The sequence below is a fragment of the Erythrobacter donghaensis genome (genome assembly GCF_001557325.1).
Lineage (GTDB): Bacteria > Pseudomonadota > Alphaproteobacteria > Sphingomonadales > Sphingomonadaceae > Erythrobacter > Erythrobacter donghaensis_B.
This window is the reverse complement of the sequence record NZ_LSJS01000054.1, coordinates 1-49,434: the sequence shown is the minus strand read 5'-3', so window position 1 is coordinate 49,434 and position 49,434 is coordinate 1. Positions and strand designations below refer to the sequence as shown.

Genomic DNA, 49,434 nt, shown 5'->3' with positions numbered 1-49,434 from the left:
CTGCTGCGCGAGGCGGACGGCGCATCGCCGACCGCCTCGCGCAGCAGATCGAGCCGCCGCACCGCGCTCTCGCGGCCCGAGAGGATCGTCAGCACTTCCGGAGCCCCCGACAGGTCGAGCCGCACCACCACGCTCGCATCGGGCTGGCGCACCAGGAAGGCGCGGCTGTGCGCCGGCAGCGAGCGGATCAGCGCGAATTCGTGGCTGGTGAGGCCGAAGCCGTCGCAGTAATCCTCGGGCCGCGCGCGGCTGTTGGGCATGAACACCATCGTCGCGGTCTGCTCGACCAAGGCGGTCGAGATGCGGCTGTCGAGCGCGTCGCGCGCCGACTGGGTCGCGAAACCGACGAGCGCGTTGCGCTTGCGCAGCGTCTTCAGCCAGTCGCGGATGCGTGCGGCGAAGACCTCGTCGTCCAATGCCTTCCAGCCCTCGTCGATCAGGATCATGGTCGGCTGGCCGTCCAGCCGCTCGTCGATGCGGTGGAACAGGTACATCATGGTCGGCGTGCGCAGGCGCGGGTTCTCGAGCAGCGCGGTCATGTCGAAGCCCATCACGCGGGTTTCGAGATCGAGCCGGTCGGCGGCATTGTCGAACAACCAGCTGTGCTCGCCCTCCCCGATCCACGCGCCGAGGCGATCCGCCAGATCGCCCGGCTCGGGGCGGCGGGCACCGGCGAGCAGCTCCTTGAAGTGGCGCAAGCGCCGCAGCGAGGGGTCGTTGGCATAGGTCGCATCGACCGCCGCGGAGAGCGTCGCGAATTCCTCCGGCCCGTCGGCCTTGAGCAGCACGGCGAGCCAGTCGCGCAGGAAGGCGCGGTTGGCCGGGGTGTCGGGGAGGCCAAGCGGGTTGAACCCGGTCGGCAAGCCCGGCGCGATCCGGTCATAGCGCCCGCCGATCCCGCGGATGAACAGCTCCGCGCCGCGATCCTTGTCGAACAGGATGGTGCGCGGCTTGAACTTCTGCGCCTGCGCGGCGAGGAAGTTCATCACCACGGTTTTCCCCGAACCGCTCGGCCCGATGACCGAGAAATTGCCGAGGTCGCCGTGGTGGAAGTTGAAGAAGAACGGCGTCGCGCTGGTGGTCTCCAGCAGGGTCACCGCATCGCCCCAGTGGTTGCCGCTCGCCTGCCCCAGCGCAAAGCCGTGGAAGCTGCCGAAGCCTGCCATGTTGGCCGAGGAGATCAGCGCGCGGCGGACGATATATTCCTCGTTCCCCGGGAACTGCGCCCAGAAGGCGGGCTCGAGATTGGTATCCTCGCGCACCGCGATCGCGCCGGTGTCGGCCAGCGCCGCGGCGCAGGCGGCCATGGCGTCGTCCAATCGGGGGAGCGTGGTCTCGCGCACCAGCACGGTCAGGTGATGGTCGCCGAAGCCCACCGCCCCGTTGCCGAGGCTGTCGCGCGCGGCGAGCATGTCGGCCCGCTCGGCGGCGGCCTCTTCATCGACCGAGCGAGAGCGCCTGAGCGCGAGGTCGATGCGTTCCTTGGCGGTGGTGCGCTCGTTGGGGGCGTAACTCTCTGTGACGACCATCTCGAACGGCAGGCGCAGCAGGTTGTCGAGCAGGCCGGGCGAGGTTGCCTCGGGATAGTCCTTGAGGCCGAGGATCGCAGCGAAATCGGGTGCGGCGCTGCCACGCAGCTCCATCGCGTCGAGCCCGAAGGAGGCGCGGCGATAGGGCAGCATGTGGCCGATGTCGGTGTCTTCCGAAGGGCGCCGGACAGGGCGCATCTCGCCGTTGTAGAGCGCGCTCAGCAGCTCGAGCATTTCCGAATTGGTGCCGCTGGAGCCGGGGGCCTGATAGTCCCCCAGCACCGCTGCGCCATAGCTCTGCAAACTGGCGACGAGGCCGGTGATCGCGGCCTTGAGGCTGCGCAGGTCCTTGGGATCGGCCTCGAGCTCGTCGGCCCCCGCGCGGCTGAACATCTTCGAGAGCCGCTCGGGCAGTCCGGTCTTGCCGCGCGCGGGGCGGCGGATCAGGGTGACGAACTGGTCGTTGATGAACAGCGATCCGCCCGCCAGCCGCTGCTTCCAGCGCGCGTCGATATGGCGCGACAGGGGATCGGGGAACTCGGCGTCGAGCTCAACTTCCACACGGCGGCGGATAACGTGGTGATAGAGCACGAAACGCGCATCGAGCGTGCTCCGCAGCATCACCTCGCGGGTGGCGGCGTGGGCGTTGAGGGCATCCGAATCCTCGGTCTCGAACAAGAGGCCGGGCACCTGGATCGCGCTCATCACCGAGCCATCGCGCAGCAGCACGGTGTTCTCGTCGACGAGGCGCGCATAGGGCAGGCGGTCGCCGACGCGGGATTCCTTGGCGCTCCAGGCGGCGGCTCCGATCCACTTCACCATGACGGGCAATCCTTAAGGCGCATAGGAGTTGCACCCCCAGCGCTTGAAATTGGGCACGCGCGGGCACTTCGAGACCTTGGTGATCCACAGGTCGAAGATGCGCGGTTCGCGCAGCGAAGCGAAGTAGCCGACCCCGTGCATCACGAGCGGAATGATCAGGAAGCCGACGAGGAACAGGCCATTCTGGATCAGCAGGTTCCTCAGGATCAGGAAGGCGATCGTCGTCACCATCATGTTGATGATGAAGAAGTTCATCGTCACGCCCGCGAACATCTGCGGGCGGGTGAGCGCGCGGTGGACAGGGTTGCGGACGAGATCGGTCATGGACTTATCCAGCCGCCGCCTGGATGCCGGCGACGATGGTGGTCGCGCCGAACAGGATGAAGACGCCGATGATCACGGTCGCGCCGAAGCGCCAGTTCATCCGGCCGGTGAGCATCATGAAGCCGATCGCGGCGACCGCCATCACCGCGATGGTGGTCGCGACCGTGCCGAGCAGGGTGCCCTGGAGCCACAGGAGCGCGTTGTTGATCGGGCCCGAACCGGCGGGATCCGCGCCTTGCGCGAAGGCGGCGGAATGCGCCGAGACGAGCGCGAGCGCGGCGGCAATACGGGCGGGAATACGAAGCTGCGGCATCATGTCTTTCTCGGTTTCTCGTTCAGGCGTTCGCGCGCGTGGGGTGGCCGGTTACCGGCCGGGTGCGCGCGCGTGGTTGGACAGTCGCCCCATGATGGCGGCGACATACTGCTTTGTCTCGCGGATATTGGGAATACCGCCGGCGCGCTCGACCCGTCCGGGGCCGGCATTATAGGCGGCGAGCGCCTTCTCGATATCGCCGCCAAACCGATCGAGCTGTTCGCGCAGGTAACGCGCCCCGCCCTCGAGATTTGCGAAAGGATCATTGGGGTTGACGCCGAGATAGCGCGCCGTGCCCGGCATCAGCTGCGCGAGCCCCTGCGCCCCCACCGGCGAGCGCGCGTTCTCGTTCCAGCGGCTTTCCTGCCACACCAGCGCCTCGAGCAGGCTGGGCGAGAGGTCGAAGCGGACGGAGAGCTCGGCGATCTTTGCCGCATAGCGCGCAGGGACGCCGCGCGCGGCCTGCGCGGGATCGGCGATCGCATAGGCCGGGATCGGCGGCACCTCGCCGGGCAGCACCGGCTCGGCCGGCGTGCCCGTCGGCGCAGCGGAAGGCGCAGGCACCGCGCTCTGGCCGGCGAGCGGGCCCGCGACCCAGCGCGCGCCCCCTGCATCCAGTTCCAGCACATCGGCACGCGCCTCGGCAGCCTGGCCGAACGCAAGTCCGGCACCCGCAGCAATTGTCATGACGCGGCAAGCCGCGGCGAGAATCATGTCTCGGCCCTCCAGAGTGTCCCCCTTTGTCTATCCTAAATGACAGGCAGGTGACAGTATGAGGAAAGCCCCGAGTTGGTTACCGGCGGGTTACCGGGGCGTCCATTGGCGCAATATCGCGCAAGTGTGCCCCGGGCTCCACATCAAAGGATCAACGGTCGCGGTAGGTCAGCTGCCCGGCGGCGACGGCGGAACTGCGGAATTCGCCGCGCTCGAGCATCTTGAGCGCCTTGCGCGCCAGCCGCCGCGAATCGGTGGCGAGGCCGTCGGCGGTCTCGAGCTCGACCACCTCATGGCAGGCCAGAGCCTGGCGGAAGGCATCGCGGGCGCGGGTCTCGTCGCCGGTCTGGGCATAGGCGATGCCGAGATTGATCAGCACCGCGGCATCGTGCGGATCGGCGGCACTGGCTTTCTCGAGCACGGTGACGGCCTGTTGGGCACGGCCTGCGGCCAGCGTGCGCGCGGCGAGTTCGGGCGCCTCGGTGGCCTGTGCAAGCGGGCTTGCGGCGGCGAGCGCGAGAGCAAGAAAGGCAACGGACATGGGCATGGCTCCTCTTCTACAGGCACGCATAATGCATGGCTGGGGGAGTGAATGCAACATAACTGTAACATTGTCTTTTGTTTGTAATTTTATCGCCCAATCCACTGTAGAATCGTGAAATTTTTGTTACACCTGTCCTGCCGCGCGGTTACGGCAACGAAGATTTTTTTGTCATATTGGTCTTTCTTTGGTCATATTACGGCAAATGCAACCGCACTGTCATCCTGCAAGAATTCTGTCACGAACGACCCCTAGCGACCTCTCAGCGCATCCAACCAAGCGCCTAACTCGATTCTCGGCTCAAGAGGGGACCCACGCTCGTGAAAAACATCCAACGCACTCTGATTCTGGGTTGCAGCCTGGTCGCTCTGGCGGGTTGCGGCGCTGACGAGATCGTCTCGCCGGGCACCGGCGGCAACATCGAAGTCATCATCAACAACCCCGCGCCGACCCCGACGCCCACTCCGACGCCGACCCCGACTCAGTCGCTGGTCACCCCGGCCGCGGGCTGCCCGACCATCAACTCGACCGGCGGCCTGACCGATGCCGGCACGCTCGCGGGCCCGACCGGCACCTACCGCGTCTGCACCCTGCCCTCGACCGTCAACGCGACCGACACGCTGCCCTTCATCTCGGGCCTGCTCTACCAGATCTCGGGCTCGACGCTGGTCGGCACCGATCAGGGCTTCGGCACCACCAACAATGCCGTGACCCTGACCATCGAACCGGGCGTGATCCTGTTCGCCCAGGGCAACTCGGCGCTGATCGTCAACCGCGGCAACCGCCTGATCTCGAACGGCACCGCGACCCGCCCGATCATCTGGACCAGCCGCGACAACGTCATCGGCCTCGCCAACGACAACAGCCAGCAGCAGTGGGGCGGCGTCGTGCTGCTCGGCCGCGCTCGCGTGTCGGATTGCGCCACCGGCGGCGTCAACACCGATGGCACCTTCTCCCAGAACCCGACGTGCCAGCAGAACCTCGAAGGTTCGGCCGTCACCGTGCCCTACGGCGGCAACCAGGCGGCCGACAACTCGGGCTCGTTCACCTTCAACCAGATCCGCTTCTCGGGCTTCGAACTGGCGCCGGGCAACGAACTCCAGTCGCTGACCACCGGCGGCGTCGGTTCGGGCACCACCATCGCCAACCTGCAGTCGTTCAACAGCTCGGATGACGGCATGGAGTTCTTCGGCGGCGGCTTCAATATCCGCAACGTCGCTGCGATCGGCGCTTCGGACGACTCGATCGACGCCGACACCGGTGCGCAGATCAACATGGACACCGTTATCGCGGTGCAGCGCGCCAGCACCGGCGACTCGATCCTCGAGCTCGACTCGAACGACAACGTCGCGACCCCGATCACGGCATTCCCGCGCACCCGCCTGCAGATCAACAACGCCACGTTCGTCGAGCGGATTGCCGGTTCGAACGCTGCGATGCTGCGTCTGCGCGGCGGTGCGGCCTTCGGCCTCACCAACGCGGTCATGAACCGCCTTGACGGCACCGGCACGCACTGCGTGCGCGTTGACGAGCAGCTGACCGTCGACAACCTCATCGGGTTCAACTCGGTCGTCTGCGACGGCGGCGCCTCGAACCAGGTGCGCGGTGTTGCAACCGCGGCGGCGGCGATCACCGCCGGGTCGAACGTGAACCTCAACTTCACGATCACCCTCACCGACACCGTGGTGAACGGCACCGGCGAAAGCGGCGTGACCGCCTTCGACGCCACGCCGCGCTCGAGCTTCTTCGCTCCGGCCCGCACCTTCATCGGCGCGGTGCCGAACGCGGCAGCGCTCGACACCTTCCGCGGCTGGACCTGCAACTCGGCGGTGTTCAGCTTCGGCGGCACCGGCACTGCTTGCACGACCCTGCCGGTCTTCAGCTGATCGCGCCTTTCGAAACGGGGGGGCGCCGCGTCGTGACGCGCGCCTCCCCTTTCTTTCTTTGAGGCCCCGCGCGGGCCAAATCTGTTCAAAGGCCTATTCATGAGGGGGTCTCGCTTTATGTTGACCGGCACGCGCCTGGCAGGGCTGCTGCTTCTCACCACGTCACTCACCCTGCCCTCGATGCTGCAAGCGCAGGAAGTGACCGAGGACACCGTGACTGAAGCGGAAGCGGCGCAGGACCCGCTCACCGAACAGGTCGAGGGCGAACCCCCGGTCGAAGAGGCCGATATCTCGATCCCGGGCGGCGAGATCGTCGTCACCGGCCGCCGGGGCCGCAATCCCGAGCGCTCCTCGGGCCAGGTCCTCAACGTCCTCACCGAAGCCGACATCGCCCGCACCGGCGACGGCGACATCGCCGGCGCGCTCGGCCGCGTCAGCGGCCTGTCGCTGGTCGGCAACGGCCGCGTCTTCGTGCGCGGTCTCGGCGACCGCTATTCGCTCGCCCTGCTCAACGGCCTGCCGCTGCCGAGCCCCGAGCCGCTGAGCCGCGTGGTGCCGCTCGACATCTTCCCTACCAGCGTGATCTCCTCCTCGCTGGTGCAGAAGACCTATTCGGCCAACTTCCCCCTCGAATTCGGCGGCGGGGTGATCAACCTCACCACCAAGGCCGTGCCGACCGAGGACTTCCTGACGCTCAGCATCAGCGGCAGCGGCGACACCGAGACGACCTTCGAGAACGGCCTGACCTATTTCGGCAGCGACTGGGACGTCTTCGGTTTCGACAACGGCAACCGCGACATCCCTTCGAACCTGCAGGCCTTCTTCGACAGAGGCGAACGGATCGACCAGGTCAGCCCCGATGTCAGCGGCCCGATCGCAGCCCAGCTGTTCCCGACCAACCTCGTGACCTTGCAGCGCATTCCCAACCTGCGCCCCAACTTCAGCGCCAACATCACCGGGGGCTTCTCGGTCGAGCTGGGCGATGAAACCTATCTCGGCGTGATCGCCACGGGCGGGATCTCGAACAAGTATCGCAACCGCTCGGTGCTCAGCCAGGTCGGCAATGGCGATCTCAGCCAGCTCAACGAGACCAGCACCACCTTCATCACCGACAATAACGTGTTGGTGAATGCGCTGATCGGTGTCGGCCTCGACATCGGCGAGCATACGGTGCGCTGGACCAACCTCTACATCCGCGACACGCTCAAGACCGCGCGTCTCGGCGAGCGGACCGACTTCCTGCTCGGCGTCGACGGCATCGACTATCTCGAGCAGCAGACCGCCTGGTTCGAACGGCAGCTGATCGACACGCAGCTCGTCACCGAGCTGAACTTCGGGAAGCTCGGCATCGACCTGCGCGGCGGCTTTGCCCGTACGGATCGCGAGGCGCCGTACAACGCGACCTTCGAATATGTCCGCACCAACAACCCGGGCGATCCCTTCGGTGACCGGTACCTCGTCAATATCGGCGGGATCGCAGTGTCGGCCGCCCGTCCGCTGGTCGAATTCGACGATCTGCAGGAAGACCAGTATTTCGGCGGAATCGACGTCTCCTACGAATTGCTCGACACGCTCGATCTGACAGTCGGCTACTCCTATCTCGACACGAGCCGCCGTTCATCCAGCCGCGCCTTCCAGCCGCTGGTGTCGTGCAGCACGGTCTGCTCGGCGTTCCTCAACGGGGAGCAGGCCAATGCGCTGATCAACGCGATCGGCCTGCGTCAGCCGGGCGACATCATCAACGGGGCAACCACCGCAACCACCTCGGCGCCGGTGACGCTTCCCGATGGAACCGTGGTGCCGGCCGGCAGCCGGTTCTTCGACGTGACCCTGTTCGAGCGCTCGCCCTTCCCGGTGTTCGATGCCGCGCTGACGGTGCATGCCGGCTACGGCCAGGTGCGCTGGGCCGCAACCGACCGCCTGACCGTCGAAGCCGGCGTGCGCTACGAGGACGGCGTCCAGACCGTCGCGATCGACCAGACGATCTTCAACACGCCGATCGCCGGCGCCACCCCGACCAACATCACCAATGATTACCTGCTCCCGGGCGGGACGATCACCTATGAGGCGACCGACGATCTGCAGCTGCGGGTCTCGGCCTCGCAGACCATCGCGCGCCCGCAGTTCCGCGAGCTGGTCGAACAGCTCTACTTCGATCCGGAATCGAACCGCCGCTATATCGGTAACCCGTTCCTGCAGGACAGTGAGCTGACCAACTTCGAAGCGCGCGCCGAGTACTACTTCGGCGGACGCAGCCGGGTCAGCCTCGCCGGGTTCTACAAGGATATCTCGAACCCGATCGAGAACTTCCTGATCTTCGTGCCCGGCGAACTGCGCACCAGCTTCGCCAACGCCCCCTCGGCCGAGCTCTACGGCGCCGAAGTCGACGCCTCCTACGCCTTCGACCTCTACGACTGGGGCGGGTTCTTCGCGACCAAGCAGCTGCTGGTGCTGGCCAACTACACCTACAGCACCTCGAGCATCTCGGTCTCGCCAGGCGATCTCGCGCCGGTGCCGGGCACGCCCAGCCAGGACGCGAGCCTGCTGTTCGACGCAGGCGCATCGCTGGTCGGCCAGTCGGATCACGTGGCGAACCTCTCGATCGGCCTCGAAGACACCGAGAAGGTGCAGCAGTTCACCTTCCTGTTCAACTATGCCAGCGAACGCGTGACCCTGCGCGGCGGGCCGCTGCCCGACGTGGTCGAGGATCCCGGCCTGACGGTCGACTTCGTCGCGCGCGGCGAGCTCAAGCTGGGCGGCGTGCCGCTCGAGCTGAGCTTCGATGTGCGCAACATCTTCGGCCGCGACAATTTCGAGTTCCAGGAGTTCAACGGCAACCGGATCGAAATCAACACCTTCGAAGTCGGCACCAGCTTCAACTTCGGGCTCAAGGCGAGCTTCTGATCCACGGCGCACTGCCTAAAGAAAAGGCCGCCTCGTCACGAGGCGGCCTTTTTGTTTGGCAAGGCGGACCGCCCGCATGATGCATCTCCTCCGGCCAGCCGATGTCGGCTGTCAGGATGGTGGCGGAGCGGGGCGGATGACCGCAAGTGGGTGGGAACGCGAATGGCGCCTTTTGAGAATAGCACGAGCGAATGCTGACAATCACGATGTTTGATGTAAGATCGCGGCATGTCGAAGGCCTTCATTTTAGGGGGAACGGGACAAATCGGTCTCGCTGTTGCCGAGCGCCTGCTCGAGGATGGCTGGCAAGTCACTTTGGGGAGTCGCGGCAGGCAGCAACTGCCGTCTCACATCACCGAGATAGGTGCGAAACTCTGTCGTGTTGATCGCTCAGAGTTCGTGGAACTCGCGTCGGCAATCGATAGCGGTTGTGACTTGCTGATCGATACGGTCGCCTTTGACGCCGCTCACGCCCGCCAGCTATTGGCTGTTCAGCACAATGTTGGGCAGATCATCGCAATTTCGTCTGCGAGCGTATATTCCGATGCGCAAGGACGAACGCTCGATGAGGCCCGCCAGAATGGCTTCCCCGAATTGCCTCATCGGATGACCGAAGAGCAATCGACAGTAGAGCCAGGACCATCAACCTATTCCACTAGAAAGGTCGCGATGGAGCGTGCTCTCATGGAGGGGGCGAAGTGCCCGGTTGCTGTTTTGCGTCCAGGCGCGATCCATGGACCGTTCAGCGCGCACCCGCGCGAATGGTGGTTCGTGAAACGATTGCTCGACGGGCGCGAGAGAATTCCCTTGGCTTATGATGGCCGGAGTCAGTTCCAGACCAGCGCGACGGAAAACATCGGAGCTTTGGTTTCGACCTTGGCAGGCTCCAGGCTTGGTGGGATCTTTAACATTGGTGACCCCGACGCACCCACGGTGCTGGAGATTGGCAAGGCGATAGTTGCTGAATGCGCGATCGATGCGGATCTGGTTCTGGTCGACACGCAAACCTACCCGCCTCGGGTGGGAGCAACACCGTGGTCAGTTCCAAAGCCATTCACGATAAGCGATGCAAAGGCGCGTAGCGCTGGCTATCGGCCGGTAGGTTCCTATCGAGAGACGGTGTCCCGGACATGCCGCTGGTTGATGGAGCACAACCCCGATAATTGGCGAGCACGCTTCCCGCAGCTGGCACTTTATCCTTACGACATGTTTGATTACGCGGCTGAAGATCGCTTCATTTCTAGGTCCGCTGTCGAGGGCTTGCAAAGCTAGAGTTTGCGTCTGAATTGGGGTCGAATGCGGGAATTCGGCTATTGCCGGATTGGCAGCGACCGCCGATGTTTCCTACACTCAGGTCAGCCGCTATCGTCCATGCTGGCTCTTTCCCATTGTTCTGCCCGGCCTGCGAGGCCGTGAGATGCTGGAGGCGCGACAGGGCCCCCGGTTCCCTGTCCGTCCGCTCGAACGGATAAGGGCCAAGTCTCTATATACGTGAGGAATTCCCGATACAGCGAAGCGGACAGGGTGTCCGCTTTGTCCGCGTTGCGGCACGTCCGAGCCGCGCCCTCACCTCACCCCAGATCGAAGACATAGCCCAGCGAGCGCACCGTGCGCAGCGGGTTGCCGCCGCCTGCCGCCTTGATCGCGCGCCGGAGCCGGCCGATCCACACGTCGACCGTGCGCTCGTCGATCGGGGGTTCGCGCTTGCCGAGGCCGTTGATCAGGTCTTCGCGGGTCAGCACCCGGTTGGGGTTCTCGGCGAGGAAGCGCAGCAGGCGGAATTCGTTGGGGCGCAGCACGATCGGCACCTCGTTCCAGCGCGCCTGAAGCGCGGCCATGTCGATCGTCAGCGCGCCGAGCTCGAAGCGGCGCGTCGCCTGGCGCTCGACCCCGCGCGATTGCAGCGCCAGCACCCGGTCGAGCACCGCGGTGCGGGTGAGCGGCCCGATCACGTAGTCGTCCGCCCCCGCCCGCAGCGCGCGGCGGCGGTCCTCGGGGTCGTCCTCCTCGAGCACCATGGTGACATGGGCATCGACCGTGCGGGCATCGGCGCGCAGGCGGCGGCACATCTCGAGCCCGGCGAGTTCGGGCATCACCCAGTCGACGAAGGCCCACATCGGCCCCTCGACCAGCCGCCGCGGCCCTTCGGGCCCCAGCCGGTCGAAGGTGAAGCGGCGCTGGTCGTGCACGAAATCCTCGAGGCTTTCGCCCAGTTCGCTCGTCAGGAAGATATTGACGACATCCATGTCTCAGCCAGCCCCGGTTTTTTGCGGGAGTGGCGCAAGGGTGTGACGCGTTTGTGACTGGTTTTCAGTTGTAGGTAATCGTCGCCGGAAGCCTTGCGGCCTGTCCCGCACAGGGTCAGGCGAGCGTCAGCCCCCCGTCGACCACCAGCGTCTGCCCGGTGATGTAGGCCGACAGCGGCGAGGCGAGGAACAGCGCGGCGCCGGCCATGTCCTCGGGCGTGCCCATGCGCCGGAGCGGGATGCGCTTGAGGCTGGCTTCGAGCCGCTCAGGGTGATCGGTCGTGACGCTCGTCAGCTTGGTCGGCACCAGCCCCGGGGCGATGCCGTTGACGCGGATCCCGTCGCGCGCCCAGGCCTCGCCCAGCGTCTTGGTAAGGCTCGCCGCGCCGGCCTTGGAGGCGGCGTAGGCGGGCGTGCCGATGGTCGATTTGAAGGCGGCGACCGAGGAGACGATGATGACCTTGCCCTTCGCCTCGGCGAGCGCGGGGTGGAAGGCGGTGGCGGCGTCCATCACCGAGTTGAGGTTGATGTCGACAACAGCGTCCCAGCCTTCGCGGGTGAACTCCTGCCGGCCGTAGCGGACGGTGCCCTGGCACAGCACCAGCACATCGAGCGCGCCGAAGGTGGCCGCCAATCGCCATGCCGCGTCGCGATCGGTGAGGTCGAGCTGGCGGTAGGCTAGGCCCGTGAAATCGGAGTCCTCGGCCTCGAGATAGTCGCCGAAGTCGGGCCGGGTGCCGGTGACGGTCACGCTCGCGCCCCGATGGCGGAAGCCGTGAGCGATGCCGTTCCCGATCCCGCTCGACCCGCCGATGACAAGGACGCGTTGGCCGGTGAAGTCGAGGGGTTCGGTCATGGTCAGATGCTCCGCGAGATCACCTCCTTCATGATCTCGTTCGTCCCCCCGAAGATCCGCGTCACGCGCGCGTCGCGCCACAGCCTCGCGATGGCATATTCGTTCATGTAGCCCGCCCCGCCGTGGAGTTGCAGCGCGGTGTCGCAGCATTCCCACTGGAGGTCGGTGTGCCACAGCTTGGCGGCGGAGGCCTCATCGGTGGTGAGTTCGCCGGCGAGGTGCTTGCGGATCGCCCAGTCGAGATGCGCCCAGCCGACCTGCAGCTTGGCCTTGAGGTCCGCGAGGGTGAACTTGGTGTTCTGGAACTCGAACACGGTCTTCCCGAAGGCCTTGCGGTCCTTGGTGAACTTCACCGCCTCGTCGAACGCCCGCTGCGCCGCCGCCTGCGCGCCGACCGCGATGCCGAGGCGTTCCTGCGGCAGCTCCTCCATCAGGTGCACGAAGCCCATGCCCTCGGCGCCGAGGATATTGGTCATCGGCACGCGGCAATCGTTGAAGAACAGCTCGGAGGTGTCGGCGGCGTGCTGGCCGATCTTGTCGAGATTGCGCCCGCGCTCGAAACCGGGAGTGTCGGCGTCGACCAGCACGAGGCTGATGCCCTTGGCGCCCTTCTCCGGATCGGTCTTGGCGACCACGATCACGCAGTCGGCGTTCTGGCCGTTGGTGATGTAGGTTTTCGACCCATTGATGACGAGGTGGTTGCCATCCTTCTTCGCCGTGGTGCGGATGCCCTGAAGGTCGGAGCCTGCGCCCGGTTCGGTCATGGCGATCGCGGTGATGATGTCGCCGCTGACCATGCCGGGGAGATACTTGGCGCGCTGTTCGGGGGTGCCGAGGCGCTCGAAATAGTTCGCGGTAATGTCGTTCTGAAGCGTGAAGCCGGCCGAGGAGCCGAGGTAGGACAGCTCCTCGGTCAGCACGCAGTTGAAGCCGAAATCGAGGCCGAGGCCGCCGTTTTCCTCCTTCACCGTCATGCACAGCATCCCGGCGTCGCCCATCTTCTTCCAGACGTCGCGGGGCACGATGCCGTTCGCTTCGTGCTCGTCCATGTGCGGGGTCAGATGCTCGGCGAAGACCTTGCGGACGGTGTCGCGGAAGGCCTCGTGGTCTTCGTTATAGGCGGTGCGGTAGGAGGTCGCGAGCATGGGGGTTCTCTCCGGCAGATGGGTTTTGATTTGCCACGATAGAACCGTGCGGGGGCGCGGGGGTCAAGCGCGAAAGTGGGGGTGGGGAACAGGCAAGATCACTGTGACTCACCGATAAGGTGCAGTAATGCCCTCAGGATGTTGTCATGAATCACCCGTAGGAGAAGAGAGTGGACGAGCGCGCCGTCTTGTTGCTGGAGGAATTGACGACTCATCCGAGGGATCGGAACCTCGACTTTGATCGTTGGCGGCAGCGGTTTCAGGCTGTTTTGGCTGAACCCCTCGACGAAGAATCCAGAGTCGTCGTTCTGGACAGTTACAAGTCATTTCTCGATCTGTTCGAGCGTGCACTAGAAGGCTCTCCTGATCGCCTCGAAGAGTTCCGTAAGGCACGGGAGACCGATTGGAGGGTGCTGTGCTTACAAGAAGCACAGATAGTTAGCCGAAGTGAGTTGTATCATCCTGCGATCTTGGCAGCGATCGTGGACCGAGAGCAAGCCGCTGGCAGAATGCAAGAGAACGACTTTACGGAACTGGCTAAGTCTGGTGGTCAAGCCTTTGCACAGCCGAAGAAAGGTTGGTTCAGTCGGCTATTTGGAAGATGATCGCGAGCACTGCCCTATGAGGCTCTAGGCCCCAGCTTCCGCTGGGGTGACGGGGAGGTCGGACGCAATCCCCCCTCCTCTTCAGAGGAGGGGCGCGAGACTTGCGAGCTTGCTCGCTAGTCGCAGCGGGGTGGTGCCTTGCGGCAGCGCGTGTGCCTTCGGCCCGCGCCACCACCCCCGGCCCCTCCTCTGAAGAGGAGGGGGGAAGGTCTTACCCCACGAACGCCCGCTCGATCACGAACTGCCCCGGCTTGTTGTTCGCGCCTTCCTCGAACCCGCGGCGTTCCAGATCCGCCGCGTGGTCCTTGATCATCGCCATCGAGCCGCACAGCATCACGCGGTCTTCCTCGGGCACGAAGCGCTGCGGGCCCTTCGACTGTTCGAACAGACGGCCGTCGTCGATCAGCGCCTGGATGCGGCCCTGCGTGCGGAAGGGTTCGCGGGTGACGGTGGGGACGTAGATCATCCGCGCGCGGTCCTCGTCCTCGAGCAGCGGGTCGCCTTCGAGCTTGCTTTCCAGCAGCTCGCGATAGGCCAGCTCGCTCACGTTGCGCACCGAATGCACCACGATCACTTCCTCGAACATCTGGTAGACCTCGGGATCGCGCACCAACGACATGAACGGCGCCAGCCCGGTGCCGGTCGAAAGCATGAAGAGGCGCTTGCCCGGCAGCAGCGCGTCGGTGACCAGCGTACCGGTCGGCTTCTTGCCGAGGTAGATCGGATCGCCGACCTGAATGTGCTGGAGGCGCGAGGTCAGGGGTCCGTCCTGCACCTTGATCGAGAGGAACTCCAGTTCCTCGGCGTAGCTTGGCGAGGCGACCGAATAGGCGCGAAGCAGCGGCTTGCCGTTGTCGCCGGGCAGCCCGATCATCACGAACTCGCCCGAACGGAAGCGGAAGCTCGCCGGGCGCGTCATCTTGAGGCTGAAGAGGCCATCGCACCAGTGGTGGACATCGGTGATGGTCTCGACCGAGAGCGCGGCGCTTTCGGTGAACTGGTCACGGGTCAGAGTGGTTTGGGTCAAGACAGGCCTCGGATACAGGAACAGGCCGCCCGGAAGGGGCAGCTCGGATGGCGGCGCAAATGGACGAGCGAGCCCCGCGCTTCAAGACAGATTAGCGATAGGCCGTGAAAGCGGGCCTTGATCGCGCGCAAATCGGGCAAGCCATCAATTCCACCCGGCCGCGTTGAACAGCTCGACAGCGCGGGCCTGATTCCTGCCGATCTCGGCAGCGGCGAGCGGGTCTGCCTTGAAGCTGCCGAGCGCCTCGACCGCCGAGGTCGGCGCGACGCCCTTGGCGGCGGGGTACTCGTTGTTGCCGTTCGCCAGCACCTGCTGCGCCTTGTCCGAGGCGAGGTATTCGAGGAACTTCACCGCGTTCGCGCGGTTGGGGGCGGTCTTGACCAGCCCCGCGCCGCTCATGTTGACATGGGTGCCGGTGGTCGCCTGATTGGGGAAGATGATGCCGATAGAGTCCAGCACCTTGCGCTTCTCGGGCGTGTCGAAGCGCGCGAGGTAATAGGTGTTGACCAGCGAGATGTCGCACTCGCCCGCAGCGACGCTCTCGATGTTCGACATGTCGTTGCCCTGCGGCGGGCGCTGGAAATTGGCGACGACGCCCTTGGCCCATTCGCCCGCCTTGGCCTCGCCGTCATGCGCGATCATGCCGGCGAGGAGCGCGACGTTGTAGACACTCGAGGAGGAGCGCATGCAAAGGCGGCCCTTGAACTCCGGCTTGGCCAAATCCTCGTAATTCGCAAGGCCCTGCGGCGCGCCCTTGCCTTTGTTGTAGATGATGATCCGCGCGCGGGTGGTGAGCGCGAACCAGCGGTTCTGCGGATCGCGCAAGGAAGCCGGAATGCGCTCATGCAGCACCTTCGAATCCACCGGAGCGAGGAACCCCGCCTGCTCGGCGCGCCACAGCCGGCCCGCATCGACCGTGACGAAGAGGTCGGCCTGGCTGTATTCGCCCTCGGCCGCGATGCGCTCGATCAGCGCGTCGGCATCGGCTTCGAGGCGGTTGACCTCGATCCCGCTGGTGCAGGTGAAATCCTCGTAGAGCGCGAGGTCGGTATCGTAGTGGCGCGAGGTGTAGACATTGACCACTCCCGCGGGTGCAGCGCAGGCGGCCTTGCCCTCGCCCCCGCCCTCACCGGCGCAGGCGGACAGGGCGGCCAGGGCGGCGCTGATGGTTGCGGCAAGGAACAGGTGCTTCATCGGGTGGGAGGCTTTCGCGGCAGACGCTTGAGAGGCAGGTATTTGCGAATGACTTGCAATATTATCGCTGGCTGCGCAAGACAGAACCGCGAACCGGCGTCAATATCGCGCAAAGGCGCGCACGCTGTGCGGATCGGGAATGACGCTGTAGCTGCGCGCCGGATCGACCGTCAGCGCGGTCTCGATCGTGATCGCCGCCCCGTCCGCGCCGTCGAGCAGGACGCGGGCGCGGGGCCCCAGCGGATGGATGTCGCGCACCCGCCCGCCGCGCACATCGGCGACAGGCACGAGGCGGTCAGCCTGCACCAGCAGATCGAGCTGCCCCGCCCCCTCGGGCAATTCGCCCATGAGGCTCGCGAACGGCCACAGCCCGAAGGCGGTATCGAGCCCCCCTTCGGCGACCATCCCCGGCACCACTTGCGCGCCCGAGAAGATCGCGCCGACGGCGGCGGTGGCGGGCGCCTCGTGGAGCTCCAGCGGCGTGCCGAACTGGACGATGCGCCCCGCCTCCATCACCGCGATCCGGTCGCCGATATCGAGCGCCTCGGTGGGGTCATGGGTGACGAGGATCACGGTCGAGCCCGCCTCGCGCAGCAGGATACGGCATTCGCGGCGCAGGGCCCGGCGCAGCACGATGTCGACGCTGGCGAAGGGCTCGTCCATCAAGAGCACCTGCGGCTCGGGCGCCATCGCCCGGGCGAGCGCGGCGCGCTGCTGCTGGCCGCCCGACAATTCGTGAGGGAAGCGCGCGCCCATGCCCGCCAGACCCACCTTGGCGAGCCACGCGTCCGCCTCGGAGCGGCGCTCGCGCGGGAGGCCGAAGGCGACGTTGGCGGCCAGCGTCATGTGCGGGAACAGCGCGCCGTCCTGGAACACGAGGCCGACAGGGCGCGCTTCGGGCGGGGGGTTGTGCGCGGGGTCCGCCAGCACCTCCTCACCCAGCGCGATCTCGCCTCGCTGCACGCGCAGGAGCCCCGCCGCGAGGCCCAAAAGCGTTGACTTCCCGCAACCCGACGCGCCAAGCAGGCAGGTGATCTCCCCCGCGGGCGCGGTGAAGCTCACGTCCTCCAGCGCCCGCACCGCACCGTAAGCATGGGCAATATGTCGAAATTCGAGGCTCAATGGCGCTGTCCGCAGATTTACCGGTAGGCCGCCTTAGGCGAACTGCCAGCGGGGCTGCAAGCGGGCCGGCGGGCGCGGGCGGCTGGACGCTGGGCGCGCTGGCGCTGGCGGCGCTGGTCGGCCTGCCGATCGCCGCGATTGGCTGGGCGGCGCTGGGGGGCGGCGCGCGCGGAGGAACCCTCGGCGCGCTGGCGGGGACCGTGCTGCCGACCTACATCGCCAACACCGGCCTTCTGATGCTGCTCGCAGGCAGCATCGCGGGCGGGATCGGCACCGGCACCGCCTGGCTGGTCGCCGCCACCCGCTTTCCCGGACGCGGCGTGCTGGGCTGGGCACTGGTGCTGCCGCTGGCGCTCCCGGCCTATCTGGCGGCCTATGTCTATGCGGGGCTGCTCGATTTCGCCGGGCCGGTGCAGAGCGCCCTGCGCGCATGGGCGGGGTGGGGGCCGGGAGACTACTGGTTCCCCGACATCCGTTCGCTCCCCGGCGGGGCCTTCGTGCTGGGGATCGTGCTCTACCCCTATGTCTACCTCCTCGCGCGCACGGCATTCGCCACCCAGAGCCGCACCCAGTTCCGCGCCGCAAGGAGCCTTGGCGCCGCGCCTGGCCGCGCCTTCTGGAAGGTCGCCCTCCCCGCAGCGCGGCCCGCCATAGCCGGGGGCCTCGCGCTGGTGTTGATGGAGGTGCTCGCCGACTTCGGGGTCGCCGAATATTTCGCCATCCCGACTTTCTCGACCGGCATCTTCCGCGCGTGGCTGGCGATGGGGGACAAGCCCGCCGCGCTCAAGCTTGCCGCCGTCATGCTGGTCTTCGTCATCGCGCTGGTCGCGTGGGAGGCCTACACGCGGCGCGGGCGCAGCGACAGCCGCGACGGGCTTGCGGCGCGCGAGACCGACGAGCCGCTGGTGCACCTTTCTCCCGCGGGCAAGGCGCTGGCCTTCGCCGCCTGCCTCGCCCCGGTGCTGCTCGGCTTCGTGGCGCCCGCCGGTTACCTCGTCAGCCTCGCCATGACCCCGACAGCGCAAGCCGCTGCGGGCGACCTCGCGACCTATCTGCGCGCCAGCCTGTGGCTCGGCAGCGTCGCGGCGGGGCTGTGCGTGGCTGCCGCGCTGCTGCTCGCCTTCGCCCGCGCGCGCTCGGGCTCGCGGGTGACCGCAGGCGCGATCCGGCTGGCGACGCTCGGCTATGCGCTGCCCGGCGCCTTGCTCGCGGTGGGCCTGCTGGCGCCGCTCGGAGCCTTCGACATCGCGCTCACCCGCTTCGCCCGAGACAGCCTCGGCTGGAGCGGCGGGCTGCTGCTGACGGGGACGAGCGCGGTGCTGGTCTATGCGCTGGGCGTGCGCTTCATGACGGTTGCCTACAACAGCGTGAGCGGGGGCCTCGCCCGCATCCCCCCCGCCCTCGACGCCGCCGCGCGGAGCCTCGGCGCGTCGCCCTCGCGGGTGCTCGCGCGGATCTACGCCCCGCTCCTCGCCCCGAGCCTTGCCGGGGCGGCCGCGCTGGTGTTCATCGACACCCTGCGCGAGCTGCCCGCCACCCTGATCCTGCGCCCCTTCAACCTCGAAACCCTCGCCACCCGCACCTATCGCCTGGCGGGCGACGAGCGGCTGGTCGAGGCGGCGATCCCGGCGCTGATCCTGCTGGCGGCGGGGTTGCTGCCGGTGCTGGTGCTGAACCGGCTGGGGAAGCGATAAGCAAAACTGTCAGGCCAGCCTGTCACTTCCGCTTGTCCAAAGCGCCCGGAAGGTTCACAAGCGCCGATAATGGCACGCTTCCCCTTCTCCGCGATCGTCGGTCAGGACGAGATGAAACAGGCGCTGCTGATCGCGGCGGTGGACCCTTCGATCGGCGGGGTCATGGTCTTCGGCGACCGCGGCACCGGCAAGAGCACCGCGGCGCGCGCGCTCGCGGGCCTGCTCCCGCCGATCATGGCGGCAGACGGCTGCCCCTATGGTGCCTCGAAGGACGATCAGGCGCGCTACCCGGACGTCTGCGGGCAGGGCAAGCTGGTCAAGCGCCCCGTGCCCTTCGTCGACATGCCCTTGGGCGCGACAGAGGACAGGGTGATCGGCAGCCTCGATCTGGAACGCGCGCTGCGCTCGGGCGAGAAGGCCTTCGAGCCGGGGCTGCTCGCCAAGGCCCATCGCGGGTTCCTCTATATCGACGAGATCAACCTGCTCGAAGACCACCTCGTCGACCTGCTGCTCGACGTTGCCGCCTCGGGCGAGAACGTGGTCGAGCGTGAGGGGCTGTCGGTCCGCCACCCGGCCAAGTTCGTGCTGATCGGCAGCGGCAACCCCGAGGAGGGCGAGCTGCGCCCGCAGCTGCTCGACCGCTTCGGGCTCTCGGTCGAGGTGAGGACGCCCAAGGATATCGACACCCGCATCGCGATCATGAAGCTGGTCGCCGAGAACGAGGCCGACCCCGAAGGCTTCGCCGCGCGCTGGGCTGAGGCGGACGAGACGATCCTCAAGCAGGTCGCCAAGGGCAAGGCCAAGCTGCCCAAGCTCACCCCCGGCGAGGACGTGCTGCGCGATGCCGCCGAGCTGTGCCTTGCGGTCGGCGCCGACGGTCTGCGCGGCGAGCTCACGCTGATGCGCGCCGCCCGCGCGCTGGCCGCGCTCGAGGGGGCGAAGAAGGTCACCCGCAAGCATCTGATCGCCATCGCCCCTTCCGCGCTGCGCCACCGGTTGCGGCGCGACGTGCTCGACGAGACCGGCTCCACCGCGCGCATCACCCGAGCGATCGCCGAGCTGTTCGGATGACGCCCGCCCCCGCCGATCCGCAAGCCGATCCGCTTGGGGACGCGGTGCTGGCGGCGCGGCTGTTCGTTCTCGCGCCCGGCACCTTCAAGGGGCTCACCCTGCGCGGAAGCAGCCCGGCGCGCGAGGCGCTGGTGGCCGCGCTCGCCGAGGCCCTGCCGCTGCGCCGCCTGCCCGGCCATGTCGATGACGAGCGGCTGCTGGGCGGGATCGACCTTGCGGCGAGCCTCTCGGCGGGAAAGCCGATCCGCCAGACCGGGCTGATCGAGGAGGCGCGCGGCGGTGCCTTGATCGCCGGCATGGCCGAGCGGATGGACGCAAGCATCGCCGGACGGCTGGCGCAGGCGCTGGACGAAGGCAGCACGGCGCTGGTGCTGCTCGACGATGCGGTGGAGCCGGAGGAAGCGCCGCCCGCGAGCCTCACCGAAAGGCTGGCCTTCCTGTGCGACCTTTGCGCCTCGCGCCGCTGGCAGGGGGTGACGCTGGCCCCAGCGGCAGGCAGGCTCGCCGATGTCGCGCCGCTTGCCGAGGGTGACCTGCGCGCGCTCGCCGCGACCGCAGAGGCGCTCGGGGTAGAGAGCCTGCGCGCGCTGATCGTCGCCGGCGAAGCCGCCCGCGGCATCGCAGCGCTTGAGGGGCGCTCGGTTACGAACACATCGGATCATGCGGCGGCGGTGCGGCTTGTTCTTGCGCCGCGGGCCACGCGCCTGCCGCCGCAGGAGGCTCCCGAGGCCCCGCCCGAGGAGCCTCCTGCTCCGCCCCCTGATGGATCCCCCGAGGACCAATCCAACATCGACCGGCAGCAGCCCGAACCCGACCTCTCCGAGATCCTCGTCGCGGCGGCGAAGGCCGCGATCCCGGCGGGGCTGCTTGAACAACTCGCGCAAGGAAAGGCCCCGCGGCGCGCGGCGTCGAGCGGCACCGGGCAGAAGCGCAAGGCGGCGACCCGCGGCAAGCCGCTGGGCGCGCGGCCCGGAATGCCGAGGGGCGGGCACAAGCTGGCGCTGATCGATTCCCTGCGCGCCGCCGTCCCGTGGCAGGCGGTGCGGCGCAAGGAACAGGGCGCGGACGCCGATGCCCCAATCATCATGCGCAAGGAAGACCTGCGCATCCGCCGCTTCGAGGAACGCGCCGCCCGCGTCACGATCTTTGCGGTCGACGCGAGCGGCTCGGCGGCGGCGGCGCGGCTCGCCGAGGCCAAGGGCGCGGTCGAGCTGATGCTGGCGCAGGCCTATGTCACCCGCTCGGAGGTGGCGCTGGTCGCCTTCCGGGGCACGAGCGCCGAGCTGCTGCTCCCCCCCACCCGCTCGCTCACCCGCGCGCGGCGGACGCTGGCCGAACTGCCCGGCGGCGGGGGGACGCCGCTGGCGCTCGGCCTCAACGCCGCGCGCGAGGTGGCCGAGGCCGTGATCGCCAAGGGCCGCAGCGCCGCGCTGGTGATCCTCACCGATGGCAGAGCGAATACCGCCGCCGACGGCTCTCCGGGACGCCCGCAGGCCGCCAAGGATGCGGAGACTGCCGCCAAGGCCATCGCCGCGCGCGGCATCGACGCGCTGGTGGTCGACATCTCCGCCCGCCCCGGCCCCGAGGGCGCTGCGCTGGCGGCCGCCCTGGGAGGCCGTTTCCTCGCCCTCCCCCGCGCCGATGCGCGGATGCTCAAGCAGGCGATCGACGCCGTCGGGCCATCTCCGGCCCGCGCGGCATGAGCGCGCTCGACTGGAACGCTGAGGGCCTGATCTGGCCGCACCGCGCGGCGAGCACCTTCGTGCCGGTCGGCGCGGCGCGCTGGCATGTACAGCGGATGGGAGCGGGACCGCCGCTCCTCCTCCTCCACGGCACCGGCGCCTCGGTGCATTCGTGGCGCTCCCTGATGCCGCTGCTGGCCGAGCATCACGACGTCATCGCCCCCGACCTCCCCCGCCACGCCTTCACCACCGGCCACGATGCCTATGCCATGAGCCTGCCCGCGATGGCGCGCGAGGTGGCGCGGCTGCTGGAGGCGCTCGAGGTCACGCCCGCCGCGATCATCGGCCACTCCGCCGGCGCGGCGATTGCGCTGCAACTGGCGCTGGATCATGCCCACGAGGGTCCGATCATCGGCCTCAGCGCCGCCTTGCGCCCCTTCCCCGGAGCCCTCGCCCAGATCTTCCCCGCCATCGCCAAGACGCTGTTCGTCAATCCGCTGGTGCCGCGCATCTTCACCGGCAGCATCGACCTTGTCGGCGGGGCGGAGAGGTTCCTGTGGCGCTCGACCCACTCGCGGATCGATCGCGAGGGTCTCGCCTGTTACGCCAGGCTGCTCAAGCACCCCGGCCACGCGGGCGGGGCGCTCGCGATGATGGCGAACTGGGACCTGCCCGCCCTGCGCGAACAGATGGACGCGGTGCGCAATCCGGTGCTGCTGCTCCACGGCGCCAACGACCCCGCGATCCCGCCCGACTGGGCGCGCGATGCCGCGGGCTGGCTGCCCAACGCGCGGCTGGAACTCCTTCCCCGCCTCGGCCATTTGGCCCACGAGGAAGCGCCGGAAGGCATCGCCGCGCGGATCGCGGCGTTCCTCGTGGCAGCAGGTGCGGGAGAGGTGGGGCGATGAACTTCGGCTGGATCGAGATCGGGCTGTTCTATGGCGTCGCGGTCGCCTTCGGGCTGTGGCAATACATCGCCATGGACCGCAAGCTCAAGCAGACCCGCGCCGAGCGGGAGGCGCGCGAGGCTGCCGAGCGCGAGGGGCCGCAGGCACCCGAGTAAAGACAGACCCGCAATCGCTCGATATGAGCGCGCGATGGCCCGGCTGCTCCTGTTCAACAAACCCTTCGGCGTGCTCTCGCAATTCACCGACAAGGGCTCGCCCACCACGCGCGCGACCCTCAGCGACTTCATCACGACGAAGGGCGTCTACCCCGCCGGCCGGCTCGACCGCGACAGCGAGGGGCTGCTGCTGCTCACCGACGACGGGCGGCTGCAGGCGCGCATCGCCGATCCGCGCTTCAAGCTGCCCAAGACCTACCTCGTGCAGGTCGAGGGCGATCCCGAGGACGCGGCGCTCGAACCCTTGCGCAGGGGCGTGCGGCTGAACGACGGGATGACCCTGCCCGCCGAGGCCGCCCGCATCGCCCCGCCCGACCTGTGGGAGCGCGATCCGCCGATCCGGGTGCGCAAGTCCGTCCCCGATTGCTGGCTCTCGCTCACCATCCGCGAGGGCCGTAACCGGCAGGTGCGGCGCATGACCGCGGCGGTGGGTCTGCCCACCCTCAGGCTGGTGCGCTGGGCGGTGGGCGACTGGACGCTCGAGGGCATCGCGCCCGGCGAGGTCAGGGAGGTCGCCGCATGAACTACCGCCACGCCTTCCACGCCGGCAACAGCGCCGATGTCGTCAAGCACGCGCTGCTGATCGCGCTGGTGCGCGCGCTCCAGCTCAAGCCATCCGCGCTGACGCTGATCGACACCCATGCGGGCTGTGGGCTCTACGACCTTCAGGGCGACGAGGCCGGGCGCACCGGCGAGGCGGCGGGCGGCGTGCTGCGCGCCTTTGCGGATGCCAACCCGCTGCTCGATGACTACCGCGCCGCCGTGCGCGCGGTGAACGAGGCAGGCGCAGAACCCCGCCTCTACCCCGGATCCCCGCGCATCCTTGCGCAACTTCTGCGCCCGCAGGACGCGCTGATCCTCAACGAGAAGCACCCCGAGGACGCCCGCTCGCTGCGCGAGGCGATGAAGGGCACCCCCGCCGCCATCCACACCCGCGACGCCTACGAGCTGTGGCCCGCCCTGCTCCCCACCCGCACCCCCCGCGGCGTGGTGGTGGTCGATCCGCCCTACGAGGCGACCGACGAGCGCGCGCGCATCACCGCCACCCTCGCCGCCGCGCACCGCAAGTGGGCGCACGGGGTGACGGTGATCTGGTATCCCTTGAAGGAACGGCCCGCGCACGCGCTGTGGAAGGACAAGCTGCGGCGGCTCGGCATCCCCAAGTTCCTCAATGTCGAGCACTGGCTCCACGATGCCGACCAGCCGGGGATCTACAACGGCGCGGGGCTGTTCATCGTGAACCCGCCCTATGCCTTCACGCAAGCCCTGCCGCCGCTGCTCGAGGCGCTGCGCGCCGCGCTCGCGCCCGAGGGGCACCGGGGGACGCTCAAGGCCGAGTGGCTGGTGGCCTGAAGGCCCTCCTCGCCACAGTCCCGCTCAGATCGTCGAGAAGCGCTCGATATCCTCGATGCGGCCCGACACCACCAGCTCGTCCTCGGGGAAGATCAGCGTGTCGGGCACCGCATGGATGAAGGCCTCGCCCTTGCGCTTCACGCCGACCACCGTGACGCTGTACTTCTTGCGGCAGGCGCTGGTCACCAGCGGCAGGCCGACGATCGGCTCGGGCGCAGCGAGACGCGCAATCGCGAATTCATCGTCGAAGGCGATGAAATCGCGCAGCCGCTCGTTGAGCAGATGCGCCACCCGCTCGCCCATGCGTTCCTCGGGGAAGACCACGTGGGTCGCGCCGATCCGCTCGAGGATGCGCGCGTGATTGGTGTTGCAGGCCTTGGCCCAGATATTGGTGAGGCCCATGTCGGCCAGCGCCAGCACGGTGAGGACGCTGGCCTCGACATCGCTGCCGATGCCGACCACGGCGGTGGCGAAATCGGCCGCGCCCAACTGGCGCAGCACCGCAGGATCGGTGCAATCGGCCTCGACCACCTTGGTGAGATGATCGGCATGGTCCTGCACCAGATCGGGGCTCCTATCGACCCCCAGCACCTCGGTGCCCATCGCGGCGAGCCGCCGCGCGACCGACCCGCCGAACCGGCCGAGCCCCACCACCAGAACGGGCTTGCGTTTGTCAGCCGACAATGAGGTTCTCCTTGGGATAACGATAGAGCTGCGGGGTGCCCACCAGCGCCAGCGCGGTGGCAAAGGTGATGGTGCCGACCCGGCCGATGAACATCAGCGCCGCGATCACGATCTGCGCCGAGGGCGGCAGTTCGGCGGTGATGCCGGTCGACATGCCGACCGTGGCGAAGGCCGAGATGCATTCGAACACCACCTCGCCCAGCGGCAGGCCGGTGATCGCGACGATATAGGTCGTCGCCGAAAACACCAGCGCCGCCGAAAGCACGGTGACGGTGAGCGCCTGGCGTTCGACCTCGTGCCCGAAGCGGCGGCCGAACAGGCCGACATCGCGGCGGCCCTGCACCTCGGCGAGCAGGATCGCGAACAGCACGACGAAGGTCGTCACCTTGATCCCGCCCGCCGTGCCCGCGCTGCCGCCGCCGATGAACATCAGGAGGTAATTGACCATCAGGGTCGATTCGCGAAAGGCGCCGACATCGAGGCTGTTGAACCCCGCGGTGCGCGACATCACCGAATGGAACGCCGCATTGAGCAGCTTGTCGCCCAGCGCCATCGGCCCGAGCGTTGCGGCATTGCTCCACTCCATCGCCAGGATCGCGGCAAAGCCCGCCACCAGCAGCCCGGCCGAGCCCCAGACGGTGACCTTGGAATGGAGCGACCAGCGGTGCCAATCGAGCCGCTTGTCGCGCAGGTCCTGCATCACCGGAAAACCGATCGCGCCCAGCGTGATCGCGGCCATGATCGGCACCAGGATCAGCGGATCGCTCTGATAGCCCATCACGCTGTCGGCATGGGTCGAAAAGCCCGCATTGTTGAAGGCGCTGACCGAATGGAACACCCCGTTCCACAGCGCCGCACCAAGGCTCATGTCATAGGCGGCGGCCATGCGAAGAGTGAGGACAAGGGCGATCACCGCCTCGACCGCGATGGTGACGCCCAGCACCAGCTTGAGCACCGAGAGCGCATCGCCGCGTTCGAGCCGGCCGCGCTCGACCTGGGTGGCGAGCCGGTCATGCAGCCCGAACCCGCGCCCGGCCAGCAGCCCCAGCAGGGTCGCCGCGGTCATGATCCCCAGCCCGCCGATCTGGAACATCAGCAGGATCACCACCTGCCCGAAAGGCGACCAGTAGGAGCCGGTATCGACCACCACCAGCCCGGTCACGGCAATCGCCGAGGTGGTGGTGAACAGCGCGGTCAGCAGCGGCGCGCGGGCACCGTCGGCCGTGGCGAAGGGCAGGCTGAGCAGCACGGTGCCGAACAGGATCGCGAGCGCGAAGAGGCTCGGCACCAGCCGGATTGGATCGCGCAGCAGCTTCATCCCGCGCGAAGTGCCGCAGCTTCATTCGCAGGGCAAGCGACAAGCGTGTCCCCATGCGCGCGGCGGGCGGGCGGCCGGGGGCCGGCCCGGGGCCGGCAGCAGCCCCAGCGCAGCCTTTTGCCGAAACAACTTTCCTACAGCCTGCGCATTTGTCAGTCTCGCCGAATGACCCTTGCCACCCCCTCCCCGCAGCTTTCGCCCGCTCTGGCAGCGGCGACGCCGTGCGGGTGCGGGAGGTCGGATCCGAGGGCGGGAATTTGGCCTCTGGACAGTGTCTCATCTGTCTCCAACAGACAGGAAAACGCCGCGCTTGCTGAACCGGCACGGCATCCGCGCGCGGCTGCGCGGCGCAGGGCGTCCGAGTCGCGCGGGGGCGTCGCCGCCCCGCCTCAGCGCGCGCGGCGCGGCATCCGGTAGGGCAGCATGAACTGGACGAGGCGGCTGGAGAAGCGGCGCATGTCGAGGCTCTCCTGCACCGCGACCACTTCCTCGCCGAGGAAGCGCGAGGCGAGCTCGCTGCGGGCGTAGAAGGGGGTGTCCTCCCACGTCCGGCGCACCTCGGCGACGCCGATGTCGGAACGGGTGCGGCGGGCGATGCCCCAGCGGCTGTCGGGGAGCGCGGCGATCGGGGGCAGCTCGACCGGCTCGGGCACGCCGTGGCGGTCGAACCTGAGGGCGCTGGCGAAGAGCGAGCCGTCACCGCGCTCGCCCTCGTAGCACACCAGCGCCCCTGCCTTGAGGTGGGCGCGCGACCAGTGCCAGGTGTTGAAGCCGCTCTCGAGCGGCTCGGCGCCGCGGTTGTGATCGAGATAGGCCTTTCCGCTCCACCGGCATTCGGGCGCGGTCATCGCGACCTCGATCCGGGCGCAGGGGGCAAGGCAGTGCCAGATGTGGTTCTCGGCAGGGTCGAGGGCGAAGGCGGCGCGGTTGAGCATCTCGGGATAGACGCGCACGGTGCCCCTCACCTTGCGCTGCCACGGGACGAACAGCCGGGTGTCGCCCTCGACTATGTCGATGGTGAGCGCGCCGTTCTCCCAGCGCACGTTGCTGGGGCCGATCGCGAGGTTGGAGGCGTCGCGCGCGACGGCGGAGCGGCCGCGCTCGGTCATCACCCAGCGGTGCTGCGGGCCGTAGAGCGCGACGTTGAGGCAGGCGTGGTCGAGCGGGTCGGTGCGGCCGCTCCGTTTGTAGTAGGGCGAAAAGACCGAGCCCAGGAAGGCGATGATGGTCAGCCCGTGCTGCCCGTCGTCGCTGATCGCGTCGACATACCACCAGGTGTAGCCGCCGGGCGGGATCGCCTCGTCGAAGCGAGGTCCTTCGCGATCACCCGCGTGGCCAGCTGCCCGGACAAGGCTGCCATGGGGACGCCGGCCGCCGGATGGGTCGCCCCGCCCGTGCAGTAGAGCCCGGGCAGCCGGGTCCGCGGCCCCTGCCGCTGGAAGGAGGCCGCCCAGCCGTGCGACGCTCGCCCATAGAGGGCGCCGCCCGTGGCCGGGAAGAGGTGCTCCCAGTCCTCGGGCGTCATGAGCCGATGCGGGAAGGGCTCGTCCAGTGTCAGGCCGCAGCGCCTCAGCGTGGCCATCATGCGTCGCGTGCATCGCTCTGTCTCCTCGGGGGTGTAGGTGTGGACGTCTCCGTCGGCTGGGGCATTGACGATGATCTGGAGCCGCTCGCGGCCCTGTGGCGCGGGCGCGTGGCGGTCGGCGCCGCGGTCGATGGCGCAGACGTAGACGGTCGGCTCGGCCGGGGTGCGCCCGGCGGCGATGTCGGCGAACTCGGCGGCGTAGTCGCGCGAGAAGAAGACGTTGTGATGGGTGAGGGCCGCACCGCGCGTCTCGGCATGGGCGTACCAGACGAGCGCGGAAAGCGAGCGCTTGGCAGGAGGGATCGCGGGGACGGCGCGCTGTGCCGCCGCGCCGAAGCGCCCGGTGGCGAGCGCGGAAGGGTCACCGTTGCAGATCACGGTGTCGGCGGCGATGACCTCGCCGCTCGCGAGCCTGACCCCGCTGGTGCGCCCGCCCGCGGCGAGCACCTCGGCCACGGCAGCGCCGGTGCGCACCCGCGCCCCCTGCCGCTCGGCGAGGCTGGCGAGCGCCTTGGCCAGCGCGTGGATGCCGCCCTCGATCAGCCACACCCCGCGCGCCTCCAGATGCGCGATCAGCATCAGCGTGGCGGGGGCGAGATAAGGCGAGGAGCCGCAATAGGTCGCATAGCGCCCGAACAGCTGCTGCAGGCGCGGGTCGGCAAAGTGCTCGCCCAGCGCCGGCCAGAGCCGGTCGAAGGGCCGCATCGCCAGCATCTCGGGGAGTTTCGACAGGCCCATGCGCCACATCATCGGCAGCGGGGTCGAGGCCTTGTCGCCGTGGAGGAAGGGCTCCTCGAGCACGGCGAAGATCCGCGCCGCCTCGGCCGCGAAGGCGGCATAGCCGCGTGCCGCAGCGGGCCCGGCGAAGCGGCCCACGGCATCGACGCTGGCGTCATGGTCGGCGAAGAGATCGAGGTGCCCCGAGACCTCGTCCCACCAGTGCCGCGCGAGCAACTCGGCCTTCCTGACCGTCACATGATCCTCGAGCCGCGCGCCGCAGGCCGCGAAGATCTCGTCGAACACGCCGCGATAGGTGAAGACCGTGGGGCCGCCGTCGATCTGGGCACCGTCCACCTCGACCCGGCGCGCCTTGCCGCCCACCCATGCCTCTTTTTCGAGCACGGTCACGTCGCACCCGCGCGCAGCCAGCAGCGCGGCGCTGGTCAGCCCGCCGATGCCTGCTCCGATGACGACGACTCGCGCGTTCACTGGCCCTCGCTCCCGTCGATCCCGCGATTATCATTGACCTTACGCGTCGCTCTGTCCAATTATTTAGACATATGGCCTGCAAAGCACCCACCAAGTGAGCCGCCGGGCTGCCTTCAGGCTCGGCTATGTGGCGCGCCGCAACCGGGTCTTCGCCTCGCCGAAATTCCAGCATTGGGCCGCGCGCCTGCCGCTGATCCGCTGGATTGCGCGATCCCGCGCCAATGGGGCCTTCGACCTGCTCGCGGGCTTTGCCTATTCGCAGGTGCTGCGCGCCTTCGTGGAGGGCGGGCTGTTCGACATTCTCAAGGACGGCCCGCTCGGCGCGGGCGCGATCGCGGCGCGGATGGGGCTTTCCGAAGCCGCCGCTCTCACCCTGCTGCGCGCCGGCCGGCCGCTGATGCTGTCGGAGGAGCCCGCCCCCGATCACTGGATGCTCGGCGAGCAGGGCGCTGTTTTCGCATCCAATCCCGGCGTCCAGGCGATGGTGCGCCACCACCGCCTGCTCTATGCCGACCTCGCCGATCCGCTCGCCCTGCTGCGCACCGACCGCAAGGAGCCGACCGCGCTCTCGCGCTTCTGGACCTATGCCGGGGCGCTCCAGGGCGCGACCGAGCGGGGGACGGACACCGCGGAGTATTCGCGACTGATGGCCGCCTCGCAGCACTTCGTCGCCGACGAGGTGCTGGCGAGCGTTCCCTTCCGCGACGTGCGCAAGCTGCTCGATGTCGGCGGCGGGCACGGGGCGTTCCTGCGGCATATCGGCACGGCCTGGCCGCATCTGGCGCTCGGCCTGTTCGATCTGCCGGAAGTCGCCGCCACCGGCGCCAGCGTCCTGGGCGCGGCGCTGGGCGAGCGCCGCATCACCGCGCATCCCGGCAATTTCTTCAGCGATTCCATACCGCAAGGCTACGACATGGTGTCGCTGATCCGGATCCTGCACGATCACGACGATGCCCCCGCGCAGGGCTTGCTCGGCAATATCCGCAAGAGCCTCGCGCCAGGCAGCCGCCTGCTGATCGCCGAGCCGATGGCGCGCATTCCCGGCACCGAGGCGATGGGCGAGGCCTTCTTCGGCCTCTACCTGTGGGCAATGGGATCGGGCCGCCCGCGCAGCCCGGCGGAAATCATCGCCATGTGCCGCGCGGCCGGGTTTGCGCAGGCGCGCTTCGTCGCAACCGCGCAACCGGTCAACGCAAGCATCGTCATGGCCACCGCCTGAGCATAATTTGTCCAAGTTGTTTGACAGTAGGGAACGTAAGGCGTAGCACACAGTTGGGAGAACGTAGCTGCGGGGTTTTCGACTCGGCGTTCGCGCCTCGAATGCACCCCTCAGGGAGACCGAGGACATGAACACGCTGGCCGTCATTCTCGAAGCACCGGAGCGCCTCGCTCTCCGGGCGCTCGAAATGAAGCCGGTGGAGGCCGCGGACGTTCTGGTCGAGATCGCCTGGAGCGGGATCAGCACCGGCACCGAAAAACTCCTCTTCACCGGCCGCATGCCGCCCTTCCCGGGGCTCGGGTATCCGCTGGTGCCGGGTTACGAATCCGTCGGCCGCATCGTGGACGCAGGGCCCGAAGCCCGCGCACGGATCGGCGACTGGGTCTTCGTCCCTGGAGCAAACTGCTACACCGATGCGCGCGGCCTCTTCGGAGGCACCGCGCGCCGCGTGATAGTGCCGTCGGCGCGGGCGTTGCCGATCCCCGAGCATCTCGGCGAATCCGGGGTGCTTTGTGCCCTCGCGGCGACGGCACTTCACGCGATCAAGGGCGGTTTCGCCCGCCGCGAGGCGCTGCCCGATCTGATCGTCGGCCACGGCGTATTGGGCCGCCTCCTCGCGCGGCTGACGCTGGCGCTGGGCGGCACCGCGCCGACGGTGTGGGAAACCAACGCCGCCCGCCGTTCGGGCGCTGCTGGATACAATGTGATCGACCCCGCCGCCGACGAGCGCCGCGATTACCACGCGATCTATGACGCGAGCGGCGATGCCGGCCTGATCGACGAACTCGTCATGCGCCTTTCCAAGGGCGGCGAGATCGTGCTCGCGGGCTTCTATTCCGAACGCGTCAGCTTCGCCTTCCCGGCCGCCTTCATGCGCGAGGCGCATTTCCGCGTCGCCGCCGAATGGCAACCCGGCGACCTCGCCGAGACGCGGGCGCTGATCGAATGCGGGCGGCTCGACTTGAAGGGCCTCGTCACCAACCGGCGCCCTGCCGGAGAGGCGCTCGACGCCTACCCCCAAGCCTTCAGCGATCCCGATTGCCTGAAGATGGTCCTCGATTGGAGCGAATGCTGATGTCCGTGCTTGATACCCAGGCCGCCCACCTTCGCGACGAGGCTTCGCTTGAACCCGATCCGGTCCACACCGGCGAGGTGAAGAGCGAAACCCAGATCATCGCGATCTACGGCAAGGGCGGGAGCGGCAAGAGCTTCGCGCTCGCCAACCTCTCCTACATGATGGCCCAGCAGGGCAAGCGCGTGCTGCTGATCGGCTGCGACCCCAAGTCCGACACCACAAGCCTGCTGTTCGGCGGCAAGGCGACGCCCTCGATCATCGAAACCTCCAGCCGCAAGAAACTGGCGGGCGAGGAAGTGCGCATCGAGGATGTGTGCTTCCAGCGCGACGGCGTCTTCGCAATGGAACTGGGCGGCCCCGAAGTCGGTCGCGGCTGCGGCGGGCGCGGGATCATCCACGGGTTCGAGACGCTCGAGAAGCTGGGCTTTCACGACTGGGGCTTCGATTACGTCCTGCTCGACTTTCTGGGTGACGTGGTGTGCGGCGGCTTCGGCCTGCCGATCGCGCGCGACATGTGCCAGAAGGTGATCGTGGTCGGATCGAACGACCTGCAATCGCTCTACGTGGCGAACAACGTGTGCCAGGCGGTCGAATATTTCCGAAAGATGGGCGGGAACGTCGGCGTCGCGGGGATGATCGTCAACAAGGACGACGGCACGGGCGAGGCGCATGCCTTTGCCGAGGCCGTGGGCATCCCGGTGCTGACCGCGATCCCCGCCAACGAGGACATCCGCCGCAAGAGCGCCAATTACCAGATCATCGGCATCCCCGGCGGCGAATGGGGCAGCCTGTTCGAAACCCTGGCCGAAAATGTCGCCAACGCCCCGCCGCTGCGGCCCACGCCGCTCGATCAGGACGGGCTGCTCGGCCTGTTCAGCGCCGATGTGGTGGGCGGCAATGTCGAGCTCGTCCCCGCCACCCAGGCGGACATGCGCGGCGGGGTGTTCGAAACGAAGCCCAGCCTCGAAGTGATCTACGACGAAGCATGAGCATGCCTGACGCCTTTGACGCCGTCCCGCGCGCTGCTGACCGGATCGACCTCGATCCGGCCGCGGGGGCCTGCGCGTCGAAGGACACCATGAACGAGGCCGCCCGCGCCGCCGGCAAGAGCGACATCCTCGATCAATATGCGGCCGACTACCCCGTCGGCCCGCATGACCAACCCCAATCCATGTGCCCCGCGTTCGGGTCACTCCGGGTGGGCCTGAGAATGCGGCGCACCGCGACCGTGCTCTCAGGCTCGGCCTGCTGCGTCTATGGCCTGACCTTCACCTCGCACTTCTACGGCGCGCGGCGGACGGTGGGCTATGTGCCCTTCTCCTCGGAAACGCTGGTCACCGGCAAGCTGTTCGAGGACATCAAGGAAGCGGTCGAAGGCCTCGCCGACCCTGAGAATTACGACGCGATCGTGGTCACCAACCTGTGCGTGCCGACCGCGAGCGGTGTGCCGCTGCGGCTTCTGGGCAAGGCGATCAACGGCGTGCGGATCATCGGCATCGACGTTCCCGGGTTCGGCATCCCGACCCACGCGGAAGCCAAGGACGTGCTGGCGGGCGCAATGCTCCAATATGCGCGCGAGGAAGTGATGAGCGGGCCGGTTGCGGCGCCCCGCGAACGCTCCGACCTGCCTTCGGTGGCGCTGCTGGGCGAGATGTTCCCGGCTGACCCTGTGGTGATCGGGCAGATGCTCGCGCCCCTCGGCCTCGCCGCCGGCCCGGTCGTCCCGACCCGCGAATGGCGCGAGCTCTATGCGGCACTCGATTGCGCGGTCGTCGCCGCGATCCACCCCTTCTACACCGCCTCGATCCGCGAGTTCGAAGCCGCGGGCCGCCCGGTGATCGGCTCGGCCCCGGTGGGCGCGGACGGCACCGCCGCCTGGCTGCAATCGCTGGGCGACGTCATGGGCCTGCCCCAGGCCAAGGTCGACGGCGTCAAGAACGCGATGATCGCCGCCTGCAGGGGCGCGCTGGCGAACATGCCGATCAAGGGGCGCATCACCGTTTCGGGCTATGAGGGCTCCGAGCTGCTGGTCGCCCGCCTGCTGGTCGAAAGCGGCGCCGACGTGCGCTATGTCGGCTCGGCCTGCCCGCGCACCAAGTGGTCGGATGCCGACCGCGAATGGCTCGAGGCGCGCGGCGTGGCTGTGCAGTTCCGCGCCAGCCTCGAGCAGGACATCGCCGCGGTCGAGGAATATCGCCCCGATCTCGCCATCGGCACCACGCCGGTGGTGCAGCACGCCAAGGCGAAGGCGATCCCGGCGCTCTATTTCACCAACCTGATCTCGGCCCGGCCGCTGATGGGCCCGGCAGGGGCGGGCAGCCTCGCGACCGTGATCAACGCCGCGATGGGCAACAAGGCGCGCTTCGATGCGATGCGCGACTTCTTCGAGGGCGTCGGCACCGAGCACGCCGCGGGCGTGTGGGAGGATCTCCCGGTCGACCGGCCCAAGTTCCGCAAGAAATACGCCGCCCTCAACGAGGCTGCGCGCAAGGCATCGGAGGCGATCGGATCATGACGCTCGTCCTCGATCATGATCGGGCAGGCGGCTACTGGGGCGCCACCTATGTCTTCACCGCGGTGAAGGGCTTGCAGGTCATCATCGACGGCCCCGTCGGCTGCGAAAACCTGCCGGTGACCTCGGTGCTCCACTACACCGACGCGCTGCCCCCGCATGAACTCCCCATCGTCGTCACCGGCCTTGGCGAGGAAGAGCTCGGCAAGACCGGTACCGAAGGCGCGATGAAGCGGGCATGGAAGACCCTCGATCCCGAGCTGCCCGCCGTGGTCGTCACCGGCTCGATCGCCGAAATGATCGGCGGCGGCGTCACGCCGGAAGGGACCAATATCAAGCGCTTCCTGCCGCGCACCATCGACGAGGACCAGTGGCAGAGCGCCGACCGCGCGCTGACCTGGCTGTGGACCGAATTCGGCCCCAAGAAGATGCCCGCCCGCCGCGAACGCCGCGAGGGCGAGAAGCCGGTCGTCAACATCATCGGCCCCAGCTACGGCATGTTCAACATGCCAAGCGATCTCGCCGAGATCCGGCGGCTGGTCGAAGGCATCGGCGCCGAGGTCGGCGTGGTCTTCCCGCTCGGCACGCACCTTGCGGACATCTCCAAGCTGGCGAACGCGGACGCCAATGTCTGCCTTTACCGCGAGTTCGGGCGCAACCTGTGCGAAACGCTCGAGCGGCCCTATTTCCAGGCACCCGTCGGCCTCAGCCAGACCACCAAGTTCCTGCGCGCCCTCGCCGCCGAGCTCGGCCTCGATCCCGAGCCCTTCATCGAGCGCGAGAAGCACACCACCATCAAGCCGCTGTGGGACCTGTGGCGCTCGGTCACGCAGGACTTCTTCGGCACGGCGAGCTTCGGCATCGTCGCCAACGAGACCTATGCGCGCGGCATCCGCCACTTCCTCGAAGACGACATGGGCCTCCCCTGCGCCTTCGCCTTCTCGCGCTGCGCGGGCGTGAAGCCCAGGAACGAGGACGTGCGCGCCGCGATCCGCGCCAACCCGCCGCTGGTGGTGTTCGGCAGCTATAACGAGCGCATGTACATGGCCGAGTGCGGCGCGCGCGGGATGTATATCCCCGCCAGCTTCCCGGGCGCTGCGATCCGCCGCCATACCGGCACGCCCTTCATGGGCTATTCGGGCGCGACCTATCTGGTGCAGGAAGTGTGCAATGCGCTGTTCGACGCGCTGTTCCACATCCTGCCGCTCGGCACCGATATGGACAAGGTCGATCCGACCCCGGTGCGCAATGAAGCCCAGTTGACCTGGGACAATGACGCCAAGGCCAAGCTCGACCAGCTTGTCGAGGCTCAGCCGGTGCTGATCCGCATTTCCGCCGCCAAGCGTCTGCGCGACGCGGCCGAATGGCGGGCGCGCCAGCGGGGCGAGACCACGGTTACGGCAGACTGCCTTGCAGACAGCCTGCTCGAAGGAACGGGAGCGTGATGATGCGTCCTGCCCTTCACCACCCTTTGTCGCTGCTGCGGGCGCGCCCCGCATCGGCACAAGCCCATGCCCCCCTTCCACAGGGGGCTCTCCAATCCACGTGGGGGATCACGCGGGGATGCCGACGGGGGCCTTCGGGCTCCCAATCACACCCAACTGAACGGAGACAACCCAATGAATGAACGCATCGGGACTCACCTGACCCCTGAAGAGGCTCAGGAAATCCACAAGGGCTTCATGGGCACCTTCACCATCTACGTGGTGATCGCGCTCGTCGCTCACGCGCTCGTCTGGGCCGACAAGCCCTGGCTGCCGATCTGATCAATAGCCGGTTTGCTGCCGCGATGCCGGGGCCCGTCCCCGCGCCGTCACGGCTGACACCCGACTATTACTGCGAAACATTCGAAGGAATTCACCATGTGGAGACTTTGGTTCTACTTTGACATCCGCCGCACCCTCGTGGCGCTGCACGTTGGTCTCGCCGTCCTGGCGTTCACCATCCACTTCATCCTGCTCAGCACCGATCGTTACAACTGGCTCGAAGACGCCAGCGCTGCGCCGGCTGCGGCTGCTGTCACCTCGTCGGAAGCTCCGGCGGCGGGATAGTAACCCACGCGAAATGTGAGGGGGCAGGTTCGCCTGCCTGCCTCCTAACACTCGTCGACAACCTATAGCACCCGCCCTTGTGGCGGGGAGGATGGACCTATGGCGCTCCTTAGTTTCGAGCGGAAATACCGCGTCCGCGGTGGCACATTGATCGGCGGCGACCTTTTCGACTTCTGGGTCGGGCCGTTTTATGTCGGATTCTTTGGAGTGACTGCGGCAATCAGCGCCCTTCTGGGCACCATGCTGATCTTTGCTGCTGCAACCCAGGGGCCGACCCTCAACCCGTGGCTTATTTCGATCAACCCGCCGCCGATCGAATATGGCCTCAGCCTCGCTCCGATGGAGCAGGGCGGATACTGGCAGATCATCACCGGCTGCGCCGTTATCGCGTTCAGTTCGTGGGTGCTGCGGCAGGCGGAAATCTCGCGCAAGCTCGGCATGAGCTACCACGTGCCGATCGCCTTCAGCGTCGCGGTTTTCGCCTATGTCTCGCTCAACGTGATCCGTCCGCTGTGGATGGGCGCGTGGGGCAACGGCTTCCCCTACGGGATCTGGACCCACCTCGAGTGGGTCTCGAACGTCGGCTAGCCCATCGTGCGCTGGCGATCGGGCAGGTTGTCGCCGACGAAGGCGCGGAACGGCTCCATCGTGATGTTGAGCGAGGCGTCCATCACCCACAGCATCCCGGCCGCAATCCAGAGCACCGGCGCGTTGGGCATGACGAACAGCGCGAGGCTCGCCAGCAGCGCGCCGATCAGGAAGAACGGACGGCGGCGGCCGAAGCGCTCGCTCCAGGTCTTGTCCGACAGGTGCCCGATGATCGGCTGCACGATCAGCCCGGTCATCGGCGCTGCGATCCACAGGATCGCAAGCTCGCTCACATCCGCGCCCAGCGTCTGGAAGATGCGACTGACATTGCCGTTCTGAAGCTCGAAGCCGATCTGGATTCCGAGGAACCCGAAACTCATGTTCCAGATCTGGCCCGCGCTCAGCGCAGGCTTGTGGCCGACTTGCGTCATGGTCGCTTTCATCCCTCTCCCCGCCGCGCGCGCCTTCCCGGGCGTGACGCGGCACGGCCATCGGCCTATGCTTTCCGGTTCTTGCGACCGGCGTGGCGGCTTTGCGTGGCCGGGGGCCAATCTGGACGCCCTGCAAAAATTTGCAAGAAACTTTGCAGGTCAGGACGGGAAAAATCGGCAGCTCGTCGCACCGGGAGGCAGTTTCGCAAGCAAATCAAGCGGCTTGACCGTGCCGCGCCGGACGCCCGATGCGCGCCACAAAGATTTGCAAAAAAATTCCCAAGCTGTCACAACCGGCGGCGGAGGGAGTTGGATCATGAAGCGAATCTTCGCGAAGGCGGCGGCTGTGCTGTGTGCAGGCACCGCTTTGATGGGGACACCACTGGCGGCCGAAACGCCCCCCGCACCAACCCCTGCCGCCGCTCCCCTCGCCGAACGCGGGCTCGAGGACGAGATCATCTATTTCGTCCTGCCCGACCGCTTCGCCAACGGCGATCCCGCCAATGACAAGGGCGGCCTCAAGGGCGACCCGTTCCAGCACGGCTTCGACCCCACCCACAAGGGCTTCTACCACGGCGGCGACCTCAAGGGGCTGACCGCGAAGCTCGACTACATCCAGGGCATGGGCGTCACCGCGATCTGGTTCGCGCCGATCTTCAAGAACAAGCCCGTCCAGGGCCGTCCGGGCGAGGAGAGTGCGGGTTATCACGGTTACTGGGTGACCGACTTCACCCAGGTCGATCCGCATTTCGGCACCAATGCCGAGTTCAAGGCCTTCGTCGATGCCGCCCATGCGCGCGGGATGAAGGTCTACATGGACATCATCATCAATCACACCGCCGACGTGATCGGCTATGCCGAGGGCGAGGCCAACGGCTACCGCTATCGCAACAAGGGCGAATACCCCCACTCGCGCCGCGGCGGTGTGGACGGCAAGGCGATCAACCCGGGCTTTGCGGGCGACGCGAACGCCGATCCCGCCAATTGGGCCAAGCTCACCGACCCGACCTTCGCCTACACCCCGGTCGTGCCCGAGGCGGAGAAGAACGTGAAGGTTCCCGCCTGGCTCAACGATGTCACGCTCTACCACAACCGCGGCAACTCGCACTGGGTGGGCGAGAGCAGCCTTTATGGCGACTTCTCGGGGCTCGACGATCTGGCGACCGAGAACCCGCGCGTCGTCTCCGGCATGATCGCAATCTTCGGCCAGTGGATCGACGATTACGGCATCGACGGCTACCGCATCGACACCGCCAAGCATGTGAACCCCGAGTTCTGGCAGACCTTCACCCCGGCGATCCTCAAGCGCGCGCACGACAAGGGCATCAAGCACTTCCACATCTTCGGCGAGATCGCCTACGAGGAGCCCACCGCCACCCTCGCCGCGCAGGTGATGGCGCAGAGCGGCTTGCCCTATGCGCTCGACATGGGCTTCGCCAAGGCGGCGCAGCTTGTCGCGAGCGGCAAGGCGGGCCCGCGGCTGATGGCGGAGTTCCTCGAGCAGGACGCGATCTATCCCGGCGGCGCGAAGACCGCGCTGGGCCTGCCGACCTTCCTCGGCAACCACGATTTCGGGCGCTTTTCCATGTTCGTGCGCGAGATGAGCGGCAATGCCGAGGAGGCGAAGCTCCTCGCCCGCGTCCGGCTCGGACATGCGATGATGTTCCTGCTGCGCGGGGTGCCGACGGTCTACTACGGCGACGAGCAGGGCTTCATCTCCGACGGCAACGACCAGCTGGCGCGCGAGGACATGTTCCCCAGCAAGGTCGCCTTCTACAACGACAACGACCTGATCGGCAGCGACGCGACGACGGCCGAGGACAATTTCGATCCCGCCCACCCGCTCTACCGCCTGATCGCCGAGCTTTCGGCCGCCCGCACCGCGAGCCCGGCGCTGCGCCGCGGGCTCACCACGGTGCGCGCCTTCACCGAAGCCGGCCCCGGGTTGCTAGCCGTTGAGCGCCACGATCCTGAAACCGGACAGCGCGTTCTGGCGCTGTTCAACACCGGCGAAAGCCCACTTTCGCAAAGCATCGAGGTAAGCTACGCGGCGCGCGGCGTCGCACCCCTCATTGGCCCCTGCCCTGCCGCGCTCGCCGCGCCCGGCGCGGTCACGGTCACGCTGCCCGCCTTCGGCTTTGCCGCCTGCATTCTGGAGACCGACAACTAATGGCAACCGCACTTGCCGACACTTCTGTTGCCACGGACACCGCGCCGGCCTGGTGGCGCGGCGCGGTCATCTACCAGATCTACCCGCGCTCCTTCCGCGACACCAACGGCGACGGTATCGGCGATCTTGCCGGGATCGCCGACGGGCTCGACTACATCGCCGAGCTCGGCGTCGACGGCATCTGGATCAGCCCCTTCTTCACCTCGCCGATGAAGGATTTCGGCTACGACGTTGCCGATTACTGCGGGATCGACCCCTCTTTCGGCACCTTCGCCGATTTCGACCGGATCATCGAGAAGGCCCACAGCCTTGGATTGAAGGTCATCATCGACCAGGTCTATTCGCACACCTCGGACGAGCACGCATGGTTCCAGGAAAGCCGCGCCGACCGGACCAATCCCAAGGCCGACTGGTATGTCTGGGCCGACCCCAAGCCCGACGGCTCGCCGCCGTCGAACTGGCAGTCGGTGTTCGGCGGCTCGGCATGGCAGTGGGACGGGCCGAGGAAGCAGTATTACCTGCACAACTTCCTCACCTCGCAGCCCGATCTCAACGTCCACAACCCGGATGTGCAGAATGCGCTGCTGGATGTCGCGCGCTTCTGGCTGGCGCGCGGGGTGGACGGGTTCCGGCTCGATGCGCTCAACTTCTCGATGCATGATCCCGAGCTGCGCGACAACCCGCCGAGCGGCGTGCCGATGGAGCTGGTGACGCGTTCGCGCTTGGCATCGAGCGAGGACTGGATCGAGCCGCGGATCCCGGTGACGATGATCGCGTCACCCTCCTCCTCGCCCTCGACCACCGCGGGCTTCTCGTCAGCCTGCTCCTGAGCCATCACCGGCGTGCCGGTGACCGCCAGCGCCATGAAGGTCGCGGCCCCGCACAGCAGGCGCGCGCTTGCATTGATCCCGTTCATTTTCATCAGAAGTCCCCTCCCGCAAGCGCCCTTCGATGGCGCTTTTGCAGTTTTTTTCATAGCCCAACCTGAACCGCAGGTAAATCGCCAAATGGGGGCGTTTCGCGGAGACCCCGAAAATCTTGTGTTTTCGTGCATTTTTGGGCGGTTGGATGATATTTTTCGAACGAAGCGGCATCATGTTAACGCTATCATACAGGCGAATGTTGCGCGATTGTCACAGTTTTGCCTCGTGCCGCAGTGCAGCATGACGAGCCGCGCGGGCGGGCCGCCGCGCTGACGCCCGCAGACCTTGCCTTCTCCCCTTTTTCGGACGTGATTCCTAAGGCTTATCCTTGCAGCTTGGAGCCCTGCCGCGAGTTTGATAGGCTCCCCCGCATGGTCAGTCAGCCCGCCTTCTCCGGACACGACGCCCGCGCGGCATGGGAAATCCCTCTTGCCGATCCGCTGGTCGAGGCAATTTCTTCGACCGATCAGCATCTTGTCAGTCTGGACAATTTTCTGGGGAATCCCGAACACGCGATTTCACAGGCCTCTTTGCAAAAATTTGCAAAAATCACGCCGCAATATCCCGGCGTGCGCGCCGCGCTCGAGCCGGCGGTGTGCGGCGCGTGGCTTGCGCAGCTTGGCCCGCTGCTCGACCGGTGGTTCGGCGGCTCAGGGCGCCCCTGGGCGATGCAGGCGTGGTATTCGCTGGTGACGACGCCGCCCGCCGCACTCGCTCCGGTGCAGCGCCTGCCGCATGTCGACGGCACCGATCCGCAGCAGATCGCGATGATGCTCTATCTCCACCGCACAGGGCATGGCGGCACCGCCTTCTTCCGCCACCGCTCGACCGGGCTCGCGGCGCTCACTGCCGAGACCTACCCGCGCTATGCGGCCGCGGTGCAGGCCGAATATGGCCGCACCGGCATGCCGCCTGCTGCCTACCCCACCGACGGCGCGCCGCATTTCGAGCGCATCCACGTCGCCGAGGGGCGCTTCAATCGCGCGGTGTTCTACCGCGGCAACCTGCTCCACAGCGGGGTGATCGACAACGACGCCCCCTTGAGCGCCGCCCCGCGCGAGGGCAGGCTGACGATCAACGCCTTCTTCCGCCCGGCTCCGGGTTGAGGTGGCGGCACAGAGGGGACGAGGACACATGCACAGGCCTGAAGTCAACAAGCTGGTGATCGTCGGCGGCGGCACCGCCGGGTGGATCACAGCGGCCGCCTTCGCGCGGCTCCTGGGCCAGCGCCTCACCATCGAGCTGGTCGAGAGCGAGGCGATCGGCACGGTCGGCGTGGGCGAGGCGACGATCCCGCAGATCATCCGGCTCAACGCCATCCTCGGGCTCGACGAGAACGAATTCCTCAGCGCCACATCGGGCACCTTCAAGCTCGGGATCGAGTTCGTCGACTGGGGCGCGAAGGGCAGCCGCTATCTCCACACCTTCGGCGACACGGGGATGGCCCTCGGGCATGTGCCCTTCCACCACTACTGGCGGCGCAGCGCCGGGGCGGCGGGCGATCCCAAGGGGCTGTGGGACTATTCGCTTCACCAGATGGCGGCCTCGGCCGCGCGCTTCGGCAAGCTCGACCGGGTCGGCAACACCGCGATGACGGGGCTCGCCTATGCCTATCATTTCGACGCGAGCCGCTATGCCCTGTTCCTGCGCGCCTATGCCGAGGGGCGCGGGGTGACGCGCACCGAGGGGATCGTCGAGAGCGTCCAGCGCGACGGCGAGAGCGGCGATATCACCGCGATCACGCTGAAGGGCGGCAAGCAGGTCACGGGCGATTTCTTCATCGACTGCACCGGCTTTCGCGCCCTCTTGCTGGGCGATGCTCTGGGCGTGGGCTACGAGGACTGGTCGAAATGGCTTCCCTGCGACCGCGCGCTCGCGGTGCCGAGCGAGCGGCTGCCCACGCTGGTGCCCTTTACCCGCGCGACCGCCAGGGATGCCGGGTGGCAGTGGCGCATCCCGCTCCAGCACCGCACCGGCAACGGCCATGTCTATTCGAGCGGCTTCACCACCGACGAGGCGGCGGCCGAGACGCTGATGGCGGGGCTCGACACCAGGCCGCTCGCCGATCCGCGCCCGATCCGCTTCACCACCGGGCGACGGCAGGCCTTCTGGGCGCACAACTGCGCCGCCATCGGCCTCGCAAGCGGGTTCCTCGAGCCGCTCGAATCGACCTCGATCCACCTGATCCAGTCGCATGTCAGCCGGCTGATCCAGCACTTCCCGCGCGCCGGCGATCCGTCCGCGATGCGCGAGGAATACAACCGCCGCTGCACCGCCGAGTTCGCGCAGATCCGCGATTTCCTCATCCTCCACTACCACCAGACCGCGCGCGAGGATTCCGAGTTCTGGCGCTATTGCAAGCACATGGCGGTGCCCGAGAGCCTCACCCACAAGATCGCGCTGTTCGCCGCCGCGGGCCGCGTGGGCCGCGACGTGGACGATCTGTTCCAGAACGCCAGCTGGGTGCAGGTGATGCTCGGCCAGGGGGTGATGCCGGCCGATTACGATCCGATGGCCGACCAGATCAGCGATGCGCAGCTCGCCGAGTTCCTCGCCAACGTGAAGACCGTGACCGCGCGCGCGGTGGGCACCCTGCCCACCCACGAGGAGTACCTCGTCCGCCATTGCCCGGTCGACGCGCGGCTGCTCGCAGCAGCCTGAGGGCGGGACGAGGCGGGCACGAAAAAGGGCGGCGCAGCCCTGCTGCACCGCCCGTTTTTCTTGTGCCCTGAGGCCCGGTCTTACTTCGACTGGGCTTCGAGATAGGCGACCAGGTCGGCGCGCTTCTGGTCGTCCTTGACGCCCGGGAAATTCATCTTGGTGCCGGGGATGTAGCCCTTGGGGTCCTTGAGGTATTCGAACAGGATCTGCGGCGTCCAGGTGATGCCGCTGTTCTTGTTGGCGTCCGAGTAGTTGAAGCCCGCGACGGAGCCCGACTGGCGGCCGACGATCTTGTGCAGCGACGGGCCGACGCGGTTCACGCCTTCGTCGAAGACGTGGCAGGTGCGGCATGCGGCGAAGACCTTCTCGCCCGCGGCGGCATCGCCGGTGAAGCTGGCATATTCGAGCTTCGCGCCGGCATCGGCGGCGGCAGCGGGCGTGGCGGCAGCGGTTTCAGCCGGAGCGGCCGCTTCTTCGGTGGTCGCAGCCGGAGCGGCGGCTTCTTCTTCCTTCTTGCCGCCGCAAGCAGAAAGGGTGGCGAGTGCTGCCAGCGCAGCTGCGCCCATCAGGATATTACGCTTCATGGTCGTTTGTCCTCTGAACAACTTGTTCCTCCCGCATCCCAGCGGGCCTTACTCCAGTTTGTCGGGCAAGAAAAGCGGGACTTCACGCATGCCAAGCGCCCCTTTCCCCAACTCCGCCAACCCCTAACGCACAAGGATCGCAGGCGGTTCCGAAGCCCATGCACAAGCGCCAACCGGCGGCATTGCCATGGGTGGGCCATGCGCTATGCTTGCCCCATGAACACACCGCTCAACCCGCCGTTGCACCCGACGCCCACATCCACCAAGCTCACCCTTGCCCTCATGGCGATCGTGCCCCTGTGGTTCATCATCGCAGCCCTCGGCACCCGGTTCGGGGTGTGGGACTGGCGGTTCGGGCTCGTGACCATGACCATCTCGGGCGGGCCGATCCTGCTCGGCATCCTCGGGCTCGTCGCGCTGGTCGCGCTGGTGCTGGCGATCCGCGCCAGGCCGCGGCGCAAGGTGCCGCTGGCGGTGGCGGGGATCGCGCTGGTCGCGGTCGTCGCGGCATTCGGGATGTTGGCGAGCCTCCGCGGCAAGGCGGCCGAGAACCCGATTTCCGATATTGCCACCGACACCGGCAACCCGCCGGTCTTCTCCGCGGCGGTGATGGCCGAACGGGCAGAAGGCGTGAGCAATCCGGTCAACGACTTTCAGACCCCGATCGGCCAGTTGAAGCCTTACCAAGGGCGCGTTTCGGACGAGCTGGCGGTCAAGAGCATCGCGCAGATCATCACCGCCAAGCCCGACCGCCCGGCCCCGCTGCCATTGGGCGGGGCGGACAAGGCGGCGGGTATCGCGGCGGTCAAGGCGGCGATGACCGCGATGGGCCTCACCGATATCCGCGCGGACGAAGCCACCGGCACGGTCGAGGGAGTGGCGCAGAGCTTCTGGTTCGGTTTCAAGGACGATGTCGTCGCGCGCGTCGGCGAGGCGCAGATCGACTTCCGCTCGGTGAGCCGGGTGGGCGTGAGCGATCTCGGCGCCAACACCGCGCGGATCGACGACCTGCGCGCCCGCACCGAGGCGCTGCTGGGAACGGCGGCGCGCTGATCAGTCGCGGAAGGCGGCCAGCGCCATCGCGCTGCGCTGGAACACGGTGAGCGTGCACAGCGCCGCATAGGCATAGGCGATGGTGCCGAACCATGCCGGAAACAGACACATGGCGATGAACACCGCGATGGTCTCGGTGCCCTCGGCAAGGCCGGTGGAGTAGAAGAAGCTCTTGCGCCCATGCGCCTCGGTGCTCGCGCCGCGCTTGCCCGCGATCACGGCGAAGGCGAGGAAGCTGACGCCGGTCAGCACGAAACTCGCCACCAGCACCAGCGCGGGCAGGGTGTTGGCAGGCGCGAGGATGCCGAAGCCCACGGGAATGCTGACATAGAAGGCGAAGTCGGCGACGATGTCGAAATAGCCGCCGAGGTCCGAAGGCCCCCGCACGCGCGCCACCGCGCCGTCGAGCCCGTCGAGCACGCGGTTGGCGATGATCAGCGCGAGGCCCCAGCCGATGTGGCCCAAGGCAATGGCGGCGGCTCCGCCGAGGCCCAAGGCGAGCCCGGCGAAGGTGATCGCGTTGGCGGTGATCCCAGCGCCCGCCAGCGCGCGGCCGAGGGCGTTCAATGGCGGATCGATCAGGGGGCGGAGTTTGGCGTCTAGCACGGCTGCGCCCTCACCATGTCACCAGCCCGATCCATGCGCCGGTCATGGCGCTGGCGAGGTTGCCGCTGATCCAGCTCTTCATCCCCAGCCCCGCCGCCTCGGCGCGGCGCTCGGGGGCGAGGGTGCCGATGGTCGAGACCAGCAGGCCGACGCTCGCCAGATTGGCGACCCCGCACAGCGCGTAGGTGACGATCAGCGTCGCCCGCGGCCCGAGCGCGCCCGCGGGCAGCGCGGCGAGTTCGAGATAGGCGACATATTCGTTGAGCACCGCCTTGGTGCCCATCAACCCGCCGGCCGCCTGCGCCTCGCCCCAGGGCACGCCGAGCAGCCACATGAAGGGCGCAAGGCCCCAGCCGAGGATGCGCTTGAGGCTGAGCGGCGCGCCCTCCACCGTCAGCGTCGTCGCGGCCAGCGCCATGTCGACCAGCGCCACCAGCGCAAAGACCGTGATGATCACCGCGATCACCGCGAGGAACAGCTGCATCCCGTCGAGCGTGCCCTTGATGATGGCATCGATGCTGCTTTCGTACTTGAGCCCCGTGTCCTCGCCGTCGACCTCGGTCGCGGCGTCCTCGGCCGACGGGGGCACCATCAGCCGGGCGATCAGCAGCGCGGCCGGGAGCGAGATCAGCGAGGCGGAGATCATGTGGCCGACGGCATCGGGCACGGTGGCCTTGAGCGTCGTCGCATAGAGGATCAGGATCGCGCCCGAGATCGTCGCCATCGTCAGGGTCATGATCTGGAACAGTTCCGAGCGCGAGACGCGGGCGAAATAGGCCCGCGTCACCAGCGGCGCTTCGACCGGCCCGAGGAACACGCTGGCCCCGCCCGACAGGCCGACCACGCCGGAGACGCCCAGCGAACGGCGCAGGAGGAAGCTCAGGCCGTTCACGATCCAGCGCAGCACCCCCCAGTGCCACAGCAAGGCGGAGAGGGCGGAAAAGACGATCACCAGCGGCAGGATCTGGAAGGCGATCACCAGCGGCGGCTGCGCGCCCGGCTTGAGCGCGAAGGGCAGCTCCGCCCCGCCGAGATAGCCGAACATGTAGGCCGAGCCCTTGAGCGTCGCCGCCTCGACGGCGCTCACTGCGTTATTGACGAGGCCGACCGCCGCCCACACCGCCGGAACGCGCACGATCAGCACCGCGAGCAGCCCCTGCAGCGCGAGCGCACCCAGCGCCCAGCGCCAGCCGGGCAGGCGCTTGCGGTTCTCGCTGAAGGCCCATGCGAGGCCCATCAGCACCGCCAGCCCGATCACGCCGCGAAATTGGTCGAACAGTTCCAATCACACCCCCGATTGCAGCCCGTGTCATCCCCCGCCGCCCGCAGGTCAAGTGCGCGGCGGCCTAGGACACTCTGGTCAAACGCGCCCCGGTCAGGCCGGCCGCCACAAATGCGTCCCTTATTCTGTCGCTGACGATGACAAGGTCCTTGACGCCCTCCACCCGCAGCACGTCGAGACCGGCGACCTGCTCCTCGTCGATCGCCAGCTCGAAGAAGGCGCCATAGAGCCTCAGAAAGCCGCGCGAGGTCGGCGTTTCGCCTTCGCCGTAATAGCAGGGGCTCCATTCCGATCTTGCCTCGTCGACGCAGGCGCGGACTTTCCGGATGGAGAGGGCGTGATATGCCTGCGAGGGCGCGTGATTATCGAAGCGGACCGGGTGGAAAACGATCTCGTCCTCGGAAACGCCGGTGCCCGCGATCACCTGCCGCGCGCGTTCGCTGACGAACAGGAAACGCCAGCCGACCGCGAAGTCGGTTTCCCGGCCGTGATGCGCGACCCGGGCGGTCAGATCGAGGGGCACAGGCGAGCCGTCCAGCGGGTCGAAAAAGCAGTCTGCGGCCACCTCGCGGATATCCCCGATGTGCCACTGATCGGCGATGCTCATGTCCTGGTCCAGACTGTAATAGGGCATTCGCACAGGTTCCGTTGTCGTACCGAGAGCCTCTCTGGCCGATCACGCGGCCGAGCGCCAGCGCCTCAGCCGCGCATCCAGGCGTGATAGCGCTCGACCCACTTGAGCAGCCCCTCGGGCTTGTTGGCGCGCTTCCAGTTGCCGGCCGCGAACTTGTTGGCCTCGGCCATGGTGGGGTAGGAGTGGATCGTGCCGAGGATCTTGTTGAGGCCGATCCCGTGCTTCATCGCCAGCACATATTCGGCGAGCAGCTCGCCCGCATGCGCGCCGACGATGGTGACGCCGAGCACCTTGTCCTTGCCGCCTGCCGGGGTGAGCACCTTGACGAAGCCCTTCGTCTCGCTCTCGGCGATGGCGCGGTCGAGATCGTCGAGCTCGTAGCGGGTGACTTGCACCGCGATGCCCTGCTCCGCCGCCTCGCGCTCGTTGATCCCGACGCGGGCGACTTCGGGGTCGAGGAAGGTGACGGCGGGGATCACGCGGTAGTCGGCCTTGAACTTGCGGAACATGCCGAACAGCGCGTTGACGCTGGCATACCAGGCCTGGTGGCTCGCGGTGTGGGTGAACTGGTAGGGCCCCGCGACGTCGCCGGCGGCGAAGATGTTGGGGAACTTGGTGGCGAGGAATTCGTCGGTCACGACGGTGCGGTCGACATCGACCCCGATGTCCTCGAGCCCGAAGCCGGTGAGCCGCGCCTTGCGGCCGATGGCGACGACCAGCGCGTCATAGGGCACCGCGACCTCGGCCCCGCCCGCCTCCGCGATCAGGGTGCGGCCTTCAAAGCGCACCGCCTTGTGGCCGGTGAGCACGCGCACGCCGTCAGCTTCGAGCGATTCCTTGGCGAGTGCCGAGACATCGGCATCCTCGCGCCCCAGCACGGCGTCGGCCATCTCGATCTGGGTGACCTCGGAGCCGAGCCGCGCGAGCGACTGCGCGATCTCGCAGCCGATCGGCCCGCCGCCGAGCACCACCGCGCGCGGCGGGGCGGCGTCCATCGCGGCGAAGGCCTGCCACATGGTCTCGCTGGTGAGGTAGCCGCTCTCCGCGATCCCCGGGATCGGCGGCACCACCGGCTCGGCCCCGCTGGCGATGATGATGCTGCGGGTGGTGAGGCGCTGCGTACCGCCATCGTTCAGCGCGATCTCGACCGTCCACGGGTCGATGATCTTCGCGTAGCCCTTGACCACATCGACCCCGAGGCCGGTGTAGCGTTCGACCGAATCGTGGGGCTCGATTGCCTCGATGGTGTCGAGCACCCGCGCGATCACCGCCTTGAACGGCACCTCGGGCTCCACGGGCGACAGGCCATACTTGTCGGCGTGGCGCATGGTCGCGGCGACCTTGGCGCTCTTGATCAGCGCCTTGGAGGGCACGCAGCCGGTGTTGAGGCAATCGCCGCCCATTTCGTGGGCCTCGACCAGCGTCACCTTGGCCTTGACCTGCGCGGCGATATAGGCCGAGACGAGCCCCGCCGAGCCTGCGCCGATTACCACGAGGTTGCGGTCGAATTTGCGAGGCTTCGTGAACCCGGCATAGACCTTGCGGCGCTTCAGCATCCCGATCACCCCCTTGGCGAGCCACGGCACGATGCCAAGCAGCACGAAGCTGCCGATCACCGCGGGCGATGCAATCCCGGACAGGCTGTCGATCTGCGCCAGCTGGGTGCCCGCGTTCACGTAAACGATGGTGCCCAGCAGCATGCCCGCCTGACTCACCAGCGCAAAGGTCAGCGTGCGGATGCGCGTCAGGCCCATCACCAGATTGACAATGAAGAAAGGGAAGACCGGGATCATCCGCAAGGAAAAGAGGTAGAACGCCCCGTCCCGCTCCAGACCGGTGTTGATCGCCTTCAGCCGTTCGCCGAACTGCGCCTCGATACTGTCGCGCAGCACATAGCGCGAGGAGAGGAAGGCAAGCGTTGCCCCGATGGTGGATGCAAAAGAGACAATGATCGTGCCCAATACGAGGTCGAACAACGCTCCGGCGGCCAGCGTCATGATCGCGGCCCCCGGCAGCGAGGCGCCGGCGACCACAACATAGGCGAGGAAGAACCCCACAATCACCGCCAGCGCATTGCGCTGCTGAAATGCCGCCAGATCGGCCGCGAGCGCCTTGATCCCCTCGAGCGTAAGGTATTGCCCGATATCGAAGATGAAGTAGGCAGCGACCAGCGCAGCCAGAACGGCGAGGACAGCAAGCTTTTTCAAAGTGGGACTCCCTTGTCGGGCATTCGCCGTCAGACCCCGGATCGTTACTCGCTCTTCGCAAGTGCAGCGTATTTCGCAATCCAGCGTTTGTCGATCCAGTGCTTGAGCGCGAGCACCCACGACCCTTGCGCGCTCAGCGGCCCATAGCTGAGGATCGCCGAACCGTCGCCGGTGTTCATCAGGTAGAGGCTGTTCCATCGGGGATGGTAGGCGGCGCGCGGGGTCTCGCCCGCCAGCATATGGCGCAGGTTGGCGGCGAGCACCGGCCCGGCAAACACCGCATGCACCCCGGCATGCGCGAGCGCGCGGTCGGTGCGCGCGGCGACGTCTCCGGCGGCGAAGATGCGCGGGTGCGACACTGAGCGGTGGTGCGCGTCGACGCTCAGGAACCCGCCCGCGTCGGTCGCCACCCCGCTCGCGCGCGCCCAGCCGGGCGCGGCGCTGCCGGTGGCGGCGATGACGAGATCGGCGGGCTCGAGCGACCCGCCGCC

The 49,434-nt window shown here is 67.6% G+C and carries 43 protein-coding genes and 3 pseudogenes; 24 read left to right on the top strand and 22 right to left on the bottom strand.

The features are described from left to right. From AX692_RS02310 to AX692_RS02290, 5 genes are all read right to left on the bottom strand, one after another. The coding region (locus AX692_RS02310) for a VirB4 family type IV secretion/conjugal transfer ATPase (protein ID WP_073977550.1) at positions 1–2,351 on the bottom strand (2,351 nt) is incomplete at its 3' end. A gap of 12 nt (positions 2,352–2,363) precedes the next feature. After that, on the bottom strand, positions 2,364–2,675 hold the full coding sequence (locus AX692_RS02305) for a type IV secretion system protein VirB3 (protein WP_073973254.1): 312 nt from the start codon (positions 2,673–2,675) through the stop codon (positions 2,364–2,366). Positions 2,676–2,679: 4 nt separating this feature from the next. After that, positions 2,680–2,991: a TrbC/VirB2 family protein gene (locus tag AX692_RS02300; protein WP_081095079.1), complete on the bottom strand. Its 312-nt coding sequence runs from the start codon at positions 2,989–2,991 to the stop codon at positions 2,680–2,682. Between the two features lie 48 nt (positions 2,992–3,039). Beyond that, positions 3,040–3,675 carry a lytic transglycosylase domain-containing protein gene (locus AX692_RS02295; RefSeq protein ID WP_073973253.1) on the bottom strand — a complete coding sequence of 212 codons (636 nt, stop codon included), beginning with the start codon at positions 3,673–3,675 and terminating at the stop codon, positions 3,040–3,042. A 178-nt stretch (positions 3,676–3,853) separates the two neighbouring features. Then, positions 3,854–4,243, bottom strand: coding sequence for a tetratricopeptide repeat protein (locus AX692_RS02290; RefSeq protein ID WP_073973252.1), 390 nt, complete (start codon positions 4,241–4,243; stop codon positions 3,854–3,856). A gap of 320 nt (positions 4,244–4,563) precedes the next feature. Between AX692_RS02290 and AX692_RS02285 the strand changes: the two genes are divergently transcribed. From AX692_RS02285 to AX692_RS02275, 3 genes are all read left to right on the top strand, one after another. Beyond that, positions 4,564–6,129, top strand: a complete 1,566-nt coding sequence (locus tag AX692_RS02285; protein ID WP_073973251.1) for a hypothetical protein — start codon at positions 4,564–4,566, stop codon at positions 6,127–6,129. Positions 6,130–6,246: 117 nt separating this feature from the next. Then, the gene (locus AX692_RS02280) at positions 6,247–9,033 is read left to right on the top strand and encodes a TonB-dependent receptor domain-containing protein (protein WP_073973250.1); all 2,787 of its coding nucleotides are present in this window, start codon (positions 6,247–6,249) and stop codon (positions 9,031–9,033) included. A 228-nt stretch (positions 9,034–9,261) separates the two neighbouring features. Beyond that, entirely contained in the window at positions 9,262–10,305 is a 1,044-nt protein-coding gene (locus AX692_RS02275; protein WP_073973249.1) for an NAD(P)H-binding protein, read from the top strand. A 299-nt stretch (positions 10,306–10,604) separates the two neighbouring features. On the opposite strand, the gene AX692_RS02270 is transcribed toward AX692_RS02275, so the two are convergent. The 3 genes from AX692_RS02270 to AX692_RS02260 all read right to left on the bottom strand — a co-directional run bounded on the left by AX692_RS02270 (position 10,605) and on the right by AX692_RS02260 (position 13,280). Beyond that, positions 10,605–11,279 (bottom strand): response regulator transcription factor, encoded by a 675-nt coding sequence (locus AX692_RS02270; RefSeq protein WP_073973248.1) that lies wholly within the window; start codon positions 11,277–11,279, stop codon positions 10,605–10,607. A gap of 115 nt (positions 11,280–11,394) precedes the next feature. After that, the gene (locus AX692_RS02265) at positions 11,395–12,135 is read right to left on the bottom strand and encodes an SDR family NAD(P)-dependent oxidoreductase (protein ID WP_073973247.1); all 741 of its coding nucleotides are present in this window, start codon (positions 12,133–12,135) and stop codon (positions 11,395–11,397) included. Between the two features lie 2 nt (positions 12,136–12,137). Further along, the gene (locus AX692_RS02260; RefSeq protein ID WP_073973246.1) at positions 12,138–13,280 is read right to left on the bottom strand and encodes an acyl-CoA dehydrogenase family protein; all 1,143 of its coding nucleotides are present in this window, start codon (positions 13,278–13,280) and stop codon (positions 12,138–12,140) included. Positions 13,281–13,450: 170 nt separating this feature from the next. On the opposite strand from AX692_RS02260, the gene AX692_RS19445 reads away from it, so the two are divergent. Further along, on the top strand, positions 13,451–13,885 hold the full coding sequence (locus AX692_RS19445; protein ID WP_073973656.1) for a hypothetical protein: 435 nt from the start codon (positions 13,451–13,453) through the stop codon (positions 13,883–13,885). Positions 13,886–14,096: 211 nt separating this feature from the next. On the opposite strand, the gene AX692_RS02255 is transcribed toward AX692_RS19445, so the two are convergent. The 3 genes from AX692_RS02255 to AX692_RS02245 all read right to left on the bottom strand — a co-directional run bounded on the left by AX692_RS02255 (position 14,097) and on the right by AX692_RS02245 (position 17,168). Next, the gene (locus AX692_RS02255) at positions 14,097–14,912 is read right to left on the bottom strand and encodes a ferredoxin--NADP reductase (RefSeq protein ID WP_081095077.1); all 816 of its coding nucleotides are present in this window, start codon (positions 14,910–14,912) and stop codon (positions 14,097–14,099) included. A 144-nt stretch (positions 14,913–15,056) separates the two neighbouring features. Continuing rightward, positions 15,057–16,106 (bottom strand): Fe(3+) ABC transporter substrate-binding protein, encoded by a 1,050-nt coding sequence (locus AX692_RS02250; protein ID WP_073973658.1) that lies wholly within the window; start codon positions 16,104–16,106, stop codon positions 15,057–15,059. A gap of 99 nt (positions 16,107–16,205) precedes the next feature. Next, complete coding sequence (locus tag AX692_RS02245) at positions 16,206–17,168, bottom strand: ABC transporter ATP-binding protein (RefSeq protein WP_230961026.1); 963 nt, start codon at positions 17,166–17,168, stop codon at positions 16,206–16,208. Between the two features lie 59 nt (positions 17,169–17,227). Here AX692_RS02245 and AX692_RS02240 point away from each other — a divergent pair, with 59 nt between their 5' ends. The 7 genes from AX692_RS02240 (at position 17,228) to AX692_RS02215 (ending at position 24,151) form a co-directional block, all read left to right on the top strand. Further along, a complete protein-coding gene (locus AX692_RS02240; protein ID WP_081095076.1) occupies positions 17,228–18,922 on the top strand; it encodes an ABC transporter permease in 1,695 nt (564 codons plus the stop codon). A 69-nt stretch (positions 18,923–18,991) separates the two neighbouring features. Then, positions 18,992–19,993, top strand: a complete 1,002-nt coding sequence (gene bchI / locus AX692_RS02235) for a magnesium chelatase ATPase subunit I (protein ID WP_073974461.1) — start codon at positions 18,992–18,994, stop codon at positions 19,991–19,993. Then, the gene (locus tag AX692_RS02230) at positions 19,990–21,696 is read left to right on the top strand and encodes a magnesium chelatase subunit D (protein WP_073974462.1); all 1,707 of its coding nucleotides are present in this window, start codon (positions 19,990–19,992) and stop codon (positions 21,694–21,696) included. Before bchI ends, AX692_RS02230 begins: the two co-directional genes overlap by 4 nt. Continuing rightward, on the top strand, positions 21,693–22,583 hold the full coding sequence (bchO, locus tag AX692_RS02225) for an alpha/beta fold hydrolase BchO (RefSeq protein WP_073974463.1): 891 nt from the start codon (positions 21,693–21,695) through the stop codon (positions 22,581–22,583). Before AX692_RS02230 ends, bchO begins: the two co-directional genes overlap by 4 nt. Continuing rightward, the gene (locus AX692_RS19945; protein ID WP_196490105.1) at positions 22,580–22,738 is read left to right on the top strand and encodes a hypothetical protein; all 159 of its coding nucleotides are present in this window, start codon (positions 22,580–22,582) and stop codon (positions 22,736–22,738) included. Before bchO ends, AX692_RS19945 begins: the two co-directional genes overlap by 4 nt. A gap of 34 nt (positions 22,739–22,772) precedes the next feature. Further along, positions 22,773–23,321, top strand: a complete 549-nt coding sequence (locus AX692_RS02220) for a pseudouridine synthase (RefSeq protein ID WP_073974464.1) — start codon at positions 22,773–22,775, stop codon at positions 23,319–23,321. Beyond that, a complete protein-coding gene (locus tag AX692_RS02215; protein WP_073977549.1) occupies positions 23,318–24,151 on the top strand; it encodes a 23S rRNA (adenine(2030)-N(6))-methyltransferase RlmJ in 834 nt (277 codons plus the stop codon). The genes AX692_RS02220 and AX692_RS02215 overlap by 4 nt, the downstream gene beginning before the upstream one ends. A gap of 24 nt (positions 24,152–24,175) precedes the next feature. Here AX692_RS02215 and AX692_RS02210 read toward each other — a convergent pair whose 3' ends face one another. The 4 genes from AX692_RS02210 to crtD all read right to left on the bottom strand — a co-directional run bounded on the left by AX692_RS02210 (position 24,176) and on the right by crtD (position 28,947). Beyond that, on the bottom strand, positions 24,176–24,835 hold the full coding sequence (locus AX692_RS02210; protein WP_081095074.1) for a potassium channel family protein: 660 nt from the start codon (positions 24,833–24,835) through the stop codon (positions 24,176–24,178). Further along, positions 24,825–26,153, bottom strand: coding sequence for a TrkH family potassium uptake protein (locus AX692_RS02205; RefSeq protein ID WP_073973023.1), 1,329 nt, complete (start codon positions 26,151–26,153; stop codon positions 24,825–24,827). The genes AX692_RS02210 and AX692_RS02205 overlap by 11 nt, the downstream gene beginning before the upstream one ends. Before the next feature lie 389 nt (positions 26,154–26,542). Then, entirely contained in the window at positions 26,543–27,262 is a 720-nt protein-coding gene (locus AX692_RS02200) for a hydroxyneurosporene dehydrogenase (protein WP_073973024.1), read from the bottom strand. 119 nt (positions 27,263–27,381) lie between these two features. After that, positions 27,382–28,947 (bottom strand): 1-hydroxycarotenoid 3,4-desaturase CrtD, encoded by a 1,566-nt coding sequence (crtD, locus tag AX692_RS02195; protein WP_073973025.1) that lies wholly within the window; start codon positions 28,945–28,947, stop codon positions 27,382–27,384. 94 nt (positions 28,948–29,041) lie between these two features. On the opposite strand from crtD, the gene AX692_RS02190 reads away from it, so the two are divergent. From AX692_RS02190 to AX692_RS02160, 8 genes and pseudogenes are all read left to right on the top strand, one after another. Continuing rightward, on the top strand, positions 29,042–30,166 hold the full coding sequence (locus tag AX692_RS02190; protein ID WP_073973026.1) for a methyltransferase: 1,125 nt from the start codon (positions 29,042–29,044) through the stop codon (positions 30,164–30,166). Between the two features lie 127 nt (positions 30,167–30,293). Beyond that, a complete protein-coding gene (bchC, locus tag AX692_RS02185) occupies positions 30,294–31,241 on the top strand; it encodes a chlorophyll synthesis pathway protein BchC (protein ID WP_073973027.1) in 948 nt (315 codons plus the stop codon). Next, complete coding sequence (locus tag AX692_RS02180; protein ID WP_419470472.1) at positions 31,235–32,230, top strand: chlorophyllide a reductase iron protein subunit X; 996 nt, start codon at positions 31,235–31,237, stop codon at positions 32,228–32,230. The genes bchC and AX692_RS02180 overlap by 7 nt, the downstream gene beginning before the upstream one ends. Beyond that, entirely contained in the window at positions 32,227–33,756 is a 1,530-nt protein-coding gene (bchY, locus tag AX692_RS02175) for a chlorophyllide a reductase subunit Y (RefSeq protein WP_081095073.1), read from the top strand. The genes AX692_RS02180 and bchY overlap by 4 nt, the downstream gene beginning before the upstream one ends. Continuing rightward, entirely contained in the window at positions 33,753–35,198 is a 1,446-nt protein-coding gene (gene bchZ / locus AX692_RS02170) for a chlorophyllide a reductase subunit Z (protein ID WP_073973029.1), read from the top strand. The genes bchY and bchZ overlap by 4 nt, the downstream gene beginning before the upstream one ends. Before the next feature lie 174 nt (positions 35,199–35,372). Further along, the gene (gene pufB, locus AX692_RS18700) at positions 35,373–35,519 is read left to right on the top strand and encodes a light-harvesting antenna LH1, beta subunit (RefSeq protein WP_017664714.1); all 147 of its coding nucleotides are present in this window, start codon (positions 35,373–35,375) and stop codon (positions 35,517–35,519) included. A 96-nt stretch (positions 35,520–35,615) separates the two neighbouring features. After that, on the top strand, positions 35,616–35,804 hold the full coding sequence (gene pufA / locus AX692_RS02165) for a light-harvesting antenna LH1, alpha subunit (protein ID WP_017664715.1): 189 nt from the start codon (positions 35,616–35,618) through the stop codon (positions 35,802–35,804). A gap of 99 nt (positions 35,805–35,903) precedes the next feature. Then, a pseudogene (locus AX692_RS02160) lies at positions 35,904–36,389 on the top strand (photosynthetic reaction center subunit L); the annotation flags it as partial. Between the two features lie 2 nt (positions 36,390–36,391). Here the strand turns inward: AX692_RS02160 and AX692_RS02155 are convergent. Then, a pseudogene (locus AX692_RS02155) lies at positions 36,392–36,823 on the bottom strand (MFS transporter); the annotation flags it as partial. A gap of 316 nt (positions 36,824–37,139) precedes the next feature. Between AX692_RS02155 and AX692_RS02150 the strand changes: the two are divergent. The 4 genes and pseudogenes from AX692_RS02150 (at position 37,140) to AX692_RS02135 (ending at position 42,577) form a co-directional block, all read left to right on the top strand. Continuing rightward, on the top strand, positions 37,140–38,993 hold the full coding sequence (locus tag AX692_RS02150; protein ID WP_073973145.1) for an alpha-amylase family glycosyl hydrolase: 1,854 nt from the start codon (positions 37,140–37,142) through the stop codon (positions 38,991–38,993). After that, a pseudogene (locus tag AX692_RS02145) lies at positions 38,993–39,682 on the top strand (alpha-amylase family glycosyl hydrolase); the annotation flags it as partial. The gene AX692_RS02150 and the pseudogene AX692_RS02145, both read left to right, overlap by 1 nt. A gap of 605 nt (positions 39,683–40,287) precedes the next feature. Then, the gene (locus AX692_RS02140; protein WP_230959592.1) at positions 40,288–41,022 is read left to right on the top strand and encodes a DUF6445 family protein; all 735 of its coding nucleotides are present in this window, start codon (positions 40,288–40,290) and stop codon (positions 41,020–41,022) included. Positions 41,023–41,050: 28 nt separating this feature from the next. Next, on the top strand, positions 41,051–42,577 hold the full coding sequence (locus AX692_RS02135; protein WP_073976161.1) for a tryptophan halogenase family protein: 1,527 nt from the start codon (positions 41,051–41,053) through the stop codon (positions 42,575–42,577). Between the two features lie 80 nt (positions 42,578–42,657). On the opposite strand, the gene AX692_RS02130 is transcribed toward AX692_RS02135, so the two are convergent. Then, positions 42,658–43,161, bottom strand: coding sequence for a c-type cytochrome (locus AX692_RS02130; RefSeq protein WP_230959593.1), 504 nt, complete (start codon positions 43,159–43,161; stop codon positions 42,658–42,660). 216 nt (positions 43,162–43,377) lie between these two features. On the opposite strand from AX692_RS02130, the gene AX692_RS02125 reads away from it, so the two are divergent. Continuing rightward, on the top strand, positions 43,378–44,214 hold the full coding sequence (locus AX692_RS02125) for a DUF1499 domain-containing protein (RefSeq protein ID WP_073976160.1): 837 nt from the start codon (positions 43,378–43,380) through the stop codon (positions 44,212–44,214). On the opposite strand, the gene AX692_RS02120 is transcribed toward AX692_RS02125, so the two are convergent. The 5 genes from AX692_RS02120 to AX692_RS02100 form a co-directional block, all read right to left on the bottom strand. Next, positions 44,215–44,820 carry a CDP-alcohol phosphatidyltransferase family protein gene (locus tag AX692_RS02120; RefSeq protein ID WP_073976159.1) on the bottom strand — a complete coding sequence of 202 codons (606 nt, stop codon included), beginning with the start codon at positions 44,818–44,820 and terminating at the stop codon, positions 44,215–44,217. 10 nt (positions 44,821–44,830) lie between these two features. After that, positions 44,831–46,105, bottom strand: a complete 1,275-nt coding sequence (locus AX692_RS02115) for a NupC/NupG family nucleoside CNT transporter (protein ID WP_073976158.1) — start codon at positions 46,103–46,105, stop codon at positions 44,831–44,833. Between the two features lie 61 nt (positions 46,106–46,166). Further along, on the bottom strand, positions 46,167–46,709 hold the full coding sequence (locus tag AX692_RS02110) for an imm11 family protein (RefSeq protein WP_073981500.1): 543 nt from the start codon (positions 46,707–46,709) through the stop codon (positions 46,167–46,169). Between the two features lie 92 nt (positions 46,710–46,801). Then, the gene (locus AX692_RS02105; protein WP_073976156.1) at positions 46,802–48,943 is read right to left on the bottom strand and encodes an FAD-dependent oxidoreductase; all 2,142 of its coding nucleotides are present in this window, start codon (positions 48,941–48,943) and stop codon (positions 46,802–46,804) included. 44 nt (positions 48,944–48,987) lie between these two features. Next, the coding region (locus AX692_RS02100; RefSeq protein WP_196490749.1) for an FAD-dependent oxidoreductase at positions 48,988–49,434 on the bottom strand (447 nt) is incomplete at its 5' end.

What these genes read in the sequence shown, in the direction of transcription:
- bchY (WP_081095073.1), top strand. Translation starts at nt 32,227, where the DNA reads ATGAGCATGCCTGACGCCTTTGACGCCGTCCCGCGCGCTGCTGACCGG.
- bchI (WP_073974461.1), top strand. Translation starts at nt 18,992, where the DNA reads ATGGCACGCTTCCCCTTCTCCGCGATCGTCGGTCAGGACGAGATGAAA.
- AX692_RS02260 (WP_073973246.1), bottom strand. Translation starts at nt 13,280, where the DNA reads ATGCTCGCGACCTCCTACCGCACCGCCTATAACGAAGACCACGAGGCC.
- AX692_RS02300 (WP_081095079.1), bottom strand. Translation starts at nt 2,991, where the DNA reads ATGATGCCGCAGCTTCGTATTCCCGCCCGTATTGCCGCCGCGCTCGCG.
- AX692_RS02200 (WP_073973024.1), bottom strand. Translation starts at nt 27,262, where the DNA reads ATGACCGAGCGCGGCCGCTCCGCCGTCGCGCGCGACGCCTCCAACCTC.
- AX692_RS02275 (WP_073973249.1), top strand. Translation starts at nt 9,262, where the DNA reads ATGTCGAAGGCCTTCATTTTAGGGGGAACGGGACAAATCGGTCTCGCT.
- AX692_RS02250 (WP_073973658.1), bottom strand. Translation starts at nt 16,106, where the DNA reads ATGAAGCACCTGTTCCTTGCCGCAACCATCAGCGCCGCCCTGGCCGCC.
- AX692_RS02280 (WP_073973250.1), top strand. Translation starts at nt 6,247, where the DNA reads ATGTTGACCGGCACGCGCCTGGCAGGGCTGCTGCTTCTCACCACGTCA.
- AX692_RS02215 (WP_073977549.1), top strand. Translation starts at nt 23,318, where the DNA reads ATGAACTACCGCCACGCCTTCCACGCCGGCAACAGCGCCGATGTCGTC.
- AX692_RS02125 (WP_073976160.1), top strand. Translation starts at nt 43,378, where the DNA reads ATGAACACACCGCTCAACCCGCCGTTGCACCCGACGCCCACATCCACC.
- bchC (WP_073973027.1), top strand. Translation starts at nt 30,294, where the DNA reads ATGAACACGCTGGCCGTCATTCTCGAAGCACCGGAGCGCCTCGCTCTC.
- AX692_RS02110 (WP_073981500.1), bottom strand. Translation starts at nt 46,709, where the DNA reads ATGAGCATCGCCGATCAGTGGCACATCGGGGATATCCGCGAGGTGGCC.
- AX692_RS02130 (WP_230959593.1), bottom strand. Translation starts at nt 43,161, where the DNA reads ATGAAGCGTAATATCCTGATGGGCGCAGCTGCGCTGGCAGCACTCGCC.
- AX692_RS19945 (WP_196490105.1), top strand. Translation starts at nt 22,580, where the DNA reads ATGAACTTCGGCTGGATCGAGATCGGGCTGTTCTATGGCGTCGCGGTC.
- AX692_RS02135 (WP_073976161.1), top strand. Translation starts at nt 41,051, where the DNA reads ATGCACAGGCCTGAAGTCAACAAGCTGGTGATCGTCGGCGGCGGCACC.
- AX692_RS02290 (WP_073973252.1), bottom strand. Translation starts at nt 4,243, where the DNA reads ATGTCCGTTGCCTTTCTTGCTCTCGCGCTCGCCGCCGCAAGCCCGCTT.
- AX692_RS02305 (WP_073973254.1), bottom strand. Translation starts at nt 2,675, where the DNA reads ATGACCGATCTCGTCCGCAACCCTGTCCACCGCGCGCTCACCCGCCCG.
- pufA (WP_017664715.1), top strand. Translation starts at nt 35,616, where the DNA reads ATGTGGAGACTTTGGTTCTACTTTGACATCCGCCGCACCCTCGTGGCG.
- AX692_RS02265 (WP_073973247.1), bottom strand. Translation starts at nt 12,135, where the DNA reads ATGACCGAACCCCTCGACTTCACCGGCCAACGCGTCCTTGTCATCGGC.
- AX692_RS02240 (WP_081095076.1), top strand. Translation starts at nt 17,228, where the DNA reads ATGGCGCTGTCCGCAGATTTACCGGTAGGCCGCCTTAGGCGAACTGCC.
- AX692_RS02270 (WP_073973248.1), bottom strand. Translation starts at nt 11,279, where the DNA reads ATGGATGTCGTCAATATCTTCCTGACGAGCGAACTGGGCGAAAGCCTC.
- AX692_RS02205 (WP_073973023.1), bottom strand. Translation starts at nt 26,153, where the DNA reads ATGAAGCTGCTGCGCGATCCAATCCGGCTGGTGCCGAGCCTCTTCGCG.
- AX692_RS02150 (WP_073973145.1), top strand. Translation starts at nt 37,140, where the DNA reads ATGAAGCGAATCTTCGCGAAGGCGGCGGCTGTGCTGTGTGCAGGCACC.
- AX692_RS02140 (WP_230959592.1), top strand. Translation starts at nt 40,288, where the DNA reads ATGGTCAGTCAGCCCGCCTTCTCCGGACACGACGCCCGCGCGGCATGG.
- bchO (WP_073974463.1), top strand. Translation starts at nt 21,693, where the DNA reads ATGAGCGCGCTCGACTGGAACGCTGAGGGCCTGATCTGGCCGCACCGC.
- AX692_RS02295 (WP_073973253.1), bottom strand. Translation starts at nt 3,675, where the DNA reads ATGACAATTGCTGCGGGTGCCGGACTTGCGTTCGGCCAGGCTGCCGAG.
- bchZ (WP_073973029.1), top strand. Translation starts at nt 33,753, where the DNA reads ATGACGCTCGTCCTCGATCATGATCGGGCAGGCGGCTACTGGGGCGCC.
- pufB (WP_017664714.1), top strand. Translation starts at nt 35,373, where the DNA reads ATGAATGAACGCATCGGGACTCACCTGACCCCTGAAGAGGCTCAGGAA.
- AX692_RS02220 (WP_073974464.1), top strand. Translation starts at nt 22,773, where the DNA reads ATGGCCCGGCTGCTCCTGTTCAACAAACCCTTCGGCGTGCTCTCGCAA.
- AX692_RS02230 (WP_073974462.1), top strand. Translation starts at nt 19,990, where the DNA reads ATGACGCCCGCCCCCGCCGATCCGCAAGCCGATCCGCTTGGGGACGCG.
- AX692_RS02180 (WP_419470472.1), top strand. Translation starts at nt 31,235, where the DNA reads ATGCTGATGTCCGTGCTTGATACCCAGGCCGCCCACCTTCGCGACGAG.